The following is a 57,671-nucleotide window of genomic DNA, read 5'->3' as shown; positions in this document are numbered from 1 at the left end:
TTTGAAGACGGTATTTCAACCACGGCGATTATCCAAAATATCATGGCTAATCAGTAGTATTAACGTTATATGATGAGCTCGCTTGCCGTCACTTTTGCGCTCAGTGTCGGTACTGCAAGTGGCTTTTTATGGACAGATATTGGTCCTAAAAAAGCCCTTGTTTGCGAGCTAAATCTGCTTAAAACTTGTGTTACCCAGCTTCCGCCATCAGCTCGTCGTCAACTTCCCACTCGGCTCAACGATTTACACTATCTACTCGGTCAGCGGGGCGCGATGGTGCTGCATCTACGCCATGATCATATTGCTGGTTTGGTGATCACTGATTATGAGCAATTACCGCGTAGCCAAACGATTAATTGGGGCATGGGCCACTTCTCCTTGCCGCTTAAACAGCAGGCGCAATTAACTTATTGGCACGAGCTTGGGCATCTGTATGCCATTGACGCGCTAAGTCGTCAGGGGCAAACGATTACAAGCCCATATCAGCACGAGTGGTTGGCGGATCTGTATTTGGTTTGGCGCATTGCGCTTGAGACTCAAAGTTTAGATCTCGCATGGCAGCAGTACCATAGACGTAATCTCGCGGTGATGGCTGACAGTGAGTTTATATCCCACTGGTCGGTGCCCGTGCTCGCGCAGGTACTTGCGCATTATTCACTTGAGCAGCTAAATCAATTTGACAGTTTTAATGACTTTTGGCGCGACATATCGCCTCGACTCGTGCTGCATGACAAAGATACCCTCAATGAGTTTTCTAGCCTTATGCAGCGCACTTTTGGTGCAGGAACCGTGCAACCTTTGCCGGGTTATATCTATTGGCGCAAAGCAAAATTGGGCGAGTATTTAACGCCAACCTTGGTTGAGGTGATGGGGCAAACTGCAGCCGCTGACTGGCTTAGCTCGCAACAGATGACGGCTGAGTAAGAGCTGAATGAGAGCTGAATGGAAGTGATTGATTTAGGCATTGATAAAGTACTTTTGCTACAGTATCGCCATATCGATTTCAGTGAAGTGGTGTTATGGCAAAGCGTACTAAAATCCAAACTAAACAGACCATACAACAGATCCTCGATGAGGCGATGAAGCAGATTTTAGATCTGGGTTACGATGCCATGTCATATTCAACTTTGTCTGAGGCAACTGGCATTAGCCGTACCGGGATCAGCCATCACTTTCCCCATAAAATCGACTTCCTAAAACAGTTAGACTCACGCATCGCAAACCTGTTTATCGAACGCTTAGACTTCTCCTGTATTCAGTCATTACAAAATTCGTGGAAAGCCTCATTAAAGCTACCTTACTTTAGATCTATTATCCGTTTGTTCTTTGCCATTTGTGGCTCTAACCAGGTGCATGTTGAGCGTTATAACGCTATCAGCTTGGCCAGTGAAACGGCCGTAACGGAATTGGGCGAGCAGGGAAGGTTACTGGTTAACGCTTTGGTTGGTCAGAGCGCGTTAGTGCTATTTGGCGAGCCCAATGAGGTTACCCGTTAGTATAGAGTCCACGATAAAAAGGCCGCAATTGCGGCCTTTTTAATGAGCATTAATTTAGTATTAGAAGTGCCACTGCAGGTAAACACTCTGATAGTTACTGCCGCCGCTAATACGGCCGAAGGCTGAACTTGACTCAAAGATCCCCGACCTGTGGTGAATGCTATAACCAAACCACATGTTTTCCATCTTGGCAGAGTTAAAGATATCGCCTACGTTGACGTCCAATGAGAAGTCTAAGTAGTTAAGTAATTTAGAGGGTTTGTAATCTTTAATTTCTAACTCGCTTCCCTCGATATGGGTGACGTTACTGACATAAGATAAGCCTTCTGCGACACCCAGTCTAAAGCGTGGACCCAGCTCGAAGGTGTAGAATGCTTTTACGGCTATTACAGCTTCGGCAATATCACTTTGTACCTCTGAGCTATGGTGCCAAACCAGACCTGGGGTCAGGTATAAGTCGATAGGGAAATTAAACAAACTATCGGTGAGCTGAGTACCATAAAATGCCGAGGTCATCTGGTTATTGTATGGGTCGGTCTTGGTTTGCCATTTCAAGATGGCATTAAGGTTGGATGGTGTTGCCCAGCCGTGGGCGATGCGGATATATTCGCTACCCTCTTTACGCTTAGTGGGGGCTGGTTGCGCTGAGTATTTTTTGCTATTAGGTTCAGGGAAGAAACCAAAGCCTAAGAATGACTCATATTGAAAGCGGTTATTAATGGTTGGCAAGTTGTAGACATCGTCTTCGAGACGACCAACGCCAAACTGTCCGAGCAGATATAGGTTGCTGAACACATGGTAGCGTGCTTTCACACCGGCGTTAACACTCACACCACCGCCTACATCGTATTGATTTAAGCCGTAGTAGTAGTCATTAAAATCAGCGCTTTTCCATTGAAATTCTGCATAAGGCTTGACTCTCCAGTCACCAGACTCCCAGTGATATTGGGTGCGGCTATAGGCATAACTGCGTTTATGAGAGTCGGATAAAAAGGCCAGGTCAACATCCCACTCATCTTTAACGAAGCGATATTGTAATCCAAAATCAAAGGCTTGAGATTGGGTGTCGTTTTGCAGTTCTTTGGGGATGTCGACAAAACGAAAACGGGTGTAGAGGTTGATCTGATGGTTGTCATTTTTCCAGATATGACCCGCAGCTTCCATTCCATTAATGTAGAAATAATCATTTTTAAAATAGATTAAAGGCAGGGTGTCGTATACCTCATCGTCTTCGGTTGCATAAGGAATATCGCCGCGGCGCATGCCAATGCCTATGCCCCAGTTATCGCTCCATTGCACTTTTGTGTCTTGCGCTAATTCGACGGGGGGCGGGGGCATTTTTGTTTGCTGGCTATTTTCTGCGGCCTGCAATGCGCTCATTGGTGCTAATAGTGTAAGGGGGAGCAACGAAAGCATTTTTTTTATCATATTATTTTCTTTTTAGCGCGGGGTACTGTGAGCTAGAGTACTGCTTTTTAACCGTGAATTACATAATTTTAACAACGACAAGTTAAATAGAACTTAATACCAATGTGGAATAAAAATAAAAGGCCGCATTGGCGGCCTTTTGGTGTTTAGCGATTAAACATTACTGCTAGTCAGCTTCTTTTAAGCTCTGTGTTAGCTCCACAATGGCCTTCTTACCATCGCCAAACAACATCAATGCGTTGTCCATGGCAAATAGCGGGTTAGGCAAGCCAGCAAAGCCTGGGCTCAATGAGCGCTTAACCACAACCACTGTTTTGGCTTTATCGACGTTAAGAATAGGCATGCCGTAAATTGGGCTGCCCTTATCTTCACGCGCCATTGGGTTGGTTACGTCATTGGCGCCAATCACAATCGCGACGTCAGTCTGTTCGAACTGTGGGTTGATCTCATCCATCTCAATCAACTGCTCGTAAGGCACTTCAGCTTCAGCAAGTAAGACGTTCATGTGACCAGGCATACGCCCTGCAACTGGGTGAATCGCATACAGCACCTGTGTGCCACGTGCTTCCATCACCGAGGCCAATTCACGCACGGCGTGCTGTGCTTGCGCCATGGCTAAACCGTAACCTGGAACAATCACTACGCGCTCGGCAGTTTCTAGTAGCATGGCCACTTCTTCTGGTGAAGATGACGTCACTTTACCCGCGTAGACTTCGTCGGCATCAATGGTTTCACCGCCTTCAGCCATCACACCAAACAGGACGTTAAACAGTGAGCGGTTCATGGCTTTACACATGATTTGCGTCAGGATAATACCCGATGCACCAACCAATGAGCCCGATACAATCAGTACTGTGTTGCCAGTGATGAAACCAGTGGTCGCTGCTGCAATACCTGAATATGAGTTAAGTAAAGCAATAACCACTGGCATGTCTGCGCCGCCAATGGGTACCACAAGTAGCAAGCCTAGAACCAGTGACACTGCAACCAAGGCGTAGATCAGGTTGATGTTGCTTGGATCCATGACGATAGCGATAGCAAGACCAATTGCACTGATAAGCAATAGTGCATTAAGCACCTTGTTGCCCGGCACCTTGATCGGGTTACCTGAAATCAGTTCTTGCAGCTTTGCAAACGCAACAAATGAGCCCGAAAGCGTGACCGCACCAATAATCACAGTCGCGGCAATAGACACAAGTGCAACCGTATGAGTTGCTGAGGTTGGATCAAGGAAGTTAGCCAATGCAATAAACAGTGACGCACCGCCGCCGAAGCCGTTTAGCATCGCAACCATTTGTGGCATTGAGGTCACTTGAATTTTGGTCGCCATAACAGCACCAATCGAGCCACCCAGTAACACACCAGCAATAATCCACTCGTAGCTTAAAATGCTTTGGTCAAACAGGGTGACCACTACCGCGATAAACATACCGAGCGCTGAAAGCTGGTTACCCCTAACGGCTGTACGTGGTCTAGTTAGCCCTTTAATACCTAAGATGAATAAGCATGAAGCTACCAAGTAGGCGAGGTAAATAATCGTCGTACTCATAGTGGCTTATTTCCTTTTAAACATGGCTAGCATGCGGTTGGTTACCATGTAACCGCCCACAACATTGATAGTGGCAAGTACCACAGCGACAAAGCCGAGTACGTTCACCCAAATACCAGCGCCAGAACCTGCTGACAACAGCGCGCCCACAAGCGAGATCCCTGAGATCGCATTTGAACCCGACATTAATGGCGTGTGCAGAGTAGGTGGCACCTTAGTGATCATCTCGACGCCTAAGAACACCGCAACCACAAATAGGGTCAATAGCAGTAAAATTTCCATTATTTAGCCTCCGGAGCTGTTTCAACTGGACTTTCTGCTGGACTGTCAACTTGGCTTGCAACGTCAAGCGCGGGTAAGCCTAAAAGCTCACGTAAACGCGCGCTGGTAACCTGACCTTGGTGAGCCACGACCGTGTCTTTTACGATCTCATCTTCAAAGTCGAGGTTTAACTCACCTTCTTTGCTGACAAGTAGCTTAAGTAAGTTTTCAATATTGGTACCGTACATCTGACTGGCATGGTTTGCCGCAGTGCCAGGGACGTTTGATGGCCCCAAAATGGTTACACCTTTGTAAACCACCTCTTTATCGAGCTCAGTTAGTTCACAGTTACCACCGGTCTCAGCTGCGAGGTCGACAATAATGGTGCCGCGCTTCATGCCATCGACCATCTCTTTGGTGATAAGTATTGGTGCTTTACGGCCGGGGATAGCAGCGGTGGTGATAACGATATCTTGCTGAGCAAGTACGTTGGCCATTGCTTGCTGTTGGCGCTTAAGGAAGTCATCAGACTGCTCTGCAGCGTAACCACCTTTGGTTTCGGTATTTTCGGTTTCTAGATCGAGCTCAACAGGTTTGGCACCTACCGAGATAATCTGTTCCCGTGCTGCGGGGCGAATATCGTAAGCCTCAACCACAGCGCCTAAGCGTTTTGCAGTCGCACAAGCTTGAAGGCCTGCTACACCCACGCCCATGATAAAGGCGCGTGCAGGTTTTAGGGTGCCCGCTGCTGTCATCATCATGGGGAATAAACGCGGCGCTTTATGCGCAGCAAGTAACACCGCCTTATAGCCTGCGATTGTAGCCATTGAAGACAGAATATCCATGCTTTGTGCGCGAGTGATCCGTGGCACAAGTTCCAGTGCAATTGCGGTTGCACCAGTATCTGCAATCGCCTGGGCATTTTCGGGATGCGCTAGCGGATCCATCATGCCTATGACAATTTGCTGTGGCTTGATAAGCGATGTAAGTTCTGCGAGCTGTTCATCTTTTGCATTCACCACCGTGATGATGTCAGCGTCACTCAGAACTTGTTCGCGAGACACAATCGATGCGCCTGCTTGGATATAGTCTTCATCAGTAAAACCAGCATTGCTACCAGCGCCACTTTCAACAAGAACTTGTAGATTATTTTTAAGTAGTCGAGCCACATTGGCAGGAATAATCGCAACGCGACTTTCACCTGCGTGACTTTCTTTGGGTAGACCTAGCTTCACAAAGGTAAACCTCTCAGTTGAGGACATTAGTAGGAACAGATGTCATTTATTTTTCAGGGTGCATATTGTGGCGACTCTGGATTTAGACACAAGCGCATATTTTTCAATATCCTATTTTCAGGACTGGTCAGACTGAAAAGTTTGCGCTGCGACACACTTTTGAATAGAAGTTTGCACTCGCAAACCCTAGCCCAAATGGTTTATTTGAACCGCTAGTTACTTTTGTAGCTTAATTTTTGAACTTTGTATATTCCAAAATCGAATTAAAAATCAGCTTTTATTCTTTTTTTCTTTTTCAGCGAGGGGATAAGCTTGCCTACATTACACTGATACAGGGCCGTTTCCATGTTGTTAAAAGAGCTTTCATCACTCGCTTCGCCGCTTTCTGCTGGCCAAGTGGACAAGTTAAAGCAGCTCACTGCAGAGCTGAGTGCCGTTCAACTTGCTTGGGTTAGTGGCTATCTTGCTGCAACGTCTGAGCAAGGATCGGCGGGAGTACCACAAGCCGCGGGAAGCTCGCAAGCGGGTACAGAGCAAACTATTACCATTCTTTACGGAAGCCAAACGGGTAACGGTAGAGGAGTGGCAACTGAACTTGCCGAAAAAGCACAGGCACAGGGCTATGCGGTCAACCTAGTGTCTATGGGTGACTATAAGACGCGTCAACTTAAACAAGAGAACTTACTGCTGTTAGTTGTGAGTACTCATGGTGAAGGTGAGGCGCCTGATGATGCTATTGAGCTGCACAAATTCTTAAGCTCTAAGCGCGCCCCTAAACTGGATAACCTTAATTACTCGGTGCTGGCATTGGGTGATTCAAGTTATGAGTTTTTCTGTCAAACCGGTAAAGACTTTGAGTCTCGCCTTAACGCATTAGGCGCGAGCGCTATTGCGCCATTGGTTGAGTGTGATGTGGATTACGAGGAACAATCACAGCAGTGGCAAGCGGATGTGCTAGAGGCGGTTAAGCCCTTGGTACAGAGCACGAGCGCAAGCGTGGTTTCAATTGCCAGCACCCAAGCTGTGACCTCAAGTTTTAGTAAACAAAAGCCTTACACCGCAGAGCTGCTTGTGAGTCAAAAGCTGACTGGCAGAGACTCAGATAGAGATGTTCGCCATGTTGAAATTGAGCTGGGTGAGTCGGGTATTGAATATCAAGCTGGTGATGCCTTAGGGGTGTGGTTTACCAACTCTCCAAGCTTGGTCTCAGAACTCATTGAAGCTTTGAAACTTGATGCTGATGAGCAGGTTAGTGTGGGTAAAGAGACCTTAACGCTTCAGGATGCGTTAACGAACAAGAAAGAGCTGACTCAACTTTACCCGGGCTTAGTGTCGGGATGGGCTGAGCTTAGTCAAGATCAAGCATTACTCGCAATCAGTGCGGATAAATCGTTAACCCGTGAGTTTGTTAATAACAACCAGGTGGCTGACTTAGTGCGCCAATACCCTGCGTCTGTGAGCGCCGAGCAATTTGTTGGCTTGCTACGCGGTATTACCCCAAGACTTTACTCTATCGCATCGAGTCAGGCTGAAGTTGAGTCTGAAGTGCACTTAACGGTGGCATTAGTTGAAGATGACCGTGACGGCGTAGCGCGTTTTGGCGGAGCGTCTCAGTTCTTGGCCAGCGCGGAGGAAGGTCAAGAAGTGCAGGTGTACGTTGAGCCTAATAATCACTTTCGTTTACCTGAAAATCCAGACACGCCAGTGATCATGGTCGGTCCTGGCACCGGTGTGGCACCTTTTAGAGCTTTCATGCAGCAACGGGCTGAGCAGGGCGCTCAAGGCAGTGCTTGGTTGTTCTTTGGTAACCCACATTTCGAGCAAGATTTCCTTTATCAAACTGAGTGGCAGCAATACCTGCAATCAGGTCTGTTATCTCGAATCGATTTGGCCTTTTCTCGTGATCAAGACCATAAAGTGTATGTGCAGCATAAGATTGCCGAACAAGGCGAGGCACTGTGGCAGTGGTTAGAATCTGGCGCGCATTTCTATATCTGTGGTGATGCTGAGCGTATGGCGAAAGATGTACATCAAGCCCTGTTAGATCTTGTTGTTGAGCACGGTGGTAAAAGCAAAGAGCAAGCGGCTGAATATTTAGAAGCACTGCGAGCGGCTAAACGTTACCAAAAAGATGTCTATTAAGACTCAGCGTTAAACGAGCACGCAATGATGAGCGCCGCTAGGGTGTAACTGGCGCGAGAGCAAAACAGAATTTGAAGAGAGTACCTTGCTATGAGTGAGCAAAAGTTAGCAGTAAATGAATACCTAAAAACCGACAGTGATTATCTGCGCGGTACGATTCAAGAAGGGTTAGACACCGCAGTAACGGGTGCGTTTAGTGAAGGCGATCAACAGTTGATCAAATTCCATGGCTTTTATCAGCAGGACGACCGTGACTTACGTAACGAGCGAAAAGAGCAAAAACTTGAGCCTCTATATAGCTTTATGTTGCGTGCCCGTGTGGCCGGTGGCGTGTGTTCGCCAGAGCAGTGGTTGGCGGTTGATAAAATAGCCTCGAACTTGACGAGCTCAAACAGTATCCGTTTAACCACGCGTCAAACGTTCCAGTATCACGGTATTCCAAAGCGTAATCTTAAGACTATTATTCAAGATCTCGACAAAGAGGCGCTGGACTCTATCGCGGCATGTGGTGATGTAAACCGTAACGTGATGTGTAACCCAAACCCTGTAGAGTCCAAGTTGCATCAACAAGCTTACGCTTATGCAAAGCAGCTGTCAGATAACATGTTGCCGCATACTAAAGCCTACGCTGAGATCTGGCTAGACGATGAAAAATTAGTGACCACAGAAGGTGAAGAGGTGGAGCCTGTTTACGGTAAAACCTACCTACCACGCAAATTTAAGATGGCGGTTGCCGTACCGCCAGATAATGATGTGGATGTTTACACTAATGATCTGGGCTTTATTGCTGTAGCCGAAGGCGATGAGTTGGTTGGCTTTAATATGGTTGCCGGCGGCGGCATGGGCTCAACTCATGGTGAAGTCTCGACCTTCCCACGTTTGGCCGACGACTTTGGCTATATCAAGGCCGAAGACACCTTAAAGTTTGCCGAAGCGGTAATGACGATTCAGCGTGACTGGGGTAATCGTGAAAACCGTAAATTATCACGCTTAAAGTACACCATTGTTAAACATGGTTTTGACACTTTTAAAGCTGAAATTGAAGCGCGCACCGGCATTAAGTTTGAACCTAAGCGTGATGTAGTGATTGGCGATCGCGGTGATCGCTATGGCTGGAAGCAAGGTGTAGATGATAACTGGCACTTAACGCTATTTATTGAAGGCGGCCGCGTTACAGATCTACCGGGTCAGCCGCTGCAAACAGGCCTGAGAGAAATTGCGAAAATTCACCAGGGTGATTTTCGTATGACCTCAAACCAAAATATTATTATTGCGGGTGTACCGAGTGCAGATAAAGAGCAGATTGAAGGCTTAGCAAGGCAGCATGGCTTACTTGGCAAGCTTATTACCGAAACCCGCGGTCACTCAATTGCCTGTGTGGCACTGCCAACGTGTGCGCTTGCTATGGCTGAAGCTGAACGTTATTTCCCTGACTTTCTGACTAAGGTTGAAGGCTTGCAAGAAAAGCATGGTTTCCTCGACCAAGGCATTGTTATTCGTATGACGGGGTGCCCCAATGGTTGTGCAAGACCCTTTGCCGCTGAAATTGGTTTAGTCGGTAAAGCGCCGGGTCGCTACAACCTCTATTTAGGCGCGAGCTTTGAAGGCACCCGCTTGAATAAATTATATCGTGAGAATATCCAGGAAGCGGAGATCCTTGCGGAGTTAGATACCCTGTTTGCGCAATATGTATCACAGCGCCAGGCGGGTGAAACTTTTGGTAACTATACCGTGCGTAGTGGCGTAGTTGCAGCTGTGAACGATGCGGCTAAGGACTTTCATGGTTGATACCCACAATGTTGTTGATTCTGTGATTACGGCGGACGCGCTTAGCGCGTTATTAAGCGCGCCGAAAGTAGAGCAACAAGCTGAATTAAAACGCGTCAATGAATTTTTAGCTGAGTTGACACCCGTCCAGCGCGTGCGCTGGGCATTGGCATACTTGCCGGGTAAGCATGCATTATCGTCAAGTTTTGGTATTCAAGCGGCGGTGATGTTGCATATGGTTAGCGCTGAAAAGGCTGATATTCCAGTACTGCTCACCGATACGGGTTACCTATTTAGCGAAACCTATCAATTTATCGACGAGTTGACTGCAAGGCTCTCGCTTAATCTTAAGGTGTATGCATCGCCTTATAGCGCGGCATGGCAAGAAGCGCGCTTTGGTAAGTTGTGGGAGCAAGACTTAGATGGTCTGGATAAATATAACCAGATCAACAAAGTAGAACCTATGCAACGTGCCTTGGCTGAGCAAGAGGTCGGTACCTGGTTTGCGGGGTTGAGACGTTCTCAATCGAGTACTCGTGAGGCTCTGCCAATTTTGGCGATTCATGGACAGCGCTATAAAATTCTACCGATCATTGATTGGAGCAATAAACAGGTGCATGAGTACTTAACCGAGTTTGAGCTGCCTTATCACCCATTATGGGAGCAAGGTTATGTCTCTGTGGGCGACACCCATTCGAGTAAACCCCTAGAGCTGGGAATGAGTGAAGAGGAAACGCGTTTTAATGGATTAAAGCGTGAATGTGGTCTGCACTACGACATTTAGTGATAGAAACAGGCTAAGCAGAGTAATCGCCATAACAAGTGGTACAAACGTGCCATTTGTAGGCGAGTGAAACGTATATCTGCATACAAATTCAATCTTCGTAAGTGATTGTTGTAAAATGGTTTTAGTGCTTTAGTATTAATTTTTGTTTATTTCTGTACATTTTTACTCACAAGGTTATGCACAGTTATTTTTTTAGGCTATAGTTTGAGGTTCCCGTAGATGGTTTTAGGGAACTGTTCTGTATCAAGCTCGATTGGGCTAGGCAAGGTTTAGTCTTCCACTGATTATTCGAGACGTACATCAAATGTGGTGTACATATCAAAATCAGCTAAACATTGCAGGCAGAGCCGTCAGTAACCAGATAAACCAAGCTCATTTTTTTACAGCCAAGGGGCGAAAAAAATGAGTGCTTTGATTGGCTTGCTAGCGCCTGCTTATCAAGCGATTTGTGCCCCAGGCAACCCCGCTATGTTGGGTTGCCTGGGGCTTTCAAGTATTTGGGGCTGGCGTTTGCTGTTATTATTCAGTCTCACCTCGCGCTAAATTAGTGTCATTTTTAGTTTCTCCCCACCCCTATTTAATCCAAATAGCATCATATTTCAGTCAATTTCCGCCGCTATTTCATACAGATTAGTATTAGCTACACACAATGTTGTAGTATTGATTCGGTAACACCGTTTACTGCTGTTTATACTGGATTAATTGAATTTTTAAATGGAGTTTTGAATGAATAAGATGCTTATTGCTGCAGTGGTTGTCGCTGCGGGTGCTGGTGGATATTGGTATAGCCAGCAATCAACGCAGGTGTCGGCAAGCGATAATGCTGTATTAAGCTATGTGCCAGCAGATACCCCGATTTTCTCTGCTCAGCTACAACCTTTTCCTATTAAGTCTTATATCAATTCTCTTTCTGAGGCCTATAGGCAGTATCCTGCTGATGCCTTAGATGATCTCGAGCAAGAATCCGACCCTAAAACACGATTTATATTGAGCCTTGCTAAGTCATACATGGCGTCAATGAAAGACGGTAGCACTTTTATTCAAACCTTTGGTCTTGCTGAAAACATTCGTAGCTACTTTTACACGCTCGGCCTAATGCCGGTGATAAAAGTTGAAGTTGAAAATGCCGATGCGATTTGGGCGTTACTCGATAAAGCCGAGGCTGATAGTGGCTTTACTCACACAAATGCCAATTTAAAGGGCGTGGATTATCGTAGCTATCAGCTCACAGATGAAAGCGAAAAAGAGCATATTAATCTGATTGTTACAGTGCATGACGGCCTGCTGGTATCAACCATAACCACCTCTTTTAGTGAAGCTGTTTTACTGGAAACCGCACTAGGCGTGACACCAGTGGATAATTCAATTGTTGATGCACATATTATTGAAGACATCATCAAGAACCATGGCTTTATGAACGAAGGTGTGAGCTATATCAATCATAAAGAGATTGTCACTGCGCTAACCAGCACAGATGGAAATCAACTTGCAGGTCAGCTATCTAAGTTATTTGAAATGGTTGAAGAAGACCCTCTGGTAGAACTTAGAACACCGGCATGTCAGCAGGAGCTTGCATCGATAGCCGATAATTGGCCGCGTACGGTGGCAGGTTATGATGAGCTTAAAGTGACCGACAAAGAAAGCATATTTGGTTTTAGAACGGTAGTAGAAAGTAATAACCAGGTGCTGCTAAATGCCTATCAAAAGCTGCGTGGATATATTCCAGCTTATGTACAAGACATTGACAATAGTGTGTTTACTTTCGGTCTTGGAATTGATGTTAACCAGATGGTGCCGTCATTAACGGCTATTTGGGACGACATGTTAACTCCGGAGTACCAGTGTGGCCCCCTTGCTGAAATGCAGGTGCAGATGAGCCAACAGAGCCCTGCAATGCTAGGCATGTTTACGGGGATGGCAAATGGCGTGAAAGGTATTGGTGTCTCGCTTATCGATTATAAGATCAGTGACAATCTTGATAATCCACAGCTTGAAAGCCTAGATGCGGTATTGAGTTTGTCTGCTGAAAACCCCGCAATGCTGTTTAACTTGGTGAAGCCTTTTGCACCTGAGCTGGCCAATATTCAGCTACCAGCTAATGGTGATGCAATCGATCTCAACACGATTATCCCAATACCAGCAGAGGTGAATGTCTCGCCAAAGTTGGCAGTTAAAGGGAATCACTTAGTGTTGTTTGCGGGCAATAAAGGTGAGGCTATCGCTAATAGCTTAGCGGCTGAAACGCTAGTCAATAATGGCTTGATGGTGATGTCTACTGATTACATGAAGATGTTTAAGCCTTTGCTAACCTTTATTGAGTTAACGGGCGAGCCTATACCTGAAGAGCTTGAGATGATGAAAGACTACGATATGCGCGTTAAGCTAAGTCTAGATATCGACCAGAAAGGCTTTGAGATTGACTCTTATGTTAACTCTCGCTCAACTCAGTAAAGCATTTATGCAATAATGAGCAATCGAAAACGCCAGCCAGTTAAGGCTGGCGTTTTTATTTACCAATAGCATTATGGTTTGGAGTCAAGATGACTGAACAGGTTGTTTGTGGGGTATTTTTAAAAGCCAATGAAGTGAGGTTGGTTACCCTGTCGGGAAGTCGGGATACTCATCATGTTATCGCGCCTAAGGTGAATAAATTTAGCTTAGTGAAAAACCCGACTCAACAAGATACTCGTGAGTTTGTCGCGTTAATCAAGGCTTATATCAAGGAACATAAGCTTGATAAGTTAGTTGTCAATCGACGTGCGACAACGGGGCAAGGTGCTGGTGGCGCAGGCACTTTTTTAATGGAAGGCGCGATATTAGCCAGCGTAGAGATCGAGGTTGAGTTTGCTCATCCTGCTACACTAAGAGCAACCGATAAGCGTTGTAGTGACCTCAAAACACACAGACCTAAAACGGTCGACTTGGGCAAGGCTTACGATTTAGCGTTTGAGTGTCTGGGCTAGTGCGGAGTTGATCCTTAATCAGCTCTTTACGTATTAAGTAGCTAAAGCATTAAATAAAGCTAAGTGTTTGATTTGACCGTGCGGCTAAATTGAATATTGATAATAAAAACAAAATATAAACATATACAAACAATTCATAGAGTCAAAATGATTCATTGAATCAAAAAGGTGAACAACATGATTAAACAGCTTTCAAAATTTGGATTTGTCGCATTATTGCTGATGCCACTCGCTGCGATGGCAACCGATTTAAAGGTGGGGGATATCGCACCAGACTTTAAACTGCAGGCAACGGATGGCCATTTTTACCAATTAAGTGACTACAAAGGTAAGCAAAATTTGGTTTTGGCCTGGTACCCAATGGCAAACACGCGTGGCTGTACTTTGGAATGTAAATCGTTAGTGGAAAAGGGTCACCTAATCCGTGAATATAACGCCGTATACATGATGGCTAGCGTTGATGATTTAGAAGATAATCAAGCCTTTGCCCGTGAGCAAAAGGCAGACTTTCCAATGCTTAGCGATCCAAGCAAAGAGACTGCCAAGGCATACGATGTACTTAACTTTGTTCGCGTTGCGAGCCGGGTGACATTTTACATCGGCACCGACGGTAAGATTTTAAAAATTGATGAAGATATCAATGCTAAAACAGCAGCGGAAGATATCGCCGCAAACTTGGCTGAACTGAATATTGAGAAGGTTAATCTAGAGTCTGCAACGCCTCAAGGCGACACCGATCAAGTTGACTAATTTCGATTAAACGGCACAGCAAAAATCCCTGCAATGGCGACATAGCAGGGATTTTTATTTGATAAATATCAGCTTAACTAGCTTAGTTATACAGATGAGGATTAAAACTCATCTTCCGTTTCACCCTGGATCCGCGCTTTTCTATCTTGCTCCTCTTCAAAAGCGGCTTGGATCTCGGCTAGCACCGCCTCAATATCGGCACTTTGCTCGCTCTCAATAAACTCACCTGTTAGCTCAGTATCGGGTAACAAGTCGCCAGACTCGAACTTAAGCCACATCTCTTGGGCATATTTACTGCCGAGCAGTGACGGCGCAAATTGACCGTAATACTGAGTCATATTATTCACATCACGTAATAACATGCGTTTAGCGTTATTGTTGGCAGCGGCATCGACCGCTTGAGGCAGATCAATGATCACAGGTCCAGTATGGTCGAGTAACACGTTAAACTCAGATAAGTCACCGTGAATAAGGCCTGCACATAGCATACGCTGCACATCTTTCATCACCATAGCATGGTGCGCGATGGCCATATCGGCGTTAAGAGTGACATCGTTAAGTCGTGGTGCCACATAACCGGCTTCATCTGTGATGAGCTCCATTAATAGCACACCATCAAAACAGCCATAAGGCGTAGGCACACGCACGCCAGCATCCGCTAGACGAAACAGTGCATCGACCTCGGCATTTTGCCATGCCTGCTCTTGTTCTTGGCGTCCGTAGTTAGATCCTTTCTCCATCGCCCTTGTTCGACGAGAGTTACGACCCTTACGTCCTTCACGGTATTCGACGGCTTTCTTAAAGCTGCGCTTATCAGCTTCTTTATAAATTTTGGCACAACGAACGTCGTCGCCACATCTAACTATGTAAACATCGGCTTCTTTGCCGCTCATTAATGGACGAATCACTTCGTCAATTAGTCCTTCATCAACCAGAGGTTGGAGTCGTTTTGGGGTTTTCATTGGGCTCTTATACCTTAGTTAGCCTGATGATGGAATGCATTCGCTTATTATCATAGAAAAAAAATGACATTAATCAGTATTTGTTAGCCGAAAACCGCTAGCGTTTTTCTTGGGGAACGATAGCTAAAGTCCCCTTTAATGGCAGAAGCGATGCGTCTAACTTCTTGGTTGCGATAAGTTTAACAATCAGAGGATCCTCAAAGGCGAGCTGATTGAGCTGCATTGCTGGGGTAAGACCAACACCTGAGATCAGCTGACCGTTGGGAGCATACACAACTCCTTTACTAAATTGCACCTCAATACCACTGTTGGGCAAAGTCACGCGATGACGAGGGCTTAGACTGCCGCGGGTGGTTTCACCTATTAGCTCGACATTAGGCCATTGCAGCGAAGCGAGAGCTACCCATTCGCACTCTAGTTCGCAACTTGAATCAACTAATAAGGAGAGGTAATGACTCTGCTGCTGGCTGTTAGATACCTGAGTTGGATGATATTTACGTACTAGATAATCGCTAAATACGGATGCGGGAGGCTGATGAGTTTCAAACCCCTGGTTTTTTAGCTCAGCTTGTTCAAAAAAGCTTAATTGTGACATTGGTATGTAGCGCGTGGGAAGTTGGTCGGCTCTGGATGTCGCAAAGCGCTTGTATTGTAATAAACCGATACTTTGTGGCTTATGTTGTTTAGCAAAATGGGTAATCAGCCAAGCCATAAGCAAGGGTTGAGGCTGCTTAATTGCCCGGATATCAATAACCAGCGGCGCAGTGGGATCAGTGCTAAGCCCTGCTAATTGGCTTGAAAGTAACTCTATTGTGGCTGCGTCTATATTTGGGCTTAGGCGCACAACATCTAAAGGCAAGGTGCTCTGAGGTGGGCTCGTTTCTGGAGCTGTCACTTCTAGGGCATTTACTTTTGGTGGCAGCTCTTTTGCAGTCAGCAGATCTTGCGTCAGCTTGATAGAGCGTTGCAGGCTTGTTTCGCCATTACTTAGGGTTATTACAGTTTCATCTCTGTCACTAAGGCCAATATCTAGCCTTAATCTGGCAATCTGTTTTATCCAGCGGCTTTGCGCCTGAGTCGACAACTTTATTGGATCGGCAAGATAGGTCAGGCTCGCCTCTACCCAACGTCTCATTGGTAGTCCATCGATATGAGTCAGGTAGGGAAAGTCTGGTTCGAGTATTTCACCATGTTGGGTAAATGCTTGCCAGTACTGACCATCAAAGAGTATGTCTATTGGCAGTTGCTGCAAACGGCTTATGTTGCCCGAAGCATTTATGGGGAGCAGCGCTCCGGCGCCGGGATCATTGAGTTGGCTTAGTAGTTGTAGTAACTGCTGCTCCAATTGTATGGCATGGTTACTGTTAGTCGCTGACAGCAGCAGTGACTGAGTTGCATGTGTGATAGCGGTTACACGCTCAGGGTCCATGGCGGCAAAGGCGGAATGCTGCTTAATGGCTTCAACAAGGGTATCAATATCTTGCTGATACTGTCTGTGGTTAAGTGTGGTTTTACCTGGGCTGGAGGGGAGTGATAGGTGAATGAGCTGAGCAGTACTCGCGCAAATGAGTATAGCGAAAATGCTAATGATGCCCTTAAAGCTCAAGCTCATGCTTCATCCTTTTTAATGCAGGCTTGGCGTGGTGTAGAACCAGGCCTGCTATAGATGTTTTTGGTATCGAGCCTACTACTGGTTATTCAATGCTGCTTACTCGTATCGCTTGCTGGCAGTCGCTCGCTGTCGATAGTGTGTTGTCAGTGACAGTAATGGCTAGTGGCGTCGATTACAAAATGTCGTTGATCGAAACCCCGATACCTATTCGTTGGTTATGTACATTGTAGTCGATTAAACTTTCGCCGTAGCCATTAAAATATTGAGTATAAAGTCTTAAGTTACCCAAAATCGGATAGCTCCAAGTAAACTCGACTGCGCCATAGTTAGGTTTTTGAATGTAGTTGCGCACCATTAAGGTAAACCTATGTTCATCGAGTCCGTAAACGCCAGTGAGCTCTACATTTCCCATATAATCAGTAATGTCGGGATTATCATCGCCTCGTGGTGAGCTGGGCGTCTCTTTTTCATCTTCAGGAATACGCCACCATGCCTTGGCTTCAATAGCAAAGGGACCATTATCAAATACCATCATGCCATAGAGCCTGTTCCAGCTACGAGAACGAGGGCCAGACTGGCCATTAGATTGATGCACAGCACCCAGCCCCCAAAAAGAGTTGGTCAGTGGTCCTAGCTGCCAGTCATTGGTAAACAGCATAAAGATCTCTGGCTCGTGGTTAGTCTCTCTAAACGGCGAGGAGATCTCTTTATTGTATACCTGCCAGTAAGACTGGTTGGTATAGGCCGCAAACAGATGACCGTTATCACCAAATACATTATGCCAAAGCGGAAACTTAAAGCTGATTTGAAACTTAGCTTCCATGTTATCTAAACCAAATGGATGCTCAGCGGCTTCCTCAGCAAAAGGAGCCATATTAGGTGATGCGCTGTAAGTCACAGGCAAAATGTAGTTCACTTTGTGCGGCGTGATGACATAGGGGAGATCGCCAGTGGCACTTTCCTCTGAGATGCGCTTATCGACTAATGACCTTTCTTTCTTTGGCTGGACTTCTATATTCGCGTTGCTGCTTTGTGTATCGGCAGCGTAAAGCGTAAATGAGCAACACACGCATAGCGGTATGAGTAGCGCACTAAGTTTGTTCATAACTTTCCCTGAGATTTGGTAGATCAATATGCAGCATTTTGTTATTTGTGCTGGATTCTACCTAGCTGCATAAAGATTTAACAGCTATTGAGCAGTCATGTAACACAAAGACACCTTTGATGGTGTGAAGTGCGAGCCTGTACGGCGCGTTGCTTATTTACTTGATTTTGTGACGCCTAACTAGATCTAAATGCAATAACTTAGTGCTAAAAATGAGCTAAGAGAAAACCTTCATCAACGCCTTCGTCACGATAAATGTTTTTTCCCTTTATTATACATGCACTTAATGGGTTGCTGGTTTAAGTAGTACGCTATTGAAAATCATTCAAATAACAAAAAGTTATAACGAGTAATAAATATCTATTTATTATGGAATAAGCAGCCCGCTATATTTCAACATAACGAAATAGAGTGAGGTAGCGTGATGGAGATTGTAGCTTTACCCGGTCAAGCCGAATTAGGCAAAGTATGGCTAGTGGGAGCAGGACCTGGTGATGTCGATCTACTGACGGTTAAAGCATATCGGGTGCTGCAAAGTGCCGATGCCGTACTTTATGACGCATTAGTAAGTGATGATATTCTTGCGCTTATCCCACAGCATGCCGAGAAAATTGCCGTCGGTAAACGCGCAGGCAAGCATAGCGCCGCGCAAAGTGAGATAAACCAGCTGCTGGTAACAAAGGCCTACACCCGTAAAAATGTCGTCCGTTTAAAAGGCGGCGACCCGTTTATTTTTGGACGTGGTGGCGAAGAACTCGAGACGATTGTTGCTGCCGGAGTCGATTTTGAAGTCGTGCCAGGAATAACCGCAGCGAGTGGCACTGCAGCCTATGCAGGTATCCCGCTTACACACAGAGATTATGCTCAAGGCGTTACCTTTATTACTGGTCATTGCAAGCTTGAGAGCCGTCCCATGGACTGGCAAGGCTATGCGAACCCCAATAATACTTTAGTGGTTTACATGGGGATCTTAAACGCAAGCCGGATAAAGCAAGGTTTGATGGGAGCCGGCAGAAAAGCTGACACCCCAGTGGCTATCGTATCGAAAGCCACGACTGCCGAGCAGCAAACTTTTGTAGGGACACTCGACAATATTGATGAGCTAGCTAATCATCCCGACTTAGTGATGCCAGCGTTGATGGTAATAGGTGAAGTGGTAGCGCTCGCCGATAGTTTAAATTGGTTTACCCCTAAAAAGACTAGCCAGCTCAATAGCTCTGAATTAGCCGCACAACTTAAATAAGCTACGCCTAAACGTAACTGCCCGGCCAACTCAATGATCCTGAGTTAGCCGTAATGAAAAATAATTGATTGAAGAATACGGAGAATTAGCATGGCCGCGAAAGAGTTAAGCCATTTGCAACAACTGGAAGCTGAGAGCATTCAAATTATCCGCGAAGTGGCGGCTGAATTCGATAACCCAGTGATGATGTATTCCATCGGTAAGGACTCTTCTGTGATGCTTCATCTTGCTCGCAAAGCTTTCTATCCGGGAAAGATCCCCTTCCCACTGTTACATGTCGACACCGATTGGAAGTTCAAAGAGATGATCGCCTTTCGTGATGCTCAGGCTAAAGAGTTTGGTTTTGAGCTACTGGTTCATAAAAACGCTGAAGGCATAGAGATGGGGATTAACCCATTTGAGCATGGCAGCGCTAAGCACACTGACATCATGAAGACCCAAGGATTAAAGCAGGCGCTGAATAAGTATGGCTTTGACGCCGCTTTTGGTGGCGCACGTCGCGATGAAGAGAAGTCTCGCGCTAAAGAGCGCGTCTATTCGTTCCGCGATAAGCACCATACATGGGACCCTAAGAATCAACGCCCAGAGCTATGGCGTACCTATAATGGTGCGGTGAATAAGGGCGAAAGCATTCGTGTGTTCCCGTTATCTAACTGGACTGAACTGGATATTTGGCAATATATCTATCAGGAAAATATCCAGCTTGTGCCGCTGTACTTTGCCCAAAAACGTCCGGTTGTCGAGCGCGATGGCATGATGATTATGGTTGATGACGACAGAATGCCACTTGCACAGGGCGAGCTGCCGAAAGAGGAGTTAGTGCGCTTTAGAACCTTAGGCTGCTACCCATTAACCGCAGCGATGCACTCAGAGGCCGACACGCTAGAGAAGATCATTGAAGAGATGTTATTGACTCGCTCAAGTGAGCGCCAAGGTAGGCTTATCGATTCAGATCAAAGTGCATCGATGGAACTGAAAAAACGTCAGGGCTATTTCTAAACGCATGTCATCTGGGATGAATGTGGACTAAGAATTCTAAGGAATCATTATGAATCAAGCAGTAAATAATAACGCGCGCCTGGCGGCAGAACTTGAAGATTTAGGTGTGAAGGAATACCTGTCATTACAACAGCATAAAGGGCTCTTACGCTTCTTAACCTGCGGTAGTGTTGACGACGGCAAGAGTACCTTGATTGGTCGCTTGCTGCATGACAGCGCACAAATTTATGAAGATCAGCTTGCGAGCTTAAAGAGTGATAGCGCAAGGCTTGGCACCACGGGTGAAGAAGTGGATTTAGCCCTGTTGGTCGATGGCTTACAAGCAGAACGTGAGCAGGGCATTACTATCGATGTGGCTTATCGTTACTTTTCCAGTGACAAGCGTAAGTTTATTATTGCCGACACGCCAGGCCATGAACAGTACACGCGTAACATGGCAACGGGAGCATCTACCTGTGATTTAGCCGTGCTTTTGGTCGATGCGCGTTATGGCGTACAAACCCAAACCCGCCGTCATGCATTTATTGCATCGCAACTGGGTATTCGTCACTTTGTTGTTGCTATCAACAAAATGGATCTATTGGGCTTTGATGAACAAGTCTTTAATAACATTCGCGCCGAGTTTGCCGCGTTTGCCGAGCAGTTAGGTGATATTGATATTGATATTCGCTATGTGCCGTTGTCAGCCCTTAAAGGTGATAACGTGGTTGATGCCAGTAGTCAAACGCCTTGGTATAGCGGTGGCACGCTGTTAGAGCTATTAGAAACTATCGATACTCGCCGTGAGCTTAACAGCCTGCCGGTACGCTTTCCTGTGCAATATGTGCAGCGCCCCGATCTCGATTTTCGTGGTTTTTCCGGCACGCTGGCATCGGGTGTGATTAATGTCGGTGACGAGCTGGTGGCACTGCCATCGGGTAAGTGCAGTAAGGTTGCCCGTATCGTAACGTTTGATGGCGATCTTGAGCAGGCCGTTGCCGGCCAGGCGGTGACCTTAACCCTTGAAGATGAAATTGATATCTCAAGGGGCGATCTATTATCCCAAGTCGACAACGCGCCAGCACTGGCTAACCATGTCAGCGCCGATATCGCTTGGATGGATGAAAAGCCACTGCAATTAAACCAGCTATATGATCTGAAAGTTGCAGGTAAAAAGTTGCAAGCCAGCGTGGTAAAAATTGAATATGTGGTTGATGTTAATACCTTAGACCGTAATGACAGCAACAGTATTGGCCTTAATGATATGGCGCGAGTCACACTTGAGCTCAATGAGTCGATTGCTATCGACCCATACACGTTAATTCGTGATACCGGTGGCATGATCTTAATCGATCGTTTGTCTAACGCGACCGTTGCAGCCGTCATGGCGGTATCGAGCTCTAAAGAGCTTAAAACGGCTCAGCAATACAGTGATTTTGAACTTGAGCTCAATGCGTTAATTCGCAAGCAATATCCTCACTGGCAAGCGATTGATATCAGTAAGGTCGAGGGTTAGCCGTGGCTGATTTGTGGGTGTTATCGTGCATACTATTTGCCTTAGTCGCCGCCTTAATGGCGGGGCTATGGACACCTGCAGCGCTATTTTTTATTGCGTCGTTAACCACTTACTTACTTGGCATGGTGGAGCTGGAAACCACGTTAGCTAGCTTTACCAATGCTAGTTTAGTCACTCTAGTGCTGCTAATCATGTCGACTGCAGCATTAGAGAAAACCTCGCTATTAGGCAAGTTAAGCCAGGTGGTCGGCCAAGGATCTTTGGCATCGACCTTGGCTAAGCTTGGCTTGTCGACGGCACTATTATCGTCGTTTACGAACAATACCGCAGTGGTGGCATCACTCATTGGTGTGGTGCGCCGTAACCAGGCTCATGCACCGGCTAAGCTGTTGTTGCCGCTATCGTATGCGGCAATTTTAGGCGGAACGCTAACGCTTATTGGCACCTCGACTAACTTAATCGTCAACTCGTTTGTAGAAAATGCAGGCCTAGTACCTTTAGGTTTCTTTGAGTTTTCTATGATTGGCATCGTTATCGTTATTTCTGGCGTGGGGTTATTGGTGTTGTTAGCCAATTGGTTACCCGACAGGCGCGAAGAGTCTATCGATGAGGCTTTGCCTTACTTACTCGAAGCTCGGGTAGCAAAAGAGTCCTTATTGATAGGGCACAGCGTACAAGATAACCGCTTACGCGCGCTTAAAAAGCTGTATTTAGTTGAGCTTGAGCGCAGTGGTATTCGCATCTGCCCAGTGCCACCGCACTTAGTATTGCAAAGCGAAGATGTGCTGCGCTTTAGTGGCGCGGTGGAGTCGGTTGAGTTATTACATCAGTTTGATGGCCTTGAATGGTTTGGTAAGCAACAAGCCAAGGGACAAAATTTAATTGAAGCGGTATTGGCACCGAGTTCGACTCTCGTTGGTCGCTCACTGAAAGAGTCGACTTTTAGAGAGAAGTTTGATGGTGCGGTATTAGCTATTCGCCGTGGTCATCACCCGCTTATAGGCGGTTTAGGTGACATAGAGTTGCAAGCGGGCGATGTGTTGTTAATCACCCCTGGTGACAGTTTTAGCAGCAACACTAAATTGGCGTCTGAATTTGCTGCCGTGAGTGGTTTAGATTTAAGTGTCAGGCTAGATCCTCGCCGCAGCCAATGGGTGTTAGCGGGATTTTTACTGACCATCTTAGCGAGTTTGACCGGTATTTTGCCGTTAGTAAAAGGGTTGGTTTTACTCTTGATGAGCTATCTAGCCATCGGGGCGGTGAGTCTTTCAGAGCTAAAGCGTCGTTTTCCGTTTGAGCTGGTAGTCATTGTTGGTAGCGCCTTAAGTTTGGCGAACTTGATGCTATCAACCGGACTTGCCGATGATATCGCCTCATTTATTTTAGCGGCGATTAATGGTTATGGGGTATTTGCGGCGTTTGTGGCGGTGTACTTCATGACCTTGTTGCTGACAGAACTGATTACCAATAATGCCGCTGCAGCGCTGTCGTTTCCCGTAGCGTATGCTATTTCGTTAAGTTATGGCGTAGATACTCGGCCGTTTATTTTAGCCGTCGTATTTGGTGCTAGTGCCAGCTTTATTTCGCCTTATGGATATCAAACTAACTTAATGGTTTATAACGCAGGTAATTATCGTTTTAGTGATTTTGTTCGACTGGGCTTACCTTTGTCACTGCTTTATTCGGCAATCGTATTGGTGTTGGTTCCGTTGTTGTTTCCCTTTTAAGCCTCTTGAATCGGTCTTGCTTGAATAGACTGATACTTGATTAGCGCTAGTGTTTGAATGAGCAAGTGCTTGTGTGAAGCAGGTATTTGAGAGAATTAAGTGTGCAGTTTACGCTTTTATAATGTTGAAGCACATTTGGCTATGTATTGTATAGATTAGATTTTTTGGAGTTTTTATGTCTGATATCGTTTGGCACCAGCACAGTATTGATAAGCAGTCTCGCGCGGATCAGAAAGGGCAGAATCCTATCTTATTGTGGTTCACAGGCCTGTCAGGTTCGGGTAAATCCACCTTAGCGGGCGCGCTTGAGCGGGCTTTATTTGATGCCGGATTTCACACTTACCTGCTTGATGGCGACAATGTGCGTCATGGTTTATGTAATGATCTTGGCTTTAGCGCAGATGATCGTGATGAGAACCTTCGCCGAGTAGGAGAGGTGGCAAAGCTCATGGTTGATGCCGGCCTTGTAGTGCTTTCAGCCTTTATCTCGCCAACGCGAGAAGAGCGCGAGCGTGTGCGTGCATTATTCGATAATGGTCAGTTTATTGAAGTGCATGTGTCGACGCCAATAGAAGTGTGTGAAGCGCGCGACCCTAAAGGCTTGTACAGCAAGGCGCGTGCAGGAGAGATTAAAAACTTTACTGGGATCTCAGCGCCTTATGAAGTGCCAACCGCAGCCGAGCTCACCATAGATACCAGCAAAGGTGACTTGGCGACACAGGTGAGTGCGTTACTGGATTACTTAGCGGCGATTCAGGTGATTGACTCAAAGAAGCTGAAAAAAGCGGTGTAAAGGCCCATGTGAAGCCCTTCGCTAACAGTGAGGTGCGTTGTTAGTCCCTACACTAAAAGGGATGATACCGATAGTGTGTTTATGCGAGACGAATAACTAGCCCCAAGGAACGTGATGAATATAAAAAGGATTTCGATTAAAGAACTCGATGATTTGGTCATGCTATTTGATCAATATATGGTTTTTTATAAGCAAGCATCGGCACCCGCTACCTATCGAAAATACTTAAATGAGCGTTTACAAAACGCTGATGCAACGGTGTTTATTGCCTATAGCTCAGAAGATAAGCCTATTGGATTTGTATTAAATTATCATACCTTTTCGTCGGTATCGCTGGGTAAAATCATCGTCTTAAACGACTTGTTTGTGGCAGCATCACATCGAAAGCAAGGCGTCGCCAATAGCTTAATTGATTGCGCTATCGATTTAGCCAAACAAACTGGCGCCGTTCGAGTGGACTTAGGTACAGCTAAAGATAATCTATCGGCTCAGGCGCTCTATGAAAAAATAGGCTTTGTGAAAGACACAGAGTATTTTGCCTATAGCTACTCTCTTTAAGGCTGATAACGGGCAAAGCTAGCAGCTAGCCTTACTTTGAATGATGAATGAGTAATGATAACAAGCAATGCGATGCCCTTATGAACCCCATATGCATCGCATTTTTGTTTGTGCTTTTTCTAAGTCGCTAAGGTGACATTAGCTAATCTGTTGCTCGGTAAATAAGTCCTGGCTATTCAATCTTAAAATCTTGGGCAAACAGTACTCTCATCGCCTTGATATAGCTTTTATCGGTACTGAAAGGAATGAGTTGTGCTAGCTCATCGCCTATTGAAGTAAAGCGATAATAGCTGAAAAATAGTTGGCCGCTCTTAGGGGTGAGTTTGAGCTTTTGCTCGCTAAGAGAAAAGCTAATGGGCGTCTTACTGCTAAGCAATCCGGTCTCTAGTTCGCTGCGATGTAAAACTCCCGCCTCAACTAAGGTCAAAATATTAGAGTAGGGCAGGCCAAATTGAGACAGGCCGATATTGGTCGAGGTGGCTTTTTTAAAAAATTGCCCCAAGCCACTGGCATGTTTAAAACCGATAATAAGCTTGAGCCGAGTCTCATTGTTCACTAGGACCGACATACCGAGTGCCTTTTCTAAGATCTGCGCCTCTTTATGGGTTAACTGTTTCAGCGTGCTTAAGGTACGCAGGCTAAAATTGCCGGGAGAGGTGATCTCATTCGCTAAAATTCTGCCCCAAAGCTCCTGCATTTTACGGTTATGAATTTGCTCGGCCAATTGAAAAAACTGATGCGCCCAATCGGGGTCTAAATCCACGCCAGTCACATCGGATGGTGTGTGGCTGATGGCGATTTTGTAAATGGTTTCAAGGTTCTCTTGATACTGACACGCTTGCTTCTGCGCCCTAAAAGCAGCACGTTCGCTAATCGAGGCAGTGCTAGCACGGTAGTCTTCCTCGCTGGCTAAACCAAGCATACGTCCCAGCAGAAGCGCTTTTTTACGGGCTGAAACATCAGCGGCTTTGCTGCTGTCTTTCGTTCTAGTTTTCACGGTATTGTTAGCCGTGCTTGTTACCGTTTCAACCATGGTTGTTTGTTCACCGTTTACAGGGTTCATAAGTATTAATAGGCTAGCGGTTTGTATCCCAGCTCAGTTAGCTGCGTAGGATCTTATATCGAGCTGAACTATCGAGCTTCAGTATTGAACTTGAGTACGAGCTTGCCGAAAAAAACAGATACTCAACACACGTTTATGCCAAGTATCTGATTGATTGTCTATTAGTTTGTTACAGCTGTATTTGCTTTTTTAATGACTTTCGTCACTTTGCCAAAATGAGCAACCTCTTCACCTTGCTCTGGGTGACGAGGCACATTTATGGCCAAAATGAGTGAGCACACGGCAAAGCCCGCCCCAATATAAAATACCATGTCAGGTGAGCTTAACCACAAGAAGCCTAACAGGGCCGGAATGATGACCGCCGCAATATGGTTAATAGTGAAACTGACCGACATTGTTGCGGCAATATCTTTAGGGTCAGCAATTTTTTGAAAATACGTTTTCACTGCAATTGCCATGGCAAATAATAAGTGATCGATAACGTAGAGCGCTGCTGCAAATTCAGCGTGTTCAACCAGCGCATAACTCACAAACACTGCGATTAAACCAATATACTCAATGGTCAATGCATTGCGCTCGCCGATGCGGCCAATAAAGCGGCCTATGGCTGGTGCAAATAACAGGTTAACCACATAGTTAATTAAAAATAGCGAGGTGATTTGAGTGATGCTGTAGCCAAATTTTTCAACCATCATAAATCCAGCAAAAACCATGAAAATTTGCCGTCTAGCACCAGAGAAAAAGGTCAGCATATAGTAAAGCCAGTACCGCTTTCTTAGCAGTAGCTTTTTATGTTGGACTTCACCTTGAGGAAACGTGGGGAAATAAAGGCTAATGGTGATCACCATGATAAGGCCTAAGGCACCAATAATGGCGTACATCCATTGGTAATCGAGTTTTAACCAGCTCATGACAAGCCAGATACTGGCATAGCCCCCAAGGGCAGCAGCGCTTCGCCATGCAAGGGCTTTACCCATAAAAGCAGCAGCCTTTTCTTTTTCTACCCATTGCAGTGTTAGTGATTGATTAATGGTTTCAAAATAATGAAACCCAACTGACATTAATACCGTGGTGATGTACAGCCCCAGTACTTGTGGAAAGAATCCAGTAATCGCCACACCAATACAAAGCACGGCAAGAGACACCAGAGCAAACGCCTGTTCGCGGATCAGTAATAATACGAAGATGGCTGTAAAAGCGAGAAAGCCAGGGACTTCTCGTAAGCTTTGTAATATGCCAATTTCAGCTCCGGTAAATTGTGCTCGCTCGATAACAAAATTGTTTAATAGTGCCTGCCAAACCGCAAACACTAACGACATAATAAAAGTCATCCAGAGCAGGAGTTTCTGTGGGTCGTTTCTCATCTTACTTTCCCTGTATCAACCGCTGCCTCAGTACCCTAAATAGCGATTTTAAAAATGGTCATTTTAATGTTCACGAGTATACAAGGTTCAGTTTTGATAATGATATAAGGCGCACAAGATTTGCAGCGCAATAATGCATTTCACTCACTAGCCACCATTTTTGACATGTAAGAGGCCTTAATATTGTTAATAAAGGCACTTAAGTCGTTAATCTTTATACCATTACTGTTGTAACGCTCTCACGCTAATGTGAGCGGCTACTTCTGCTTTAGATATTGTTTTCATTGGTTTTATTCTTGCTTTAGCATCTGCATTGCTTGTTGCTCAATAGCTTTTAATGTAAGTCGTTTGTAAAGATGATTGTAAATATTAATGTAAATCATTCTCATTTGGGTTAATTTGTCCGCGAATTAGGGGAGCTGGTTAATACCGATAGGTATACAGCGTAGGATCAAAATGAGAGCCGTTTATGAAATCTATTTCGAAGCATACCAAGTTGAATATGTTAGCGATTGCTATCGCTAGTGTGTTCAGTACGAATGCTATGTCAGCAACCGAGCCAGAAGCATTAGCTGCTGCAATAGCCAAGCAAGAAGCTGAACTTGCCGGGCTTAAGACTCAGTTGCTGCAATTAGCTGAGCTGCAAAAAGTGAGCACAGAGCAAGCTGCAGCTACTCAGCAACAAGTTTTGCAGACTGCTAAAGCGACAGACACAGTGAGTAACTGGGACAAGTTTTCGTTTAAGTCATATGGCAGCGTGATTTACACCAGCGACGAGTACTACGACAACGTACAGGATACATCTCCTGAGCGCCGCAGCCGTTTTGATCTAGAGCGGATCGTGACTGAGTTTGGCTACCAGTTCAATGACGAATGGGACATGGAAGTTGAAATCGAATATGAGCATGGCGGCACCGGCACCGCGCTAGAATATGACGGTTTCGATGAGTTTGGCGAGTTCGAAGCTGAAGTGGAAGCCGGTGGCGAGGTGATGATTGAAAAAGCCGAGATCCGTTATCGCCCAAGTGATGCCTTTGGCGTTAAATTCGGTAATATCCATCTACCTGTAGGTGTCGGTAGTATGCTGCATAAGCCTAGTCAGTACTTGACCGTGCAACGCCATAAGAGTGAAGCGGCGATGTTACCTACAGTCTGGAATGAAAACGGCATCGGTATCTTTGGTGAAATGGCTAACTTTCGCTATCAAGCCCAAGTGGTTAGTGGTTTGAACTCAGAATATTTCCGTACCTATGACTGGGTGGCTTCAGGGCATCAAAAGCGTTTTGAGCATGTGAATGGCGATGATCTCGCTTATGTGGTTCGCCTCGATTATGGCAATTTTAAAACAGGCTCAGCCATTGGCGCCTCTTATTATTATGGCAACACCAGTGGTAATCGACATAAAACCAATAAACTAAGTGCTGACGGTACGGTTGAAATTCTATCAATTGCGGGTGCATTTGTTGAAGGCCCATGGATCTTACGCGGTCAATACCTTTATGGCACGTTAAGTGATAGTGACGCTATCACTCAAGCTAATAAAACTACCCCGGGCCTCAAGCCGGGTAACTTCGCTCAATTAGGCTCAAAGTCTGAAGCTTTCTTCGTTGAGGCGGGTGTTGACCTTGGTGAATTTACCTCTGTACCAGTCACCATTTTTGCCAACATAGACTACTCAAACCCACTAAAAGAAGTTGAAACCGGCATTGCTACAAAACGCTATGAAAACACTTGGATTAGCGCTGGTATTAACTACTTCCCCATCCCTGAGATAGTGATCAAAGCTGAAGCAGGCGTACAGCAGGTGGCTGTGTCGTCTATTCCAGATACCCACTTTTTTGCTTTAGGCGTTGGTTACCAGTTCTCACTTTAACTAACAAAATACATGGAGTTTTTATGAAACACTTTACTCACTCAGCGCTAGCCATTGCGCTTATTTCAACGCTTAGCGCATGTGGCGGCTCTGGTTCTGACGATACCGCTGTTGTTGTACCAGAAACGGGTTTTAGCTTTGCCGCGACAGAGATGGTCACTAACCTCACTGATGATGTGATTGTTGCGGGGTACTCAAACCTTGCCCAGCACGGTGAGGCAATGCTGCAAGCGACGCAAACATTGGTTGCCACACCGACACAAGCCAACTTGCTTGCCGCTCAAGAAGCGTGGAAAGCTGCTCGTCAGCCGTGGGAGCAAGGTGAATCACATATCTTTGGCCCAGTAGACTCACTGGGTATCGATCCACATCTTGATAGCTGGCCGCTAAACACCACTGATTTAACGACTGTGCTGGCCAATAGCACGGGCTTTGACGCTGACACCATTAAAGGTTGGAATGATGACGTGCAGGGCTTTCACACCATGGAATACCTATTATTTGGTGACGGTGTTGCAGATAACACCAAAACCATTAGCGAACTGACACCAAACGAGCGTGATTATTTAATGGGACTTGCAGAAGTGTTTCGTGATTACACCAAGACACTCGATGACGCATGGCTTATCAGCCACGACGGTCAAAGCGGTAAGGCTTATGGTGAGTTACTGAAAAATTCTGGTATCGATGGCAATACTTTCTATAGCTCAGAAGTGGGCGTGGTAGAAGAGCTCGTTAACGGCATGATTGCGATTGTTGACGAGGTGGGTAACGGTAAAATTGCCGACCCATTTGGTGAGTCAATCGATAAAGCTGACACCTCAAAAGTTGAGTCTCAATACTCTTGGAACTCGCTTACCGACTTTAGCGACAACATTATTGGCGTACGCAATGTTTACCTTGGTGAGCTAGCGGGCAATGCCGATAAGCAAGGTATTATCGATTTCGTCAATGCCGCTAATCCTGAACTAGCAACGCGAGTTAAGACTGAGATTGATGATGCAATCACTAAAATCAACGCTATAGCCGGTACTCACAATATGCCATTTCGTCAGGCTATTTCTGATAGCGACGCACGTGTGCGTATTCAAACTGCCGTCGATGCACTGACTAAGCTACAAGCGAGTTTAGAGTCTGATGTGTTGCCACTACTTAAAGAGTGGAACATCTAGAAGGTGAATATTTGAGGAGGCCGTAAGGCCTCCTTTTTAATAGGATAATTCCCTTGTTTTTTAAATGGTTAAAAAACGATAAAAGATAATGGGGAATAATTTTTGGCATGCAGTGTGTGGAACAGCAGATGACAGATAAACACTCTCAAAAAAACAGATCGCAGCAAAACGAAATACCGCAAAAAAGAGCGCAATTAAATAGCGGCATTAGTTGTCGAAAAAGCCTTATTAGCAGCCTAGTCTTGTTAGGGACCGCAAGCTTAAGTGCATGTGGCGGCTCTGGCGATGATGCAGCGCCCACACCTGAAGGAAAAATCTATCCAGCTTATACCGATATCAAAGCCCTTGGTGGTGATACCACTACCTTTGATGCCTCTGAGTCGGGCCATGGTTTTTCAACTCCTGCGCCAAACCTGACGGCTAATGAGCTGGAGTTGCACCTTGAGGGAGATGTAGGCTTTGAAACTACTTTTACTACCGCGCCCAATAGTGCCCATCCTGAGCTAGATGGCTTGGGGCCAGTATTTAATAACGCAGATTGTAACTCTTGCCATCAGCGTGATGGCCGTAACTCAAGCCCTATCGTTCCTGCAGGCAAATCTCGGGTTAAACTCGGCTCACAAGCGGGAATATTCTTAAGGATCAGTAAGGTGCCCAGCGAGCCTTGCACCTTAGGTACGGCGGCAAATAATTACTGCGCGCCAATACCTGTGCCCGACTTTGGTGGGCAACTATTTCATCGCGGCGTACTGCAAGCTCGAGATGACTGGCAGCAAAATCAATTTATTGGTCAGGCTGATGTTTACCTCTCCTATGAAACTAAGCGGGTTACTTACAGTGATGGCACGAGTGTCACGCTGAAAAAACCACGGTTCGATGTGGAAAACCCCTATGATGCGCCGGGGGAAACTAGGGCTAGTAGTAACGTCACCTCTAACTTGCTGCAAGATGATGTACTGATGGGCTGGCGAAATGGTATGCCGGTATTTGGTTTAGGTTTGTTAGAGGCCATTGCTGAGGCTGATATTATCGCCAACGTTGATGCTGCTGATAGCAATAATGATGGCATTTCTGGTCGTGCTAACTATGTTTTTGATGCGGTTAAAGCACAAGCGGGAGACAGTAACCCAGTGTCGCTTGGGCGTTTTGGCTGGAAGGCTAATACGCCCAGCGTTAGGGTGCAGTCATTAGGTGCGCTGCGCGGTGATATTGGCATTACTAATCCGCTGTTCCCAGATGAAAGTATTGCTGGCACTGCGCTGCATGATGCTTATTTAACTCGTACTGGCTTTGTCGATACCGGAGTTGGTGTCGATGGAGAGCCTGAAGCGAGCGCTGAGTTCAGTGATGCCGTGGTGTTTTATGCTGAAACGCTAGCGGTACCGGCAAGGCGTAATGTGGATAATGTTGATGTTCGTGAAGGAGCAAGATTGTTTGAGCAGTTAAACTGCAGTGGTTGTCATACCCCACGCTTTGTGACTCAAGCTTCAGGTGACATTGGTGGCTCAGAGATGATTGCTGGCCATAAGAGTCAAACTATCTATCCATTTAGCGACATGTTACTGCACGATATGGGTGATGAACTTGCTGATGGTCGTCCCGATTTCTTAGCCGATGGCAATGAGTGGCGTACGCGTCCGTTATGGGGAATAGGCCTAACGCAAACCGTTAATCCGCAAGCAGGATTTTTACATGATGGCCGCGCAGCCACATTAGAGGAAGCGATTTTGTGGCATGGCGGTGAAGCAGAGCAAAGTCAGCAAGGTTTTATGACATTAAGCCGCGAAGAACGCTCGCAAGTTATTGATTTCTTAATGTCACTATAAGCAAAGTCTGCATAACTGAAATTCACTCAGTCAACGTAAAAACAGCGGGGCTACCTCTTTAGGGGAGGCCCGCTGTTAATTTTGTGAACTAGGTAAAGCTAATTCGATTTATTGCACTACGCCTCGTGATCTGTTTCATGTAATCTTTTAGTCAAATCACCTATGATTTATTTATTAAATTCATTCACTTTAAAATTAACACTTCAGGGGTGCTTAGTGAGCAAAATTCTTATCGTTTACTCTAGTGTGCATGGCCAGACTCGTAAAATTTGTGCCTATTTAGAAGATAAGCTCAAGGCAGTCGGCAATTGTGTCACCGCTGTTAGCATTGCCGATAAAGTGGATTTAGGTGAATTTGATAAGATTATTATCGGTGCCAGTATTCGTCATGGTAAGCACAATGCGGCAGTTTATGATTTTATTGAAGCCCACCAAGCAGCATTAGAGCAAAAGCCGAGTAGCTTCTTTTCGGTTAACTTAGTGGCGCGTAAACCTCTAAAGAATACCGCTGAGACTAACCCATATATGCAAGCATTCTTTGAAAAGTCACCTTGGATGCCTGATGTGGCGCAAGTGTTTGCTGGCAACCTTAACTACCCAAGTTACGGCGTAATGGATAGGAACATTATTCGCTTTATTATGTGGATGACTAAAGGCCCTACTGCAGCTGATACTAATATTGAATATACTGATTGGAATAAGGTTGATACCTATGCCGACAGTATTAATAATTTGGCGGTTACGGTTTAGCAAGCACAGGATGAGATATGGCGCAATCAACGTTTAAACGCTTAGCGAGAAAGTATATTGATTTGCAGCATGTGCTCATCATTATCACCAGTGCATATCTAATTTTTACAAGCGGCTCTATTGTGATGGGCCGCAGATTACGCCCCAATGCATCGTTTTGGGATCAAAGCCATGTGTATCTTGGGCTTATCGCCGCCTTCTTGTCGATTACCTTTTTGATTACTACCTGTCTTAAAGGAAAGTGGCGCCAGTATTTCCCCTGGTTGCTCGGTGATTTTTCGCAGCTTAAGTCTGATATTCTAGGCTTGTTTAAAGGCAAGATCCCGATTGCCGGCGGGCGTGGATTATTCAGTGTTACTGAAGGCATAGGCATGCTGCTGTTTTTAGCGGTTGGGGTCACGGGTCTACTGTGGTTTGCCACTCAAGGCAGCAGTGATGCGCTGTTCTGGCGTGGTTATCATATTCATTTTGCACAAGGTTTTATCGGTTTTATCGTATTACATGCCGTATTTGCTTGTTTGCACCTGCTAGATTTTTTCAGAAGCTAATAAAACTTGCACAAATGCGATAAAATTTGCTCTCTTGAGTAAGATTATTGCTTTTTTCGTGTCCTCAATGTCCTCCGTTTCCATAAGTGTCTTCCGTGGTGAATTGCTTTTGCCTTAAAGTGGTTTAGTTAACGTATACAATATTGCGTCGGCATAACTCTATTTCAAAGCGGAAATTTAACCACGAAGCGCTTCGCTTTCACGGAGGTCACGGAGAAGATCGTAGAGCAAAAGATTAAAATGTTTGATGACGAGCCTTTTACTGTTGCTTTTGTTCTAGCTGTTGCTTTTCTTCGTGTAGCGTAGCGCTCCGTGTCCCAATAACATCCGTGTTTAACGGCCAGTTCGCTATCCCTAGCTCTCGCTTATTAGCACATGGCTTCGCCATATTCGCCGTGGTGAATAGCTTATGTCCCAAAATGAGTTAGAAGCTTCTTTAATCTTGTGTGACCACCAAGCGATTATGTCATATCTTAACTACCAACCGATTATGTTGACTTGCCAAATCAGCTTGAGTGGGCTGAGCAAAACAATGCTTTCAAATTAGTTGGTTTTTCTTTAACTTAACGAGTATGAAGTAAAAGGAACTTATCCAGCATTCTATAAGGACTCGCTTTGCGGCCAACCGTAATCCATCTCGTCGATGATATTAAGCTTGGTGGCGTGAACCTCGCGCTAACGAGTCTTGCCGCCTCAAGGTTACAGCAGTCTTTTTCTTTTCAACGCGTGGTTAGTCAATTCAATAAGCCGCAATTTAAACGTTATCAAGCCGATGTTATCGTCGTTCATGGCGCCGTTAATTGGCGCAAACTCCCTGCATTTTTAGCACTTAAACTTGCCAATATTGGCACGCCAATCCTTTATCAAGAGCACCATTATAGTCGAGAGTTTGCCCGTCACTGTGTTAAATCCCCATGGCGATTTCGACTTATGCTTAGGCTGGGTTATGGGCTTATGGATAAAGTGTTATCTGTGTCTAACGCCCAGGCTGACTGGTTACAAGCGCTAGGCGTATTACCTACCGATAAGCTGGTGCGAGTCGGGCAGGGGAAAGAGCTGAGCTCGTTTATTGCATTGCCAGAAAAGAGCGCTAGTGCGCCAATTAGGTTATTGGCCTACGGGCGTTTGAGTCAGCAAAAAGGCTTTGATTTGTTGATTAAAGCAATGGCGAAGCTGCCGCCTAACAGAGTCGAACTGATATTGGCCGGAGAGGGAGAGCAAGGGCCCGAACTTGCAGCACTAGCAGCGCCTTTAGAACATGTTCATTTGGTTGGTGAGGTGCATGATGTGCCTCAGTTTCTTAGCCGTGGCGATCTTGTCATTATCCCCTCACGTTGGGAGCCGTTTGGTCTAACGTGCTTGGAAGCCATTGCTGCGGGTAAAGGCGTTATCGCGGCCAATATTGATGGTTTAGGTGAGCAGTTAGCAGGTTTAGAGCGACAAGGGGGTTATCAGCTGATTAATGAGTTAACCGTCGAGGGCATTGAAAGCGCGATTAATCACGCAATAACAGAGCCGCTTAAGATCACGGTCTCTGCGCGGTTATCTAGCGTTCAAGCTTGGGAGTCGATGCTAGAGCGTTGGCAACAGGTGTTAGAAGATGTGCTTAACAACAAATGATATTTAAAAACAAAAAAGGCGCTAATTAGCGCCTTTTTCTATTTCTCAACACGAGTTTGAGATTACTTGTGCTCAAGTGCTAGGTAGTTCATTAGGTCGACTAGCTCGGCTAGTGTACGGATAGAGCCCATGTTAACTGCATATTTGTCGTTGACGATGAACGCAGGTACGCTTTGTACTTTAAATTCACGTTGCTGTGAACGCCATAGCGCCAACTTCTCGTTGGTTTCTTTGCTGTCTGCTGCTGCATCGTATTGCTCTGCAGTTACGCCAAATTTAGCAAATACGGCTTTGATGTCGTCACGGCTTTGTAGCGGTTCGTCATGCTTGTGGCCTGGTGCGCTGTGATCATGCTTCTCACCATTATCGCCTTGGATAACTTTGAACATAGCATCAGTTAATGGCTTTTGGTTATCTAATGTTTGGATAACCGCAAGAGAGCGCATAACTTCAGTGTTAATTTCGGTGTTGGCAAAATCAACGTGCTTGCTGTCAAAGGTAACTTGCTTGTTCAAGTTGGCTTTGATATCAGCTAAGTACATCTTTTCCATGTTGAAACAGTTGCCGCAGTAGAACGAATAAAACTCAGTTAGTTTTGGTTCGCTGCTTGGTGCTTTATCTGAGATAACGCTGAAGTGCTTACCTTCAACAAATTGTGCGGCAAAGCTGCTCAGTGGAGCAACGGCAAGTGTTAACGCTAAAGCAATATGTTTAATCAAACTAGTGTCCTCTAGGTGACGTTTGTATAAGTAGTCAAGCGATAACGAATAATACAAATATTATTCATCCGTTACAGCAAATTACATTGTTGTTAAGAATAAAACCAGATGCTTAATTATGACTGAATTTGCATATTAATACATGCTCTAGAGTGTGACCCACGCAATGATTTTAAGCGTAAACGGGAGTTTTCATTTTAAATTTTGCTAAGCCTCACAATCTCAGTGAAATTTTATAAAAAGTTAACCTCCCAAGGGAACTTATTGCGCTTTTTAAGCCATGTATATCGAAATGCTGGGTTTAGACTGCAGCGAGAAGCCGATTTCTTTAACGGTAATTAATAAACTTTTAGATAATATCATGACTAATATTAAACAGATTATCTTATCTATTTATGTTAGTTTTTGACTAAGTTTAGAGCAGTGTTTTGTTAGTTAATGGAATTGATTAATCAATATCTTCCGATTAATCAATAGCTTCTACATAAAGTCTGAGTATGCCTTGGGGGAAAGGGATTTGAACAATCAACCGCACTTATTTATTGCAGCATTAGGTCTTGTGGCAGTCGGGCTAACAACCAATGCACAAGCGACAGACTGGCGCATTGCATTTGGTGGCCAAAATACCATTGTCGATCAGGCCGATTCTCATACACTCGGCGCACATGCAGGCTTTTATGTCGCGCATCAAACCGAATCAGAGCTGCTATGGCAAGGTGAGCTAGATATCTTTATTGATGATGATAAAGATAAGTTAGACCCTGATCATATTCCTATTTGGTTCCAAAGTGCCTTTTCCGTTGACGGTAATTTATACCGCTTTTCTGAGGTGATGAACTTACAGTGGCAAGTAACCTTAGATGGCAAACGTAATACGGTTAGCTCGGTAGAGAAGCAAGCTAAACTTTTTCCCGGTATCGTAGCAAGGTTTGATAATGGCCGTGTGTATGCGGGATTTGAAGTCGCTGCGGGTTATTACATGCTGGAAATTGACGATGATGTGCCAAGAGAGCGTGGCTATGATCGTGACGACTTTCAAAATAAAACCGGCGCCTATTCAATAGCCCTCGATACTCTACTGCCCCTTGGTGATTCGTTTGACATTTATGCTGCGGCACAAACCTGGAATGATGGCAGTGATTGGCTAGAAAATAAGTATACCGGTGTGCTGAGCTATCATTCTGATGGCTGGATTGAGAATAGCGAAATAAAGCTTAGCGTTGAGCATACAGAATATAATCTTGACCCATTTGATAATCGCGATAAAACCTCACCAGATTACCTGGCTATCTTGCCATGGGACAGAGACACGTTAGTACGAATTTATGTAGATATGCCTTGGGGTTAACGATTGCTCTCTGAGGTTAACTGACGTATTAGTAATAAAAGCGCCATGCATTGCATGGCGTTTTTGTTGGTTGTAAATACTGTAATTAATAGAGCACTATTTATCTGTATGAGATATCTGTATTCGATATCTGTAATGCGTTAGCCGTAACTATTTATTAGTGACGAAGTCATCTAGTAAAATGACACTAAATACACCACTGGTATCGGTATCGATTGCAGCAACACCATAAATACCACCATTTTCTAAGCTAATGGGTAATGGACCTATGGCCACGGTTTTAGTACCTGTAACTGTTACGCTAACCACATAGTCACCAGCAGGAACACTTAAGCTACCTGAAGAGGCTTCAAATGGCACATCTGTCAGTACTGGGGTCGCATTAGCAATATCATCGGTTGCAGTTAAATAAATATCAACATTAGGCGCAGAGTATGCGGCATGAGATACCGTTAACTTAGCCTCTGTTGCTACCACTCGGGTATTTTCCATGATGATCCAAGGGGCAATGTCGTTATCAGCTAAAGAGCCTACGGCAAAAATTGAGTAGCTGTCACCAAGGTCTAACTCAAATGGTGCGTTGTCGATGACAACAACATTGTTGTCGGCATTGGCTGCAACTGTAACGGTATGGTCACCTGCTGGGATGTTAACGTAACCGACAACGCCTTTAAACATCAGATCTGTGATTGCTGCAGTTGTGCTGCCATCTAAAAATACGTCAACCGCTGGCGCATCGGCTACGGCGTGTATGACGCGTATATCACTGCCACTGTTTATGTCATTGAGTAATACTTGCCCTTCAGGCAGCGCCACAAGCAGAGCTACAGGAGACATACCGGTCCAAGTATTAGGGATAGCCGAGATAAAGTAATCTTCTTCATCGGCTAATGTTACCGGCCCTGAATCATATACTGCATCTTTTGAACCCGCAGCCGTAATACGAATTTGATATTTAGCGGCAGGTACCTCAAGTTGTGGACTCGCATCCATATAGTTTGCTGATAGGGTTGGCTGCATTGTACTGATATCGGCATTCGGTTCGGTAACGTAGACATCTACCAGCCCAACGGCAGGCGCGGCATGCAACACCTGCACTCGTGCGTAGTTATCGGCGATATCTTGCTCTGGGTTGGCAATCAGTTTAAGCATGAGTGAGTTGTCAGCGACTTTGCCTAAGGCAACGGCGGTATATTCTGTATCAGCTTCAGTATCTAAATCCGCAGTTAATACTGTTGTTGTCGTACCGTCGGGTAAAAGTGCATCGACCGCTACGGCGTAGCTGCCACTTGGCACCGTTGTTAAACCGCTCGACATGGCATAGTCCACATCGTCAACAAAGTTAGCGCCGTTGGCGGTAACATTGACTAGCGGTGCATCACTACCTGCGTGTATGACACGAATTTCAGATTCATAGAGTACAAATGGAGGGGGGACTATATCATTATCATCATCGCTACATGCAGTTAGACCTAATACTGAAATGGTAATGACAGAGGCATAACGTGCGAATGGAGTTGAAAATTTCATTGCTATATTCCTTGATGTTTAGTTTCGACAACCATTACGCTGCTGAAACTTTGTTAGATCAAAAAATATACAAATAATTTACATTGAGTCTGTTTTATGGTTTTGGAAGAGTGTTTTTTGGCATTCTAACGCATGTGCTTAATTGACAAGTCGGCAGCCGCATACCGTATTGCTGGGTTGAAACAGCACCACTGCAAAGTCTTTATTTTCATCGCGCTCTAAGACTTGAACGCTTAGATTATGCATGCCCTTCTTATTCAGGTTTAGGCTGCTGACATAAGACAGGTATTTAAAATGCTCTGGAGCCTGTTCCTGGTTCGAGTGTGTAAACTCTTGTTTGGTTTTGACTGAAATATCATAAAACATGTTATCAATATCAACCTGATTGACGTGCCCTTGCATGGACACTGAGCCCGCTGAATTGCCGTCTAGGTCGAAATAGCGATAGTTGATTTGTGCTTGTCCGTCTTTAGAAAACAGGTCGACTAATAGGTAATGCTGGCTGTCTTGATTCATTTTCTGTCGATTGAATAGCTCTGAGCTACAGCTAAGCATAAAGCTAGGCTGCTTTGCTGTTAGTTGATAGATCACCGCGACGCAGCTCAGTAAAGCTAGCAAAATGATGATATTTATCGCCCAGCGCCATGTTCGCGTCATACTCAATTCCTCGTTCTTATTCTTGATATTATTGATTAAGCGGCTAGTCACAAATCTCAACGTCTTGCAGCCATTGCTGATTGATAAACTGCTGGGGTTGGCGCAGATCACTAATCTTTAAATTGCGAATGATGGATTGGCCAAATTGATCACCCCGTAAGGTGATATTAAGGACTTGCTTGTCGTGGGATAGCGACAAGTACACGTTCTTCCAACTTGTGAGCGGGCATTGGCGTAGACTGCTTTTCATGATTTGGCCCAACTCGAGCAATAAACCATTGTTGGTTTTTGAATGGGAATACAAAATGACGTAGACAGCTTGTCCTGCGATGGTACTGACTTTGCTGGCTTGCAGTGGTGTGGGTTTACTTTTAGATAAACCGGGCGCAGCGTAAAAAATCCAGCCACAACTTAAGGCGAGGACTAAACAAAAAGTCAATATTGCAGTGAGTTTAAAAGGGAGCCTTTTGCGCGGTGATCCAGGTTGAGTTGCCTTTCTGCTTCGATGGTGGCGTAACAGATACCCCTGGCCTTTGACCGTTTCTATGAGTGACTCATATTGCGGGCCCAAGAATGAGCGAAGTGTGAATACCGCTCGGGTCACCGAGGAGTCACTAAGAGGAGGCTGCTTGCCATCACCGGCTTTTAATAGTGGTTTAGCCACCACTTTGCCTTGATAGTCTATCAATAGGGTTAAAACTTGCAGTTCGGCTCTTGGTAGGTGCCAAGTATTGCCATTGTCTAAGTTCGTTAACTCTTCTTTTTCAATATCAAATCTGCAATGTCCCAATTGCATCTTCGCCGCCTCACTAGAACTATCAATGTATACAAGTCTATGAAGTAAAACTAATGAAGTCTGTGATCCTGGTACTTATGTTGTTTAAAGGTGGCAAAATTGAGTCCTGTGTATAGGTCAGTATGGCTAATTGGGAGCTTGGTCACATTGATTCATACAATTCATTAACCTAATCATGTGTATAAAATGCCGCAAATCACCACAAATTAAGTGATTGCCATCACAAATTCGCAGTATTTGAGATGTGCCGCGGTGCGTTGATTCGTTGATGCGGCGTCTAATTGTTGAGTTGTGTTGCTGCTAGCTTCATCAGTCATAAATCACATTTTTATTTTCCTCATTTCTTACAGTTACTCCATCGAGTCGTTATCCAAAATTTGAACTCGTTGACTAATCGACATAGGCCCAGAGGCTTATAGACAAAATAAAATAATGATGGATATAGGGTGATTATTATGAGTATTGATAGACGTCAGGCGTTAACCAAAATTATCGGATTAAGCACGGCCGCTGCTGGTGCAGCATTAGTGGGGACTTCAGCTTTTGCCGCCACAGATGCAGACGGTAACTATCGATTAGAGATCGGTGAGCAGCTTAAGTATGTGCCGCTGGATGCAATGGCGACGGCAAAGCTAGCCTATGAAACAGGTGGCGGCTGTATGCACCAAGTATTCCACTCGATTATTACCATGTTGGCGCAATCAACTAGTGTTGATGCTGATAAGTTTGCCTCGATCCCAACCGCGCTTGCGGGCTACGGCTGGGCAGGGATTGTGGGTCAAGGCACCATCTGCGGTAACTTAAACGCGGCGGGTATGTTAATCAATATTCTAGATGATATTAACGGTCAAAATAGCGCGATTATCGGCGCATCATTCCGCTATTACGAAACTGAAGATTTACCTCTTTCATCTGATGCATTTATTACTGGTATTGGCTCTACAGCAGAAAAGAGTCTAGAGGTGGGGAAAACATCTATTGCTAATAGCCCACTTTGCCACTCTTCAATCAGTAATTGGTCAGCGGCTTCAGGCAAGGTGTTTAAAGAGAAGGGAGAGCGTTGTAAGCGCCTTTCAGCCAGTATGGCTTATCACATTGTAGAGCTACTTAACCGTGCTCATGGTGGTGAAGATATCTCGTTGCTGCCTGAGGCGAAACCTTCAGCGGAGGCGCAAGCTTGTCAGTCATGCCATGGCGTAACAGAGACGATGGGCTCAGCTGCCAGCGTGAAGACAGATATGGAATGCACGACTTGTCATACGGGTCATTTTAATTAAGGAGTCAATTATGAAGGTCAAATTATTGAGCGCCTTATTGGCAAGCTCTGTGCTCCTTATGGGGTGTGGCAGCGATGATGACAATAATGATGTTACCGAGCCACCAGTGGTTGTGCCACCGCCTGTTGCAGATGTTATTGATATTAGTGAAGCCACGAGTATCGAGATGAGTCTTAAGAGCTTTGATGGGGCAACTGGCGCAATCACGTTTAGCTTGAATGATGGAGATAATAAAGCCATTACTCAGGCCACAAATTACGACATTTATTATTTTGGTTACCCAGATCCTGCGTCACCATCGACTAAGCCAAAGGCGTGGAAACGCTGGCATGTGACTCAAGGCTATAAGTGTGACACTAGCACCAATGACGAATGTGGCGGAGTTTTGACTGAAACGGCGACCAAGGGGCAATACACCTTTGATGCCACTGACTTAGATTTAGATTCTAAAGCTGCAGCTGGGGCGGTTGAACTTTATAAGGTCGCGATTCAGATCCATGGCGCACAGGCAAGCAATGAGATCGAGCTGATTGCTGCTGAAGAATAATAGAGTTCAGTAAAGCACTCTTTTAATTTCAGGTACTGACTTAGATTAGTACGAGCACCCTGCCTAATTTCAATCTATGCAGAGGGGGAGTCCTCCCCTAGATTGAGTTAAGCCTTCAAAGCCGCAATGATTATATTGCGGCTCTTTTTCTTTTTACTATTCGCTAATGCGTTCATTCTGGCTCATTGAGCGCGTGCTGTTTAAGCAGCTTGCGTTCGATAATGCTTGAGGCGATAAACATGGTTAAATAGCCACAACCTAGGGCTAAAATTACCGCGACAACGTTGTCGGTAAACAGCCTAAGTAGATAGAACATGATGAGTAGCGTTGCAACACCTAACAGACGGATCATTAAGCTCTGTAAAAACAAGCCATGTGCTTTGATATAGACGACCTGAAAAGCGTTGAGCATCATAAAACCAAAAAACAGCGCAAAATGCAGCAAGATAGGTGCGGCGTTAGCGTAAGTGTCGGGGAAGACAAAGCCGACGATTTCATCGCTAAACATCAATAATACAATTAATAAACCGACGCTAATTGTTAGGCTAAGTTTAAAGAACCAACGGCGTATTTGTTGGATCTGTTGATGCTGTCCACTGCGAAGACATTGGGCTAGTTCAGGCAAAATATAGCGATAAACAGGGAAAACAAACAGCATAGTTAAATAAGCAATCAGAGGGCGGACAACGACCTGGAAGTCACCGAGTTCGTCAATAGTAAAGTAGCCAATGGTTAGCAATACCGTGATGTACACCATCAAGATACTGGCGCCAACTTCAAGTGAAGACATCATGCTTTTTTTGACGAAATTACGCATCTCTGAATCGAGTTGCACAGGGGCTAGTGGCGTAGTGGCAATCTGCTTTCTACGCTGAATAAACATATAGGCCGCAACGGCTAAGTTAGATAGCATTAAGCTGAAAAATAGCGAGGACACAGGAGATAAGGCCAATAGATAATAGCAAACTAAAAACAGCAATATCTGCACCAGCGGCTCTATCCAGATAGTCTTATTAGCAATGTCATAGAGGCGGTACATGCCGATTTGATTGGTAAAATACACCTTAAACCCCATACCCAGAATAATCCCCACCAATTGGATGTATTCAACATCGATATTCAGTTGATGCTTGATGTAAGGCAGCACTAGCCCCCAGGTAAATAGCACCATAAAAATAAGTGAATAACGGAAAATATTAGTGATATCTCTATCGTTCTTGGTTTGAGAGAAACTGACTACCATAGAGGTACGAAAGCCACTCAATAAGATAAGTGACATAGAGATGATATCAACGACCGTGTGATACAGAGCCAAGTCATCCTTCTCGACCCATTGAGCTAACCAAATCTTAAATGCTAAGCCGAGCGACATACTGGCAAGTGTCGCCCAGATAGCGCTAATGAAGACTTGCTTAACTCGAACGAATGAAGACTCTGTCATGCTGTTGTGTTACTCAGTGGATGCTTGTTAACGGGTGTCAAATATTAACCATTAACACTTGATGTGCTAGGACTGTTGCTAAAAGCTGTGAAGTGGCGATTGTAAATGATGCTAGCCAACGGTAGTGCAAAAGAAAAGTGCGGACTCATCCGCACCAATACCAATCAATATTATATTATTGAGAACGGAACCAGCCCGTTATAGATAAGCGCTTCGATGGGCAAAAAGGAGCCAAATAGGTGACTGCATGGACATGTTTAACATCAAATAAAGTCATGGAGTTAAATTGTGGTGCCCAAGTATCTCTCGGGGTGCCATCGTCTTGATAAAATTGCAGTAAACCTCCCCAGTCAGGGTGCCACTCTGGACTAAAACTTAATACAAAGGCGAGTATTCGACCCTCATGTTCAACCACATCTCTATGGCGAGTTAAAAAGTTGCCCGGGGTATATTGTGTTCCTTGAGCACTTGCGAGCTTGATATCAGCTCTACCAGATATGAACCTGATCTTTTCAAGCAGCTCCTCGGAATTTAAATAGCGTTTAACGGCATTTAAAGTAGTCGGACTAGATGGGGATATCATATGGCGACCATACCAAAATCCCACACCTTGAGCGGCATCTTGGTATAGATTGTGGAAGAGTGTCTTTTGACTATTGCTAGGCATAGCTCTTAATGCACTATTGCTCGATTCTATTGCTTTGCCAGCTTGAGTATAAGCATGAGAAAACTCCGTGTCATTCGCTAAACATTGCCTAATATCTTGCGCATCTTCAGTAAGCCATATGTTGTTTATTTTTATTCGATTATCTTTGGAATATTCGTTTTTAATCAGATCCCAATTGAGATCTGGAGAGAATGATTTACTCAAAAAAAGCCTCCAACATATAACGCATTATCTACACGTTTTACTAGATTAAACATATCTGCAGATTCGAGCTACAGAAACAATTCTCAGAATATATCAGATGTTATGCTTTTGCTTCTATGTTGTTTTGGTATTGTTTCGTCATTGTTTAGCTGTTTTTGTTATGATTTTTATTTTGTGGACCTAGGCAAAGATATTGGTTTTCAGTGGCTTTATGACTCAGGGACAAGTCATAGATGTTATCTTTTCAGATAGCGACAGGGTTCTTTATGGCGGTAAGAATTAAGCGGGTTTTGCAAAGGAGTGATTATGCTTAAACGGAATGTGGAGCTGAGGCTTAAGCGGGTGAGTTACGCGTTAGCTTGGGTCTGTTTGTTGCTGCCTCAGCTTAGCTATTCGGCCCCTGCTGCCAATGTAAAAACAACGATCGATAGGGTGGAAACCCCTGACAATGTCAAAGAAAAGTTGATTCTACCCTACCTATTTAGCACCGACTCTATGGGGTTGAACATCGGTGTGGGTGGAATGCTTAGTGGTTACTTTCAAGATCAAATGACTGTCGGCGGCACCGTGTTTGGCGGCGATGTGAGTCAAGGCGCTGGACTTGGAGTATGGAATGTAAAACTGCCTAAAACCGAGCGCTTCTTTTTAAGCGCCTATGGTTTTTTGGGCTATTACCCAGATCAAAGAGCCTATACGGGAGGAGCGCGCGAGTTCATCCCGTCGGGTACGCCACTGCCTGGAAGCAATGGTTCCAATAATCAGCAGTTTTTAGAGGCTGATGGATCCTCTAATTGGTTCGACATTAAGCTTGAATATGCTCTACCTATAGGGGCGACCAAAGATAAGGGGCGAGTTGAATATAAGTTAGAAAACGGTTTACTCATTTCAGAGCCTAGTGGTGGTAAAGAGTGGAACCCTCTTGAAAGTGGTGCGACGGTAATAGTGCTGCGCCAGTTCAATCGTTATCAAAGTTTTGAGTTTGAAGATGAACCGCTTGACGGCAGTATTCATGCTGTTGAGCTTGGGATCTTATATGACAACACCGATTTCTCGGTCAATCCAAGTTATGGCAGTAGTCAGTACCTTTCTATATCACGAGATGTCTCTTGGCTAGATTCTGATAGTGAGTGGACCTTCATTAATCTCGATATGAGTAAATATTTCTCTTTTGGTGAGTCTGATTGGGCAAGCCAACGAATATTAGCGTTAAACTTTTGGAGCGGTTACTCCCCGTCCTGGGAGCTTGAATATGACGAGCAAGGTGGCCGTAGAATAACCAATGCTGCGCCTTATAATGAAGGGGCTACCTTAGGTGGCTTTTATCGTATGCGGGGTTTCGAGCAAAATCGATTTCATGACAAAGCTGCCATTTATACCAGTGCTGAATACCGTTACACCTTGAGGGCTAATCCAATAGAAGATGTGAATTGGTTAAGGTTCTTACGCTTAGATTGGTTTCAGCTGGTGGGTTTTGCTGAAGCGGGTCGAGTCGCGCCACAGTATAGTGCCAGCGAATTGTTGTCTGATGTAAAGTTTGATTATGGCGTGTCGCTGCGAGCCTTAACTGCTGGGATCGTTATTCGGTTTGATATTGCACACTCCGATGAAGCGACAAATGCTTGGGTGATGGTTGATCATCCCTTTTAACCAATGAAAACCACTAGAAGGCTGTAAGTTACCTTCTGTTTTTTCGAACGTTTGGTGTACCTTTTAGCGTTATTTATTCTAGTTTATGCTTGTTATGCTACAGTCATTAGAGATTAATGAGGCAAGAATGATGAAGCTGCTAGCACAATATCAAGCGCATAAAGCAATGGATGGTGATGGGGTTAATATCCGCCGAGTCGCTGATTTTAATCAGTTAGGTTTCGATCCTTTTTTGATGATAGATGAAATAAAATCTGATGATAAAAATGATTTTATCGGTGGATTCCCCGCGCATCCGCACCGCGGCATTGAAACCTTCACCTATATTTTAAAAGGTGGTTTTGAGCACAAGGACCAATTAGGTAACGTTAAAGCTATCCGTAGCGGTGATGTACAGTGGATGAGCACAGGAAGTGGCGTGATCCATTCTGAAATGCCATTAAAGGATGCTAATGATGGGCTGCATGGTTTTCAGATCTGGTTGAATATGCCTGCAAAGGACAAAATGCGACCGGCACGCTATCAAGATACGGCCGATATTGAGTTACCTCAAGCGACTATAGAGGGAGTGTCTTTTAAAGCATTGGCTGGCCGTTGGCATGTTGGCGAGCATAGGTTAAGTTCGCCTTTACAGGGGCTTGCTGGCAGTGCTCAGATAGCGGATCTTATATTTGCACCTGAGGCAAAGAGCGAGCTTGATTTTAGTGTACTTGAGTTAAATGAAAATCGATTTGTGGGGATTTATATCTATGCGGGGTCGCTACAACAAGGTTTGCCTGTAAACGGGGACGCTATTACTGAACAGCCAAAGCAGGCATACAAGGCGGGACACATGTTGGTATTAGACAGCCACACTATAGCGCAGTTACAAGCAGGTGATGATGGCGCTGGGATCCTATTACTGATAGGCCAGCCGATAAATGAGACCATTGTTCACATGGGCCCGTTTGTGATGAACACTCAAGCAGAGATCCGCCAAGCGGTTGAGGATTACCAAATGGGACGTTTTGGCCATATAGAATAGTGCTAGACGAACGTTAATCGAAATAAAAATGCGAGCGAGTAAGCTCGCATTTTTATTGTCTAAGCCTTACTATCCGCTTGATAAAAATTGCAAAACTTAGCGAGTTTTTTACAGCTAATTAAACTATGACACGACTTACTCATGACGCGGCTTAATTATGAGACAAGTAGTATGCAAGTCGTTTGATATGGCTTTAGGGAGAGTAAATGGCGCTATGTTTAAATATATTTTCATTACCGAATGAGCATATTCGATTTTTGAAGGCTCGCCCGCAAACGTTGGACGCTTATTTACAGGGGCAAAAGCCTCAGGCTGATGTGTTTCAGGAGCGCGGCTCTTTGCTGAGCAAAATCGCCAAGTTGATAGCAGGCTCTGGTGCGCAGTCTTTGCCTAATGATTGGCCTGAACACGAGGCGATGATGATAGGGCCTGATGCAAATCATCGTAATGTGGACCTTTATCATTACATTCTCAATAATACTGAAGAGCGAGTAAAAGGCGCGGGCAGTTTGTTTCAAACCTGGCTGGATATAACGCACCACGATGCGATAAAGATGGATGCTGATAATGAATCATTTGCATTTGAAAGCCATCGCTTACCCGCCTTGGTGTCACTGCTATCAGTACTTGATGAGTGCAGGGTTAGAGACCGATTCGATGCTTGGCTTGCGATACATAATCCCGATTACATTGTGCAGGAGCCTGAGTATCAAGAGATGACTCAGGGGATGGAGCGCTTTAGACGCAAGGTGACTGAGGCTAATGCGCAGGGCTTTGGCTTAATGTGGGTGACTCAGTAATACTTGATTGGGAACCGTTGCGAGTTTAACGATATTGACAGCTTTGCATGGTGCCAACTATTTGCTTATGCACGCTGTAAGGCTCGATATGGTTACGAGCCGTAATTTTACAATGTAGAGTAATCTAATGAGTCTATTTAAGTTTGGTTTAGCGGCAGATAAATCCGCGACAATTCGCCGAGAGCTAGGTAAAGATGCAGCGGCTTATTTTAACGTCATGCAGGCCGCTGAAGCGTCATTTTTTCGCGAGATCACCACAAAAGAGAACAGATTAAAGCTTGATTGGTTGCAGCTGCGTACTCGTTTAATTACTCGAATTGATGACAGTGACTTATCTAGACTAACTGAATTCAATGTCGAACTTATTCAGAATGTGTCTGCAGAGCAAGATGGCCAATCACGACAGGTCTGTGTGGTTACGCTTGAGTCGCTGCAAGCGGCGATAGCCGATATTGAAGCGCAATCTTGGCTAGGTTTTGATACCGAAACGGCGGCCACCTTTGAAAAGGGGCGACGTAATACTAATCCTATCTCATTGATTCAAATAGCAACTGCCACTCATTGCTATCTGTTTCGCATGCAGTCTGAGAATATAGAGCCCTTTAAGGCGGCACTGGCACCGGTATTAAGCAATGAACATCTGCTTAAAATTGGTATCGGCTTGAGACATGATATCAATGCAATGAAGCGAGATTTTGATATTAGTATCATCGCGATACTGGATCTAAATTGGCTGATGAATCAACTTGGTGCACCTAAACAGCTAGGCACACAGCAAGCAGCCGCAACGGTTTTGGCACTAAAGCTGCCTAAAAGCAAAAAGGTGACATTATCAAATTGGGGCAAGCCACTTGCAGAGCCGCTGAGTGAGCTACAACTGCAATATGCGGCGGCAGATACTTTTGTGGCATTGGACATTTTACATTCAATAACAGTGCAAATTGCCCCTTATCAAACACTATGGCCTAAATCGCTGATACAACGTTTAGCCGACTTAACAGGATCTTAAAAGAGAGAGACTTGATGATATATAAAGGTCAATTGGTACGATGGAATGATACGAAAGGATTTGGTTTTATTCGTATTGAGCAGGCTGATGACGTTAATGACTCCAATAATGAAGTATTTATTCATGTGTCTGCGTTAGGCTTGATACCACGTAGACCCTTGGTGGGAGATAGCATCTCTTTTCAAATACTGACGCAAAAAGATGGTAAGCGCAGGGCGGTAGAAGCGCAGATCGAAGGGCTGACTCTAGCACCGACTAGAGAACGGCAGAAGCTTAATCTGGAGCATCTAAATCTGCAGAAGCTTCATCTGCAAAAGGGGACTTCGCAATCGCAGCACCGAAAGTCGATTAACGGCGTTTTATACCGTATTGGCATTATGCTGGTGGTACTGGCTATTGCGAGCTTTGCCTATAATCGCGTATTTACAAGCACTGGGAATTTACATGGTGCGACAACATCAGGCTTAGCTGCACCATTTTCTGGTGAGCAACAGAGTAGCGCAGGAGAATTGCAGCGAGCTTTTGAGCAGGGGCTGAGTAACCTTCAAGTGCAAAGCTCTGGCGTGGTCAGTAAGGTTCTAGCAGATGATGATAAAGGTAGCCGTCATCAACGATTTATTGTGACATTGCCACACGGGCAAACGGTTTTAGTCGCTCACAATATTGATTTAGCGCCGCGAATAGCGGATTTAAATGTTGGTGATTCAGTTGAGTTTTACGGTGAATATGAGTGGAATGATCGCGGTGGGGTAGTGCATTGGACTCATCATGATCCTAGGGGGCGCCATATTGGTGGTTGGCTTAAGCATAATGGCCAGATTTATCAATAGCTTTTTATCTATACGCTCAGTGTCATAGCGGTATGGGAAACACTGGAGCTTGCCGTTAATGTAGTGCCAGATAGTCAAAAGGGGCAAAGCCCTTCAGCTTTTGCCCCTTTTGTTGTTTGCGGTTGTAAGACCCTTTACCTTTCTTTGGTTTTTCAGTGCGCGTTCTAAATAGCGAGCTAGTAACGATTGCCTTTAAAGCGTTATCTTTTATTACGCCGCGACCACTTTCGTGTTCGGTATGCGTTTGCTGGTGATTTTTTGCCATCATATTCTCCAATGGGTTAATTGAATCGATAAAAAAGCACCGTGCGGACAAATTTAAGCTATTGCTAAACTTGTCGTTACGGTGCGATTATACGCTGTTTTTTAATGACGGCGAACATTTATTGTTCACTTTTTAAACCGCGCAGTCACTATGGCTCTGAGCTAATGAGCATTAAGCATTAAAAGATCAGCGTGTATAGGTAACCTGCCGCTATCGCCATACCCAAGATAACCGCTAAAAATGCTGCAATCATTTGGTTCTTGAAGATAGATTTAAGCAAGATCACCTCGGTTAAGCTTGCCCCTGCACTGCCAATAATCAATGCCATCACTGAACCTAATGCCATTCCTTTCGCGACTAAGGCTGAGCTTAGTGGGATCACCGCTTCTGCACGAATGTAGAGTGGGATACCAATTACAGCTGCGATTGGAATAGCATACCAAGTACCTTCTCCGGCGTATTTTGCGATTAGCTCTGTAGGAATAAAGCCATAGATAAGCGAACCAACTAAAATACCAATCATTAAGTAAGGCAGTACTTGCTTAAAGTCTTTCCAAGTTGAACGCCATACGCGCATCCAACGACTATCTTCTTTTACCGCTGGAGCTTCGCAGCAGCTACTTGCTTCTACCTGAGTAGAGCAACCACTGCTGACCGTTGCGAGAGCGGGCTCTGAACAGCAACTTGCTTGGGCAACTGGCTCCACTTTTTCAGGTGCTGAGCAGCAAGCGGCTTCAGTGTTAGCTTTTTGTTTTGCTGTATCGTCACAACTTGTACCACAGCTTGAAATCCCCGCAGCTTCATATGCTTCAGGCTTTACGTAACGCTCAAAGCCAAGTTTCTCAAGCACATAACCAGCTGTTACTGAAACCACCATGGCAACGACGAAATAAAATAACGCCACTTTAAAGCCAAAGGTCACGATAAATAGGCCAATAATAATTGGGTTCAATAATGGGCTTGAGAACAAGAAAACCATCATAGGACCAAAGCCCGCTTTTGCTCTTAATAGACCCTTTAAGAAAGGGATCGTCGAGCAGGAGCAAAATGGCGTTATCGCACCGAGTAGCGCTGCAATAACATAGCCTTTGCCTTTCTTTGAACTCAAAATCGACTGGATCTTTTCTGGAGGAATATACTCCTGTAGTAATCCGACGATATAGCTAATCGCGATAAATAGTACGGTTAACTCAGCTGCAAGGAATAGAAACATTCCGGCTGACTCTTTTGCCATTGCAATGATTTCAGGGCTCATGGTGTTTACCTCTAGATTCTTTATTTGTTATTTCCGGAATAACCGAAATAATAAGTTGGGCAAATAATAATCCGATTTGAAAAAGTGTCAATCATTATTTCGGTAAATGTGGAAATGATTTTATGGCAGTCTAGTCGTCAGTGACATGCTTGTCGCGGTAGTCGTTATTCTCTATGATTAAAAAATAATGCAATTTAGGACGTTAGCATGCTTGACGCGATATGTTTATTCGATGAGTCGAATCCTATCACTTACTCTATATTTAAGTTTCAAAAGCTCAGTGAGTTAGATATCGAGCAATATCGTCAGGCATTGATATGTCCTGCTTGCGCAGGTAAAGCCTATTACCGTAAAGCATCTAAAGATGGTAAGGCCGCCTGCTTTGGTTCGCGCTATCACCAGACTGGTTGCCGCGAATTCAAACCTTCTGCGGCTAAAGAGCGCGAAGAGCAGCATGTCGTTGAGGTGAATCAGATATTAGCTGATAGCGATGCGATGATGATTGATTTTAGTCGCCATCCGCGATCATTTAAGTCTATGACAGATGAGCGAGCATCGTTAAACACCAAGGCAGATGTTGCCTTATCTACGGGGAAGAAACCGCTTGATGAAGCGGATTTTCAGCCCAGCGTGGGATCTGAGCTGCAAACACAGACGCAAGCAAGCCCACAGCAGCAGGCTGTGAGTCCGTCACCCAGTGACGTCGCAGCTCATTCTTCCACTGTTGAAAAGCGTATTGCCAGTGAAGGCCTAGAGAAGATATTGCACAGCTTAATGCGTGGCAGTGAGCTGGCCAGTTCAGAACTGTGGGTTTATACCGATCAGAAATACCGCTGGCGCGCCAAGAACCTATTCGTCAATTTTGCCGATGCCGAGCCAACAGAAAATGGCTCTCCTAGAATGTACTGGGGCACCATTTCCCATATGGATAAAGAGGGGCTTTGGCTTAACCCTGCTGATAGCAAAGACGTTGGGATCCCAATTGATAATATCGCTAAAGCATTACAGCAGCGCTTTGGGTTAACTGAAAGGCGAGATTTCGAGGGCGCAGGCATTATCTTATTCGGTAAATGTTTTTGGAATAAAGCTAAAAACCGAAAAATTATTCAATTGTGGGGTAAGGACTTAAATCGTATTTTTATTTCTAAATCGGAAGAGAGCGAATAGTCCAAATTGATGAAATGTAAAACCCGCTGGGATTAGGCAAAGATTTCGGTATTTTTAAGTCAAAATTGGCTGTAATTTGTCATTGGCGTCAATATTGTTAAAGTTAATGTATTCAATGGCTTGCGTTTTTTACGTCAGTGGTGCTTATAAAAATTCACTCAATGGGGATATTTATTATTGACTCAAAGGCCAATGGGGATTATTTTCTGCGCGATGTTTTTACTAGGGGCCCCAAAATAGCCCGTAAAATTCAAGGTATCGGCAGGTATCTCAACGGTAAAGCAGCAATTAAACTTCGCAAATAATTGCGTGAGTTTGGTGATTAATTGCCATTTTGGCACTTTATTATAAGGACGTTAGCGCATGTCTGAACCGACAGCCTTAAGTCTTATCCCACCTGTGGTGGTATTGGTGTTAGCGATTGTGCTACGCCGCCCAATTCTTTCTTTGATTATCGGTGCATTAGTTGGCTTGGCTATGTATGAGCCGCAGAATTTACTGACTAATTTTGCTGATACCTCTTTGTCTGTTATGACCGATGAAACCATCGGCTGGCTGATCCTTGTGTGTGGTGGCTTTGGTGCTCTGATTGCTCTGCTAGTGCGTACCGGTGGCTCGATGGCGTTTGGTCGTCATGCATTGAAGTTTGCCAAAGGGCAAAAATCATCACTGTTTATGACCTTTATTCTTGGGGCGGTTATCTTTATCGATGACTACCTCAATGCACTAACGGTTGGCTCAACCATGAAGCGGGTCACCGATAAGTTTAAAGTGTCGCGTGAGATGTTAGCTTATGTAGTGGACTCAACCGCAGCACCGGTTTGCGTACTGGTACCATTATCGACCTGGGCAGTATTTTTTGGTGGTTTGCTTGTCGATAACGGCATAGCGGCTGAAGGCCAGGGCATTGCGGTTTATATGCAGGCCATTCCTTATATGCTGTATGCATGGTTGGCTGTGGCTATGGTGCTATTGGTGATCTTAGGGATCGTGCCTGCATTTGGCCCAATGAAAAAGGCGCAAATTGCAGCGGCTAAAGGTGAGCCAGCGATTAAGCAGATGGACTTAGATGAAGTGCAAACTTCTGACGAGTACGCATTAAAAGCGATTGAAGATGAATTTAAGCATGCCGACGATGGCGGCAAGCTACATAACTTCTTTGTACCAATCATCTTGTTGGTCGGCTTTACCGTGTATTTTGACATCGATGTGCTTAAAGGTCTGATTGCTACACTTGCAGTTACCTTGCCGTATTATGGTCTACAAAAGCTGATGCCACTGTCAGAGATGATGGAGCAGATGATTGATGGCTTTAAAAATATGCTACCAGCAATTGGTACCGTAATTGCCGCATTCATCTTTAAAGATGTATGCGATAAATTGATGCTGCCACAATATGTCATTGAGAGCTTAAGCCCGTTTATGACGCCGCAACTATTGCCAGCCGTGGTGTTTTTAACCATGTCGGTTTTGGCCTTTGCGACAGGTTCTAGCTGGGGTATTTTTGCGGTATCAATTCCGATTGTGATGCCACTGGCTCAGTCAGTCGACGCCAATATTCCATTGGTGATTGGTGCACTTTTATCGGCATCATCATTTGGTAGTCAGGCGTGTTTCTACTCTGACTCCACGGTGCTCGCGGCGCAAGGCTCAGGTTGTAACTTAGTGAGTCATGCGGTGACTCAGTTGCCTTACGCATTACTCGCCGCAGGCATGACTTTTGTTGGCTTCTTATTGCTGGCATAAGCCTTTAATCGCGTAATACGTCATTTAGTTATTATTTTAAAGGGCTGCACTTAGGTGCAGCCCTTTTTGTTGTCATTATCTTGTCTTGAAATCGTGAGTTTTAATTTAGCGATTAATTGAACTTAAAGGTATCCCTAAGCAGCTCGATCAATGCTCGGCTCTTCTCTGGTAAAAACTGCCTAGAAGCATAGATTAAGGTGAGTTTGATTTCTGGCAGCTTTTCTTTGGGTAACACTGCGAGCAACTCGCCTGATTTAAGCGCATCTTGGACTAAGATGGTTGGCAATAGGGCGACGCCTTTGTTACTGCTTGCCATGTGCTGAATTAAGCGTAAATCGTCAGAGCACAGCCTAATAGTGAGGTTGTCGGGGAGTGATGCAAAATTATAACGGCTCACCATGATAGGGTGCTTAAACAAGTCGTCAAAATCGACTATAGGCTCATGATTTTGCAAGTAATCAGCAGACGCGACTAAGCTACTCGGGAATCGCAATAGAGTTTGCTGTACATAATCCTCATTTATCACCTTAACCCCATCGGGTAAGATCTGGATATCGACGTTGTCTCGTTTAAGGTCGACACTTTCCTGACAATGCAACACTTCTAATAATACATCTGGAAACTGCTCAAGATAATTATCGATCAATAGGCTGAACATATTAGAGGTAATAAGCGCGGCGGGAACGGCGACTCTTAATACCCCTTGCAAAGACTTTTGCTGATTACTGAGTAACTTTGCCGCCTGCGCCACGCCACTTAATGGCTGATTAATTTGCTGGTACAACAAGCGACCATTTTCTGTGAGCTCTATTTGGCGTGTGGTGCGAATAAGTAATTGGCAACCCAAAGCCTTTTCCAGTTCTTGTAAGCGCCGGCTTACTTTCGAACGCTGTAACGAATGCTGTTTTGCTGCAGCGCTGATCCCTCCATGTTGAACAGTTAATACAAACAGGTGTAGATCATCCATGCTAATGTTCATTGTCCTACCTATAGGTTGTAAATGCGCTATTTGTCATTCTATTTAATCTAATTAGCAATATCTATAATACTTGCCCCTCAGATCGACCTTGGACTTATCCATGCAAACCGCAGAACATGCTTTTCGTCGTTGGATGCAAAGCCTCATTATTCTATTTATTATTTTTATTGGCTATATCGTTATTGCTGATCGCTATGCTCCACTCACCACTGAAAGCCGGGTGCAAGGCTATGTGGTTCAAGTCGCAGCAGAAGTAACAGGTACTGTGGTGGACGTTCAGGCTGAGAATAATCAAAAAATGCGTAAAGGTGACCCGCTTTTTAGCATTGATGACCGTAAATACCGATTGGCAGTGGAAAAGGCGCAGTTAGCGCTAGAGCAGGCGAGCGAACAAGAAGAGGCTATGTATGCCAAGGTTGCAGTGGCTGAAGCTAATGTTGCGACTAATCAGGCCGCTTTTAATAATGCCAATAGCGAATTTAACCGAATAAATAAATTGGCAAAGCAAAAGTTAGTTTCGGCGTCGATGCTGGATAATTCGCTGGCTAACAATAATGCCTCGCTATCGAATCTGCATGCTGCTAAGCAGGAGTTGCTCGTGTTAAAAGTGCAGTTAGGTGGACTTCCAGGGCAAAGTAGTGGCGTTCGCGCCGCACAAAATACATTAAAGCAGGCGCAATTAGACCTTTCTCATACCCAAGTGTTTGCCCCTAGCGATGGTGTGGTGACCAACTTGCAGCTCAAAGTGGGCAGTACCGCCAATGCGAACATGCCGCTACTGACATTTATTCCCACTGATTCGCTTTGGGTTGCGGCGGATTATCGAGAAAAAGCGGTTGCGAATATTACCCCTAAAACAAGCGCACTGGTGGCATTTGACGCGTTTCCGGGGCGTGTCTTTAGCTTCAATGTGCAAAGCCGTGACTTTGGTGTCGCCGCCGCGCAGCAAAGCCCTAACGGCCAGCTGACCCATGTGGAAGTTAATAACCGCTGGGTACGTGATGCACAGCGAGTCAGAATTAACTTAACCAGCCACAACCCTTTACCACAACCGCTATTTGTTGGTTCTCGCGCTACAGTCGTATTGTATCCAGAAGACAATATTGTGTGGGGATTTCTGGCTAAGGCTCAAATTCATATTGTGAGCTTACTTCATTATATCTACTGATTTTAAGTCAACATTTACTGAGTTTAAGCCAAGGTTTACTGATTTTAAGCCGTGCAAGGGGGGCTGGTTGTGCAACGAAAAACATTAATAAAGACTCAACGGATCTGGTTTGGTTGTGTGTTTGGCTTGGCTGTTACCTTAGTGTTTGGCTGGTCAAACGGCATGTTTGCCGCGCTGTTACCCATGTTTGTCTTAACTCAAATTGATAGGTGGAACACAGGCATCATAGTGCAGCTTATTTTGGGGGTAACTTGGGTCTGTTTACAGGTCACTTTTATTGTTGGATTTTTCCAGCCTTACCCACTATTAATGACCCTAGCTGTAGCGATTATGATGATGTTTAAGTGTATCGCCATGACCCATAAAAGCAGCTACCTTTTTGGTTATATAGGGCTATTAATGGGCTCGATTTTGCTTAACTTTGGCAGTTATCAGGGCTTTGACTTAGAAGATTTTGTAATGGGGTTACTTGCTTCTGCCCTGCTAACTGGGCCCGTTGTCGCTCTTGCATTCTATCTATTTCCTGAGCCTGTCACTAAACAGGCTTTACCCAGCTTAGACAGCAATAATGGCGCTCGGGCGCATATCGATAATCAACGAAAAGATCATGTAGGCATGGTGAGGCAAGCCGCACTCGGCTGGATTATTGCCATGGCGGCATTTATCCTGTTTCAAGTGGCAGATCTCAATGATTCCTTATCGGCTCAAGCTTCTATTTTTATTGTACTGGCGCCGATGACTTTTATTGGCTCTATGGCGGTAGCTAAAATCCGTATCATCGGCACATTTTTAGGTTGTTTAGCAGGTTTAGTGCTGCAGTTAACTCTCTATAGCTTAGCTAACAACATGCTGCTATTTTTGCTGGGGTACGCCATTGCAGCCGCTATATTTTGCCGCTGGCTGGCAATCGGAGGTATCAAAGCGGGGATCGGTTTTTCGGCGATGTCGGCACTGACGGTGCCGCTAACAAGTGCTTTTATTCCTGAGCAGCAAGATGCATTTTTCTCTATCTGTTACCGGTTTAGTTCAATCGTCGTGGCCGTGATTTTGACCTCGGTAGTGATTTGGATTGTTCATCACTTTTTAGTACGGATAATAAAACCCAATTCTTTAGGGGGGGGAGGCGAGTTAGGCGATTGATGTGGTCAACTAAAACTGTACACCAACAGGGGATGCGTATTTACGCAGCCATTTCGGCCGCTGTTGGTGTCATGTAATTATTATAACTATGACCCCGTTTTGTATTGTAGTGCTTCAAGATATAGTTGATGCAGTCGAACTTAGCTTCCTTAAAACTGTTGTAGCCGTATTTAGGCATCCACTCTGTTTTAAAGCTCCTAAAAAATCGCTCTATCACCGCGTTGTCCCAACAATTCCCTCTTCGGCTCATGCTTTGAGTGATTTGATACTTCCACAGCATTTGTCGATATTGAAGGCTGCTGTAATGACAACCCTGGTCTGAATGAAATATCAGGTTTTTTGGGCGTCCACGATGTTCAAATGCCAT

At 44.9% G+C, this 57,671-nt stretch carries 52 protein-coding genes (1 of these 52 running past the window's edge); 33 read left to right on the top strand and 19 right to left on the bottom strand.

Annotated elements, in window-relative coordinates; all coding sequences use genetic code 11:
* The 3 genes from hldE to ACVBIO_RS11540 all read left to right on the top strand — a co-directional run.
* Positions 1-57 carry the final stretch of a bifunctional D-glycero-beta-D-manno-heptose-7-phosphate kinase/D-glycero-beta-D-manno-heptose 1-phosphate adenylyltransferase HldE gene (hldE, locus tag ACVBIO_RS11550; RefSeq protein WP_447162999.1) on the top strand. 1,374 nt of this gene lie to the left of the window's left edge, so 57 of the gene's 1,431 nt are visible here — the last part of the coding sequence; its start codon lies beyond the left edge, outside the window; it ends in the stop codon at positions 55-57.
* Between the two features lie 15 nt (positions 58-72).
* Complete coding sequence (locus ACVBIO_RS11545) at positions 73-924, top strand: hypothetical protein (RefSeq protein ID WP_447172658.1); 852 nt, start codon at positions 73-75, stop codon at positions 922-924.
* 95 nt (positions 925-1,019) lie between these two features.
* A complete protein-coding gene (locus tag ACVBIO_RS11540) occupies positions 1,020-1,496 on the top strand; it encodes a TetR family transcriptional regulator (protein ID WP_447172657.1) in 477 nt (158 codons plus the stop codon).
* A gap of 60 nt (positions 1,497-1,556) precedes the next feature.
* Here the strand turns inward: ACVBIO_RS11540 and ACVBIO_RS11535 are convergent, their stop codons facing one another.
* The 4 genes from ACVBIO_RS11535 to ACVBIO_RS11520 all read right to left on the bottom strand — a co-directional run bounded on the left by ACVBIO_RS11535 (position 1,557) and on the right by ACVBIO_RS11520 (position 5,969).
* The gene (locus tag ACVBIO_RS11535) at positions 1,557-2,924 is read right to left on the bottom strand and encodes a MipA/OmpV family protein (protein ID WP_447172656.1); all 1,368 of its coding nucleotides are present in this window, start codon (positions 2,922-2,924) and stop codon (positions 1,557-1,559) included.
* A gap of 166 nt (positions 2,925-3,090) precedes the next feature.
* Positions 3,091-4,473, bottom strand: coding sequence for an NAD(P)(+) transhydrogenase (Re/Si-specific) subunit beta (locus tag ACVBIO_RS11530; protein ID WP_447159423.1), 1,383 nt, complete (start codon positions 4,471-4,473; stop codon positions 3,091-3,093).
* A gap of 6 nt (positions 4,474-4,479) precedes the next feature.
* Positions 4,480-4,755 (bottom strand): NAD(P) transhydrogenase subunit alpha, encoded by a 276-nt coding sequence (locus ACVBIO_RS11525; RefSeq protein WP_447159424.1) that lies wholly within the window; start codon positions 4,753-4,755, stop codon positions 4,480-4,482.
* Positions 4,755-5,969, bottom strand: coding sequence for a Re/Si-specific NAD(P)(+) transhydrogenase subunit alpha (locus tag ACVBIO_RS11520; RefSeq protein WP_447172655.1), 1,215 nt, complete (start codon positions 5,967-5,969; stop codon positions 4,755-4,757). The genes ACVBIO_RS11525 and ACVBIO_RS11520 overlap by 1 nt, the downstream gene beginning before the upstream one ends.
* 345 nt (positions 5,970-6,314) lie before the next feature.
* Here ACVBIO_RS11520 and ACVBIO_RS11515 point away from each other — a divergent pair, with 345 nt between their 5' ends.
* The 6 genes from ACVBIO_RS11515 (at position 6,315) to ACVBIO_RS11490 (ending at position 14,378) form a co-directional block, all read left to right on the top strand.
* Entirely contained in the window at positions 6,315-8,111 is a 1,797-nt protein-coding gene (locus ACVBIO_RS11515; RefSeq protein WP_447169065.1) for an assimilatory sulfite reductase (NADPH) flavoprotein subunit, read from the top strand.
* 90 nt (positions 8,112-8,201) lie between these two features.
* Positions 8,202-9,899, top strand: coding sequence for an assimilatory sulfite reductase (NADPH) hemoprotein subunit (gene cysI, locus ACVBIO_RS11510; protein ID WP_447162994.1), 1,698 nt, complete (start codon positions 8,202-8,204; stop codon positions 9,897-9,899).
* Positions 9,892-10,662: a phosphoadenylyl-sulfate reductase gene (locus ACVBIO_RS11505; protein WP_447159428.1), complete on the top strand. Its 771-nt coding sequence runs from the start codon at positions 9,892-9,894 to the stop codon at positions 10,660-10,662. Before cysI ends, ACVBIO_RS11505 begins: the two co-directional genes overlap by 8 nt.
* 729 nt (positions 10,663-11,391) lie before the next feature.
* On the top strand, positions 11,392-13,116 hold the full coding sequence (locus ACVBIO_RS11500) for a hypothetical protein (RefSeq protein WP_447172654.1): 1,725 nt from the start codon (positions 11,392-11,394) through the stop codon (positions 13,114-13,116).
* 89 nt (positions 13,117-13,205) lie between these two features.
* On the top strand, positions 13,206-13,628 hold the full coding sequence (locus tag ACVBIO_RS11495; RefSeq protein ID WP_447159430.1) for a DUF3010 family protein: 423 nt from the start codon (positions 13,206-13,208) through the stop codon (positions 13,626-13,628).
* Positions 13,629-13,805: 177 nt separating this feature from the next.
* Complete coding sequence (locus ACVBIO_RS11490; RefSeq protein WP_447159431.1) at positions 13,806-14,378, top strand: peroxiredoxin family protein; 573 nt, start codon at positions 13,806-13,808, stop codon at positions 14,376-14,378.
* A gap of 101 nt (positions 14,379-14,479) precedes the next feature.
* On the opposite strand, the gene ACVBIO_RS11485 is transcribed toward ACVBIO_RS11490, so the two are convergent.
* From ACVBIO_RS11485 to ACVBIO_RS11475, 3 genes are all read right to left on the bottom strand, one after another.
* Positions 14,480-15,340 carry a PA4780 family RIO1-like protein kinase gene (locus ACVBIO_RS11485; protein ID WP_447159432.1) on the bottom strand — a complete coding sequence of 287 codons (861 nt, stop codon included), beginning with the start codon at positions 15,338-15,340 and terminating at the stop codon, positions 14,480-14,482.
* A gap of 97 nt (positions 15,341-15,437) precedes the next feature.
* Positions 15,438-16,952 (bottom strand): hypothetical protein, encoded by a 1,515-nt coding sequence (locus ACVBIO_RS11480; RefSeq protein ID WP_447172653.1) that lies wholly within the window; start codon positions 16,950-16,952, stop codon positions 15,438-15,440.
* A 172-nt stretch (positions 16,953-17,124) separates the two neighbouring features.
* On the bottom strand, positions 17,125-18,057 hold the full coding sequence (locus tag ACVBIO_RS11475) for a phospholipase A (RefSeq protein WP_447159434.1): 933 nt from the start codon (positions 18,055-18,057) through the stop codon (positions 17,125-17,127).
* Positions 18,058-18,481: 424 nt separating this feature from the next.
* Between ACVBIO_RS11475 and cobA the strand changes: the two genes are divergently transcribed.
* From cobA to ACVBIO_RS11445, 6 genes are all read left to right on the top strand, one after another.
* Positions 18,482-19,300, top strand: coding sequence for a uroporphyrinogen-III C-methyltransferase (cobA, locus tag ACVBIO_RS11470; RefSeq protein ID WP_442529463.1), 819 nt, complete (start codon positions 18,482-18,484; stop codon positions 19,298-19,300).
* 90 nt (positions 19,301-19,390) lie between these two features.
* Positions 19,391-20,299 (top strand): sulfate adenylyltransferase subunit CysD, encoded by a 909-nt coding sequence (gene cysD / locus ACVBIO_RS11465; protein WP_447159435.1) that lies wholly within the window; start codon positions 19,391-19,393, stop codon positions 20,297-20,299.
* 49 nt (positions 20,300-20,348) lie between these two features.
* Positions 20,349-21,794: a sulfate adenylyltransferase subunit CysN gene (gene cysN, locus ACVBIO_RS11460; protein ID WP_447172652.1), complete on the top strand. Its 1,446-nt coding sequence runs from the start codon at positions 20,349-20,351 to the stop codon at positions 21,792-21,794.
* A 2-nt stretch (positions 21,795-21,796) separates the two neighbouring features.
* A complete protein-coding gene (locus ACVBIO_RS11455) occupies positions 21,797-23,521 on the top strand; it encodes an SLC13 family permease (RefSeq protein ID WP_447172651.1) in 1,725 nt (574 codons plus the stop codon).
* Between the two features lie 175 nt (positions 23,522-23,696).
* A complete protein-coding gene (gene cysC, locus ACVBIO_RS11450; RefSeq protein ID WP_447172650.1) occupies positions 23,697-24,314 on the top strand; it encodes an adenylyl-sulfate kinase in 618 nt (205 codons plus the stop codon).
* Positions 24,315-24,428: 114 nt separating this feature from the next.
* Positions 24,429-24,872, top strand: a complete 444-nt coding sequence (locus ACVBIO_RS11445; protein WP_447159439.1) for a GNAT family N-acetyltransferase — start codon at positions 24,429-24,431, stop codon at positions 24,870-24,872.
* 172 nt (positions 24,873-25,044) lie between these two features.
* Here the strand turns inward: ACVBIO_RS11445 and ACVBIO_RS11440 are convergent, their stop codons facing one another.
* Both ACVBIO_RS11440 and ACVBIO_RS11435 read right to left on the bottom strand, forming a co-directional pair.
* Complete coding sequence (locus ACVBIO_RS11440) at positions 25,045-25,905, bottom strand: TIGR03899 family protein (RefSeq protein WP_447159577.1); 861 nt, start codon at positions 25,903-25,905, stop codon at positions 25,045-25,047.
* A gap of 191 nt (positions 25,906-26,096) precedes the next feature.
* Positions 26,097-27,299, bottom strand: coding sequence for an MFS transporter (locus ACVBIO_RS11435; protein WP_447162988.1), 1,203 nt, complete (start codon positions 27,297-27,299; stop codon positions 26,097-26,099).
* A gap of 469 nt (positions 27,300-27,768) precedes the next feature.
* On the opposite strand from ACVBIO_RS11435, the gene ACVBIO_RS11430 reads away from it, so the two are divergent.
* The 6 genes from ACVBIO_RS11430 to ACVBIO_RS11405 all read left to right on the top strand — a co-directional run bounded on the left by ACVBIO_RS11430 (position 27,769) and on the right by ACVBIO_RS11405 (position 35,088).
* Positions 27,769-29,172: a hypothetical protein gene (locus ACVBIO_RS11430; protein WP_447172649.1), complete on the top strand. Its 1,404-nt coding sequence runs from the start codon at positions 27,769-27,771 to the stop codon at positions 29,170-29,172.
* 23 nt (positions 29,173-29,195) lie between these two features.
* Positions 29,196-30,344: an imelysin family protein gene (locus tag ACVBIO_RS11425; protein WP_447172648.1), complete on the top strand. Its 1,149-nt coding sequence runs from the start codon at positions 29,196-29,198 to the stop codon at positions 30,342-30,344.
* A 128-nt stretch (positions 30,345-30,472) separates the two neighbouring features.
* Positions 30,473-32,170, top strand: a complete 1,698-nt coding sequence (locus ACVBIO_RS11420; protein WP_447172647.1) for a di-heme oxidoredictase family protein — start codon at positions 30,473-30,475, stop codon at positions 32,168-32,170.
* Between the two features lie 216 nt (positions 32,171-32,386).
* Positions 32,387-32,920, top strand: a complete 534-nt coding sequence (gene hemG / locus ACVBIO_RS11415; protein ID WP_447162984.1) for a menaquinone-dependent protoporphyrinogen IX dehydrogenase — start codon at positions 32,387-32,389, stop codon at positions 32,918-32,920.
* A gap of 17 nt (positions 32,921-32,937) precedes the next feature.
* Positions 32,938-33,468: a cytochrome b/b6 domain-containing protein gene (locus tag ACVBIO_RS11410; RefSeq protein ID WP_447159445.1), complete on the top strand. Its 531-nt coding sequence runs from the start codon at positions 32,938-32,940 to the stop codon at positions 33,466-33,468.
* A 615-nt stretch (positions 33,469-34,083) separates the two neighbouring features.
* Positions 34,084-35,088 (top strand): glycosyltransferase, encoded by a 1,005-nt coding sequence (locus ACVBIO_RS11405; protein ID WP_447172646.1) that lies wholly within the window; start codon positions 34,084-34,086, stop codon positions 35,086-35,088.
* Between the two features lie 62 nt (positions 35,089-35,150).
* Here ACVBIO_RS11405 and ACVBIO_RS11400 read toward each other — a convergent pair whose 3' ends face one another.
* Positions 35,151-35,807 (bottom strand): thiol:disulfide interchange protein DsbA/DsbL, encoded by a 657-nt coding sequence (locus ACVBIO_RS11400; RefSeq protein ID WP_447172645.1) that lies wholly within the window; start codon positions 35,805-35,807, stop codon positions 35,151-35,153.
* Between the two features lie 517 nt (positions 35,808-36,324).
* Here ACVBIO_RS11400 and ACVBIO_RS11395 point away from each other — a divergent pair.
* Entirely contained in the window at positions 36,325-37,155 is an 831-nt protein-coding gene (locus tag ACVBIO_RS11395) for a hypothetical protein (protein WP_447172644.1), read from the top strand.
* Positions 37,156-37,305: 150 nt separating this feature from the next.
* Here ACVBIO_RS11395 and ACVBIO_RS11390 read toward each other — a convergent pair whose 3' ends face one another.
* From ACVBIO_RS11390 to ACVBIO_RS11380, 3 genes are all read right to left on the bottom strand, one after another.
* The gene (locus tag ACVBIO_RS11390; RefSeq protein WP_447159449.1) at positions 37,306-38,685 is read right to left on the bottom strand and encodes a DUF4397 domain-containing protein; all 1,380 of its coding nucleotides are present in this window, start codon (positions 38,683-38,685) and stop codon (positions 37,306-37,308) included.
* 138 nt (positions 38,686-38,823) lie between these two features.
* Positions 38,824-39,342 carry a hypothetical protein gene (locus ACVBIO_RS11385; protein ID WP_447159450.1) on the bottom strand — a complete coding sequence of 173 codons (519 nt, stop codon included), beginning with the start codon at positions 39,340-39,342 and terminating at the stop codon, positions 38,824-38,826.
* 43 nt (positions 39,343-39,385) lie between these two features.
* Complete coding sequence (locus ACVBIO_RS11380) at positions 39,386-40,138, bottom strand: winged helix-turn-helix domain-containing protein (RefSeq protein ID WP_447159451.1); 753 nt, start codon at positions 40,136-40,138, stop codon at positions 39,386-39,388.
* Positions 40,139-40,593: 455 nt separating this feature from the next.
* Here ACVBIO_RS11380 and ACVBIO_RS11375 point away from each other — a divergent pair, with 455 nt between their 5' ends.
* Positions 40,594-41,415: a cytochrome C gene (locus ACVBIO_RS11375; protein ID WP_447159452.1), complete on the top strand. Its 822-nt coding sequence runs from the start codon at positions 40,594-40,596 to the stop codon at positions 41,413-41,415.
* A 10-nt stretch (positions 41,416-41,425) separates the two neighbouring features.
* Entirely contained in the window at positions 41,426-41,962 is a 537-nt protein-coding gene (locus tag ACVBIO_RS11370; protein WP_447159453.1) for a hypothetical protein, read from the top strand.
* A 172-nt stretch (positions 41,963-42,134) separates the two neighbouring features.
* On the opposite strand, the gene ACVBIO_RS11365 is transcribed toward ACVBIO_RS11370, so the two are convergent.
* Positions 42,135-43,403 carry a lipopolysaccharide biosynthesis protein gene (locus ACVBIO_RS11365; RefSeq protein ID WP_447172643.1) on the bottom strand — a complete coding sequence of 423 codons (1,269 nt, stop codon included), beginning with the start codon at positions 43,401-43,403 and terminating at the stop codon, positions 42,135-42,137.
* Between the two features lie 175 nt (positions 43,404-43,578).
* A complete protein-coding gene (locus ACVBIO_RS11360) occupies positions 43,579-44,274 on the bottom strand; it encodes a 2OG-Fe(II) oxygenase (protein WP_447172642.1) in 696 nt (231 codons plus the stop codon).
* 306 nt (positions 44,275-44,580) lie between these two features.
* Between ACVBIO_RS11360 and ACVBIO_RS11355 the strand changes: the two genes are divergently transcribed.
* The 5 genes from ACVBIO_RS11355 (at position 44,581) to ACVBIO_RS11335 (ending at position 49,584) form a co-directional block, all read left to right on the top strand.
* Positions 44,581-45,921, top strand: a complete 1,341-nt coding sequence (locus ACVBIO_RS11355; protein ID WP_447172641.1) for a BamA/TamA family outer membrane protein — start codon at positions 44,581-44,583, stop codon at positions 45,919-45,921.
* A 130-nt stretch (positions 45,922-46,051) separates the two neighbouring features.
* Positions 46,052-46,945, top strand: a complete 894-nt coding sequence (locus tag ACVBIO_RS11350; protein ID WP_447172672.1) for a pirin family protein — start codon at positions 46,052-46,054, stop codon at positions 46,943-46,945.
* Between the two features lie 206 nt (positions 46,946-47,151).
* On the top strand, positions 47,152-47,745 hold the full coding sequence (locus ACVBIO_RS11345; RefSeq protein WP_447172640.1) for a hypothetical protein: 594 nt from the start codon (positions 47,152-47,154) through the stop codon (positions 47,743-47,745).
* 127 nt (positions 47,746-47,872) lie between these two features.
* The gene (locus tag ACVBIO_RS11340) at positions 47,873-48,754 is read left to right on the top strand and encodes a 3'-5' exonuclease (protein WP_447172639.1); all 882 of its coding nucleotides are present in this window, start codon (positions 47,873-47,875) and stop codon (positions 48,752-48,754) included.
* Positions 48,755-48,768: 14 nt separating this feature from the next.
* Positions 48,769-49,584, top strand: a complete 816-nt coding sequence (locus ACVBIO_RS11335) for a DUF3465 domain-containing protein (RefSeq protein ID WP_447163028.1) — start codon at positions 48,769-48,771, stop codon at positions 49,582-49,584.
* A gap of 55 nt (positions 49,585-49,639) precedes the next feature.
* Here ACVBIO_RS11335 and ACVBIO_RS11330 read toward each other — a convergent pair whose 3' ends face one another.
* Positions 49,640-49,849, bottom strand: coding sequence for a ribosome alternative rescue factor ArfA (locus ACVBIO_RS11330; protein ID WP_447172638.1), 210 nt, complete (start codon positions 49,847-49,849; stop codon positions 49,640-49,642).
* Between the two features lie 178 nt (positions 49,850-50,027).
* Positions 50,028-51,104, bottom strand: a complete 1,077-nt coding sequence (locus ACVBIO_RS11325; protein ID WP_447172637.1) for a permease — start codon at positions 51,102-51,104, stop codon at positions 50,028-50,030.
* Positions 51,105-51,311: 207 nt separating this feature from the next.
* Between ACVBIO_RS11325 and ACVBIO_RS11320 the strand changes: the two genes are divergently transcribed.
* Together ACVBIO_RS11320 and ACVBIO_RS11315 are read left to right on the top strand one after the other, a co-directional pair.
* Positions 51,312-52,271 carry a hypothetical protein gene (locus tag ACVBIO_RS11320; RefSeq protein WP_447172636.1) on the top strand — a complete coding sequence of 320 codons (960 nt, stop codon included), beginning with the start codon at positions 51,312-51,314 and terminating at the stop codon, positions 52,269-52,271.
* A gap of 363 nt (positions 52,272-52,634) precedes the next feature.
* Positions 52,635-54,017 (top strand): Na+/H+ antiporter NhaC family protein, encoded by a 1,383-nt coding sequence (locus tag ACVBIO_RS11315; protein ID WP_447159462.1) that lies wholly within the window; start codon positions 52,635-52,637, stop codon positions 54,015-54,017.
* Positions 54,018-54,129: 112 nt separating this feature from the next.
* Here ACVBIO_RS11315 and ACVBIO_RS11310 read toward each other — a convergent pair whose 3' ends face one another.
* A complete protein-coding gene (locus ACVBIO_RS11310; protein ID WP_447162973.1) occupies positions 54,130-54,996 on the bottom strand; it encodes a LysR family transcriptional regulator in 867 nt (288 codons plus the stop codon).
* A 100-nt stretch (positions 54,997-55,096) separates the two neighbouring features.
* Here ACVBIO_RS11310 and ACVBIO_RS11305 point away from each other — a divergent pair, with 100 nt between their 5' ends.
* Both ACVBIO_RS11305 and ACVBIO_RS11300 read left to right on the top strand, forming a co-directional pair.
* Positions 55,097-56,164: an HlyD family secretion protein gene (locus ACVBIO_RS11305; RefSeq protein ID WP_447172635.1), complete on the top strand. Its 1,068-nt coding sequence runs from the start codon at positions 55,097-55,099 to the stop codon at positions 56,162-56,164.
* A 69-nt stretch (positions 56,165-56,233) separates the two neighbouring features.
* Entirely contained in the window at positions 56,234-57,304 is a 1,071-nt protein-coding gene (locus ACVBIO_RS11300) for a DUF2955 domain-containing protein (RefSeq protein WP_447172634.1), read from the top strand.
* 40 nt (positions 57,305-57,344) lie between these two features.
* Here the strand turns inward: ACVBIO_RS11300 and ACVBIO_RS11295 are convergent.
* Positions 57,345-57,671 (bottom strand): integrase core domain-containing protein (locus ACVBIO_RS11295; protein ID WP_447172633.1); only part of this gene is annotated, 327 nt, incomplete at its 5' end.

The organism is Shewanella sp. 0m-8, from assembly GCF_052977265.1.
Note: the sequence above shows the minus strand (reverse complement) of the source record. Positions and strands in the feature narration are given on the sequence as shown.

Coding starts and splice junctions, on each gene's coding strand:
- ACVBIO_RS11390 (WP_447159449.1), bottom strand. CDS start 38,685: ATGAAATTTTCAACTCCATTCGCACGTTATGCCTCTGTCATTACCATT.
- ACVBIO_RS11335 (WP_447163028.1), top strand. CDS start 48,769: ATGATATATAAAGGTCAATTGGTACGATGGAATGATACGAAAGGATTT.
- ACVBIO_RS11330 (WP_447172638.1), bottom strand. CDS start 49,849: ATGGCAAAAAATCACCAGCAAACGCATACCGAACACGAAAGTGGTCGC.
- ACVBIO_RS11505 (WP_447159428.1), top strand. CDS start 9,892: ATGGTTGATACCCACAATGTTGTTGATTCTGTGATTACGGCGGACGCG.
- ACVBIO_RS11380 (WP_447159451.1), bottom strand. CDS start 40,138: ATGCAATTGGGACATTGCAGATTTGATATTGAAAAAGAAGAGTTAACG.
- ACVBIO_RS11440 (WP_447159577.1), bottom strand. CDS start 25,905: ATGGTTGAAACGGTAACAAGCACGGCTAACAATACCGTGAAAACTAGA.
- ACVBIO_RS11490 (WP_447159431.1), top strand. CDS start 13,806: ATGATTAAACAGCTTTCAAAATTTGGATTTGTCGCATTATTGCTGATG.
- ACVBIO_RS11445 (WP_447159439.1), top strand. CDS start 24,429: ATGAATATAAAAAGGATTTCGATTAAAGAACTCGATGATTTGGTCATG.
- ACVBIO_RS11435 (WP_447162988.1), bottom strand. CDS start 27,299: ATGAGAAACGACCCACAGAAACTCCTGCTCTGGATGACTTTTATTATG.
- ACVBIO_RS11345 (WP_447172640.1), top strand. CDS start 47,152: ATGGCGCTATGTTTAAATATATTTTCATTACCGAATGAGCATATTCGA.
- ACVBIO_RS11475 (WP_447159434.1), bottom strand. CDS start 18,057: ATGAACAAACTTAGTGCGCTACTCATACCGCTATGCGTGTGTTGCTCA.
- ACVBIO_RS11365 (WP_447172643.1), bottom strand. CDS start 43,403: ATGACAGAGTCTTCATTCGTTCGAGTTAAGCAAGTCTTCATTAGCGCT.
- ACVBIO_RS11355 (WP_447172641.1), top strand. CDS start 44,581: ATGCTTAAACGGAATGTGGAGCTGAGGCTTAAGCGGGTGAGTTACGCG.
- ACVBIO_RS11320 (WP_447172636.1), top strand. CDS start 51,312: ATGCTTGACGCGATATGTTTATTCGATGAGTCGAATCCTATCACTTAC.
- ACVBIO_RS11495 (WP_447159430.1), top strand. CDS start 13,206: ATGACTGAACAGGTTGTTTGTGGGGTATTTTTAAAAGCCAATGAAGTG.
- ACVBIO_RS11420 (WP_447172647.1), top strand. CDS start 30,473: ATGACAGATAAACACTCTCAAAAAAACAGATCGCAGCAAAACGAAATA.
- cysN (WP_447172652.1), top strand. CDS start 20,349: ATGAATCAAGCAGTAAATAATAACGCGCGCCTGGCGGCAGAACTTGAA.
- cobA (WP_442529463.1), top strand. CDS start 18,482: ATGGAGATTGTAGCTTTACCCGGTCAAGCCGAATTAGGCAAAGTATGG.
- ACVBIO_RS11370 (WP_447159453.1), top strand. CDS start 41,426: ATGAAGGTCAAATTATTGAGCGCCTTATTGGCAAGCTCTGTGCTCCTT.
- ACVBIO_RS11410 (WP_447159445.1), top strand. CDS start 32,938: ATGGCGCAATCAACGTTTAAACGCTTAGCGAGAAAGTATATTGATTTG.
- ACVBIO_RS11385 (WP_447159450.1), bottom strand. CDS start 39,342: ATGACGCGAACATGGCGCTGGGCGATAAATATCATCATTTTGCTAGCT.
- cysI (WP_447162994.1), top strand. CDS start 8,202: ATGAGTGAGCAAAAGTTAGCAGTAAATGAATACCTAAAAACCGACAGT.
- cysD (WP_447159435.1), top strand. CDS start 19,391: ATGGCCGCGAAAGAGTTAAGCCATTTGCAACAACTGGAAGCTGAGAGC.
- ACVBIO_RS11325 (WP_447172637.1), bottom strand. CDS start 51,104: ATGAGCCCTGAAATCATTGCAATGGCAAAAGAGTCAGCCGGAATGTTT.
- ACVBIO_RS11350 (WP_447172672.1), top strand. CDS start 46,052: ATGAAGCTGCTAGCACAATATCAAGCGCATAAAGCAATGGATGGTGAT.
- ACVBIO_RS11535 (WP_447172656.1), bottom strand. CDS start 2,924: ATGATAAAAAAAATGCTTTCGTTGCTCCCCCTTACACTATTAGCACCA.
- ACVBIO_RS11315 (WP_447159462.1), top strand. CDS start 52,635: ATGTCTGAACCGACAGCCTTAAGTCTTATCCCACCTGTGGTGGTATTG.
- ACVBIO_RS11310 (WP_447162973.1), bottom strand. CDS start 54,996: ATGAACATTAGCATGGATGATCTACACCTGTTTGTATTAACTGTTCAA.
- ACVBIO_RS11340 (WP_447172639.1), top strand. CDS start 47,873: ATGAGTCTATTTAAGTTTGGTTTAGCGGCAGATAAATCCGCGACAATT.
- ACVBIO_RS11500 (WP_447172654.1), top strand. CDS start 11,392: ATGAATAAGATGCTTATTGCTGCAGTGGTTGTCGCTGCGGGTGCTGGT.
- ACVBIO_RS11485 (WP_447159432.1), bottom strand. CDS start 15,340: ATGAAAACCCCAAAACGACTCCAACCTCTGGTTGATGAAGGACTAATT.
- cysC (WP_447172650.1), top strand. CDS start 23,697: ATGTCTGATATCGTTTGGCACCAGCACAGTATTGATAAGCAGTCTCGC.
- ACVBIO_RS11480 (WP_447172653.1), bottom strand. CDS start 16,952: ATGAGCTTGAGCTTTAAGGGCATCATTAGCATTTTCGCTATACTCATT.
- ACVBIO_RS11515 (WP_447169065.1), top strand. CDS start 6,315: ATGTTGTTAAAAGAGCTTTCATCACTCGCTTCGCCGCTTTCTGCTGGC.
- ACVBIO_RS11425 (WP_447172648.1), top strand. CDS start 29,196: ATGAAACACTTTACTCACTCAGCGCTAGCCATTGCGCTTATTTCAACG.
- ACVBIO_RS11525 (WP_447159424.1), bottom strand. CDS start 4,755: ATGGAAATTTTACTGCTATTGACCCTATTTGTGGTTGCGGTGTTCTTA.
- ACVBIO_RS11540 (WP_447172657.1), top strand. CDS start 1,020: ATGGCAAAGCGTACTAAAATCCAAACTAAACAGACCATACAACAGATC.
- ACVBIO_RS11375 (WP_447159452.1), top strand. CDS start 40,594: ATGAGTATTGATAGACGTCAGGCGTTAACCAAAATTATCGGATTAAGC.
- ACVBIO_RS11545 (WP_447172658.1), top strand. CDS start 73: ATGAGCTCGCTTGCCGTCACTTTTGCGCTCAGTGTCGGTACTGCAAGT.
- ACVBIO_RS11430 (WP_447172649.1), top strand. CDS start 27,769: ATGAAATCTATTTCGAAGCATACCAAGTTGAATATGTTAGCGATTGCT.
- ACVBIO_RS11305 (WP_447172635.1), top strand. CDS start 55,097: ATGCAAACCGCAGAACATGCTTTTCGTCGTTGGATGCAAAGCCTCATT.
- ACVBIO_RS11530 (WP_447159423.1), bottom strand. CDS start 4,473: ATGAGTACGACGATTATTTACCTCGCCTACTTGGTAGCTTCATGCTTA.